Genomic DNA, 56,474 nt, shown 5'->3' on the forward strand with positions numbered 1-56,474 from the left:
CTCTCCTCTTTCGGGCCTGGCGGCCCTCCGTCGTCGGGCACTGCGGGCGATCGCTGGCATCGCTTCGTCTCGCCTTGCGGCTCGCTGCGCGATCAGGTTCTCGCTTCGCTTGAACCTGCCTTCGGACGCGATCGCAACCATTGAGGCTGTTGCGTGGTTGCGGCGGTGGCTGGGGTTGTTGCGCTGTGTTTTTTGCAGTGCTCTCCTCTTTCGGGCCTGGCGGCCCTCCGTCGTCGGGCACTGCGGGCGATCGCTGGCATCGCTTCGTCTCGCCTTGCGGCTCGCTGCGCGATCAGATCCTTGCTTCGCTCGGACCTGCCTTCGGACGCGATCGCAACCATTGAGGTTGTTGCGTGGTTGCGGTTGCGGGCTGAGGTCGTTGCGCTGGCTTTTGCCGTGCCCTGCTCCCTCGGGCCCGGCGGGCCCACGTTGCGGGTGATCTTTGGCGTCGTCTCGGTTCGCTTCAGGTCCGAGCGGGGGGTAGGCGGGCGCCTGGCTTTCCCGGCATGGACGTTCTGCGGGGGTCGGAGTGCGGCTTGGGTGCGCTTCCTCGGGTGGGGTGGCTGAGGGGCGCTTCGGTTGGCTGATGAGGTGGCGGGTGCGTTGTCGCCGTTGGTTTCTTGGGTTGCGGGGTCGTCGGCAGTGAGGTCGTCGGGTGCCGTGGGCGCGGGCTTTGGTCTTTCGCCATCTGTCGGGGTTGTGTGGTTTGGCTGGGCGGCGGTTTGGGCCATCGGGCGGGGGAGTGCCTTTTGTGGGGCTATTTGTGCCGGTTTGTGGTGGTTGGGTTGCGGGGTGGGTGGGTTTTGTGGCGGGGGTGCTGTTTTTCGGGGGTGGGTGGGTTTTACCGGGGGTTTTCGGACTTGATTCTCTGTGGGGCCTGGTGGGGGTGGTGCGTGGGGATCATTCGGGTAGGTCGGTGGGTGTCCGTAGATGTCCGGGGGGTCGTACGCTGTCCCCCTGGTCCTGTTCGGGTCTACCGGCGGGGGAACTGTGCCTCTCCTTCACAAGATTGCTGGAGTTGTGGTCGTCTGTGCCGTTGTCCTGGGGCTGACGCTTCCCGGGGGGCGCAAGGAACATCGCAAGGAGAACGTGGCCCGGCGGGCCGGGGCCGCTTCCGAGGCGACGGCCACCGCGAGAGCCGCCAAGGCCGGGCTTGCGCCGGTGCCCGGGGCGCCGGGGGCCTCGGGGAGCGCGACGCCTTCGGTGGCGGTGTCCACGCCCATCGCCGCGGCGGCGGCCGGGGCGGTCGCGGTCAAGGCCAACGAGCTGGGGCAGATCCCGGTGCTGATGTACCACCGGATCATGAAGAAGCCCGAGCTGTCGCTGGACCGGTCGAGCAAGGAGCTGTACGACGAGCTGACCGGGCTCGCCAAGGACGGCTATTACCCGATCACGGCGGCGGAGTTCGTCAGCGGGCGGATCGACGTGCCGGCGGGCAAGCATCCCGTGGTGCTGACGTTCGACGACAGCACGCCCGGGCACTTCGGGCTCGACCCGCAGGGCAACCCGGCGCCCGACACGGCCGTGGCGGTCATCGAGCAGGTCGCGCGGGAGAACCCGGGGTTCCGGCCGGTCGCGACGTTCTACCTGAACAAGGAGCTGTTCGGGATGGACGAGACGCGGGCCGCCGCGGGGCTCGGATGGCTCCGGCAGCACGGGTTCGAGCTCGGCAACCACACCGTGTCCCACCCGAGCCTGACCGGCATGTCCGAGAAGGGCGTGCACAAGGAGATCGGGGACATGGAGGACCGGATCGTCCGGCTCACCGGGACGCACGCGACCACGTTCGCGTACCCGTTCGGGGCCGTCCCGAAGAAGAAGGCGTGGGCCGAGAAGCAGGACGGCCGTTACGCCTTCCAGGGGATCTTCCTGGCCGGGTGGCGGCCGTCGCTCTCGCCGTTCGACGCCGACTTCGACCGGTGGAACATCGACCGGGTGCGGTCCGAGGGCAAGATCAAGGAGAACGACTGCACCAAGTACTGCTCCACGGCGTGGCTGGAGTACCTGGACAAGAACCCCGGCGAGCGGTACACCTCTGACGGAGACCCGAACACCGTGACGTTTCCCAAGGCGTCCGAGGACCGGATCGCCAAGCAGTACCGGGCCTACGCGCGGATGTACTGATCGCGGCGCCGCCAGCCGGATTGACCCGGGGACTTCGGTCCCATATCCTGATCGCTGCGCTGTGGGCCTGCGCGCGCTTCGGACGGAGCAGGCTCGCGCTCGGTCAGGTCGGCGACATCGGTTCGGTTCACTGACGCGGCGGTTGTCCGCGTTCCCTTCCGGTCTTCGGCAGGGCGGATAACGGCCCTCCGCGCACATGCCCATCACGACTTCCATGTCCGTACCGGAGCCAGCCGACACATGACGAGCAGCACCGAGGCCACCTCGACCACCCCGCAGGTAGCGGTCAACGACATCGGGTCCGAGGAAGCCTTCCTCGCCGCGATCGATGAGACCATCAAGTACTTCAACGACGGCGACATTGTCGAAGGCACTGTCGTCAAGGTCGATCGTGACGAGGTCCTCCTCGACATCGGCTACAAGACCGAGGGCGTCATCCCCTCGCGTGAGCTGTCCATCAAGCACGACGTCGACCCGAACGAGGTCGTCTCCACCGGAGACCACGTCGAGGCCCTCGTCCTCCAGAAGGAGGACAAGGAGGGCCGGCTGATCCTGTCCAAGAAGCGCGCCCAGTACGAGCGCGCCTGGGGCACGATCGAGAAGATCAAGGACGAGGACGGCATCGTCACCGGCACGGTCATCGAGGTCGTCAAGGGCGGTCTCATCCTCGACATCGGGCTGCGCGGCTTCCTGCCCGCCTCGCTGGTCGAGATGCGCCGGGTCCGCGACCTTCAGCCCTACGTCGGGCGCGAGCTCGAGGCCAAGATCATCGAGCTGGACAAGAACCGCAACAACGTGGTCCTGTCCCGCCGCGCCTGGCTGGAGCAGACGCAGAGCGAGGTCCGCCAGACCTTCCTCAACACGCTGCAGAAGGGCCAGGTCCGCAAGGGCGTCGTGTCCTCGATCGTCAACTTCGGCGCGTTCGTCGACCTCGGCGGCGTCGACGGTCTGGTGCACGTCTCCGAGCTGTCCTGGAAGCACATCGACCACCCCTCCGAGGTCGTCGAGGTCGGCCAGGAGGTCACGGTCGAGGTCCTGGACGTCGACATGGAGCGCGAGCGCGTCTCCCTGTCGCTCAAGGCGACCCAGGAAGACCCGTGGCAGCAGTTCGCCCGCACCCACCAGATCGGGCAGGTCGTCCCGGGCCGCGTCACCAAGCTGGTGCCGTTCGGCGCGTTCGTCCGCGTCGAGGAGGGCATCGAGGGCCTGGTGCACATCTCCGAGCTGGCCGAGCGGCACGTGGAGATCCCCGAGCAGGTCGTCCAGGTCGGCGACGAGATCTTCGTGAAGATCATCGACATCGACCTCGACCGGCGCCGGATCAGCCTGTCGCTCAAGCAGGCCAACGAAGGCGCCGCGGGGATCGAGGAAGAGGACTTCGACCCGACCCTGTACGGCATGCCGGCCGAGTACGACGACCAGGGGAACTACAAGTACCCCGAGGGCTTCGACGCCGACACCGGCGAATGGCTCGAGGGCTTCGACGAGCAGCGTGAGACCTGGGAGCGGCAGTACGCCGAGGCCCGCTCCCGCTTCGACGCCCACCGCAAGCAGATCGAGGAGGCCCGCAAGGCCGAGGCGGAGGCCGGTGCCGAGCCCACGGGCGGCGGCGGCGGTGGCGGCGAGACCTCCTACTCCGGCGGCGGCGAGAGCGAGTCCGGCGGTGGCGCCCTGGCCACCGACGAGGCGCTCGCCGCACTGCGGGAGAAGCTCTCCGGCGGGCAGTGACGCCCAGCCGACGCGCCGTCCGCGCGCGGCCGCCCCGGCGGCTCGCGCGCGGCGGCCGGTGAGACCCTGAACACGGCCGGAGAACGATCTTTCGAGATCGGCCTCCGGCCGTGCTGCGGTTGCGCCACCATGACCCTGATGGCACGCGCCGGTCCGCGGCGCTCCGCAGCATTCGCACGTCCCGAAGGTCCGCTCGTCCCCCGGGAGCAGTCGTTCAATTGGCCAGCACAGACGTAGGCACCAGGACCGGCGGCCCGGCCGCGGCCGGCCCCCCGATCGTCCCGCAGGGCCCCGCCAGACTCGCGCTGATCGCCGTGACCGTCGCGGTGCTCGCGCAGACGCTGCGGTTCTCGCTGCCGCAGCTCGACCACTTCGCCGACGAGGCCGGGACCGCGGCCGCCGCCGGCGCGGTGCTCGCGGTCTACCTCGCCGGGTTCGCCGCCCCGCTCATCCGCCGCTTTGCCGGCCCGCGCGGGCTGCTGCTCGCCGGCGTCGGCGGGCTGTTCGCCGTCCGGCTCCTCGCCCAGGCGCTCGACCCCCGCACCTGGCTCGCGTTCGCCGGCACCGCCATCGGCATGATCGCCGTCGCGGCGCTGTACGAGGGCGCCCGCGGCCTGTCGGGGGTCGGCTTCGCCACCGCCACCGTCGCGGGCCTGTCCATCGACGGCGCCGTGCGGATGTGCTTCGCCACCTGGGACCCGGTGTGGCGCGACGGCATCGGCCCCTGGCTGGCCTGCCTGGCGTTCGTCGGCGTCGGCGCCGCCGCGCTCTACCGCGAGCTGGCGTCGGGACCCGTCACCGCGCCCGGCGTGTCCTGGCGGGACGCGCTCGGCGCCGCGGCGTTCGGGCCGTTCCTCGCGCTGCAGATCCTCGTCCTCGCCAGCCCCGCGTTCGTGGCCTCGTCGGGGTGGCAGTCGCTGACCGGCGCGCACGTCGCGATCGTGATCGGCCAGGGCCTCGCGCTGGCGTTCCTGGCCTCCGGGCTCGCCGTGCGGGCCGTGCCGGGCGGCGTGTGCGTGCTCGGCGGGACGGTCCTCGGCGTCGGCGCGGGCGCCGTCGCCGGGACGTACGCGGTCTCCGGCATCGAGGTCGTCCCCGTCGTGATCGTCGGGCAGGTGCTGTCGGCGTGGCTGCTCGCCGTGGCGTGCCGCGCGCCGCTGCGCCGCGCCGGGACCGGCGGGCCCGTCTGGCGGGTGGACGCCGGCGCCGCGCTCGGCGGCCTGCTCGTCGCCGCGATCCTCATCCCGTACCAGGTCAGCGCGGTCTCGCCGCTGCCGGTTCCGAACAACCTGCTGCCCGGCCTCGCCGGCATCCTGCTCGGCGCGCTCGCGGCGATCGCCGCGGCGCGCGGCGGTCCGCTGCCGGCCCGTGCCCCGCTGCGGGCCCTCACCGCCGGCGCCGCCGCGCTGGTGCTGCTGGCCGGCACCCTCGTGTTCACCGTGGCCGCGCCGGACGGCGAGGCCCCGGCGGCGCCCGCCGCGGGGCAGGTGCGGGTGCTCAGCTACAACATCCACGACGCGGTCAACCAGTCCGGCCGCCTCGACCCGGAGGGCGTCGCCCGCGTCATCGAGGGGCAGCGCGCGCAGGTCGTCCTGCTCCAGGAGGCCGGGCGCGGGTCGCTGCTGTCCGGCACCACCGACGTCGCCGTGTGGCTGTCGCGGCGCCTCGGCATGAAGCTGATCTGGGGCCCCGCCGCCGACGGCCAGTTCGGCAACGCGATCCTGACGTCGCTGCCGGTGCGCAGCTCCGGGACGGGCCGGATGCCGAAGGGCGACTGGTCGCAGATCCGCGGCTACGTGTGGGCGCGGCTCGCCGTCGGCCCGACCACGGTGGACGTGTGGTCGACGCACCTGGAGGGCGGCGACGACCGGGGCGGCGAGCGGGCCCGGGAGATCGCGGCGCTGCTGCGGGCGTGGGGCGGCGCGCCCCGCACGATCATCGGCGGCGACTTCAACGCGGGCCCGGGCAGCCCGGAGCTGACCGCGATGACCGACGGCACCGACCTGCGCAACACCGCGATCGGCGGCGAGCAGTACCCGACCAGGTCCGACGGCACCAGCACCGACTGGGTCTTCGGGTCGGACGGCGTGCTCGTCACCGACTACGACGTGCCCGAGTCCGACGCCTCCGACCACTACCCGGTCGCGGTGACCGTCCGGATCGGCCGGTGAGCGGACGCGGGCGGCGCCTGCCCCTAGGGTCGGGACATGAGTGAAGCGAACCGGGGGGCGCGAGGGGGCGGCTGCCCGCGAGGTGACGGCGCATGAGCGCTGAGACGGTCGCGATCGAGCGGGCGGCCCCTGCGGACGCGGGGGAGATGATGACCGTGCAGCGGGCCGCCTACGTCACGGAGGCCCAGCTGTACGGCGACCCGTTCATCCCCCCGCTGGTGGAGTCGGCCGAGCAGTTGCGCAAGGTGCTGGCCGGGGACGCCGTGGTCCTGAAGGCGGTCATGGACGGCCGCCTCGTCGGCGCCGTCCGCGCCCAGTTCAGCGACCGCACGTGCCTGGTCGGGCGGCTCGTCGTGGCCCCCGACCTGCAGCGCCGCGGCCTCGGGCGGCGCCTGATGACGGAGCTGGAGGACGAGATCGCCGGGCGCGCCGACGCGTGCGTGCTGTTCACCGGCCACCTCAGCGAGGCGAACGTGCGCCTGTACCGGCGGCTCGGCTACTCCGAGACGCACCGGGAGCGCGTCGCCGCGCACCTCACCCTCGTCCACATGCGCAAGACACTCGTCCCCGCCGGGACCGCCTAGCCGCCGGAACCCCTCGCCCGCCGCGCCGCTAGGGTGAGTCCCGTGCTGAAAGTGGGACTCACCGGCGGGATCGGTTCGGGCAAGAGCGAGGTGTCGAGGCGGCTCCGCGGTCACGGCGCGGTCGTCATCGACGCCGACAGGATCGCCCGCGAGGTGGTCGAGCCGGGCACCCCGGGTCTCGCCGCCGTGGTGGCGGAGTTCGGCGAGGACGTGCTGCTCCCGGACGGCGCCCTCGACCGGGAGAAGGTCGGCCGCATCGTGTTCGCCGACCCGGACCGGCTCGCCGCCCTGAACGCGATCGTCCACCCGCTGGTGGGGGAGCGGATGCAGGAGCTGATGGACGCCGCCCCCGCGGACGCGGTCGTCGTCTACGACGTCCCCCTCCTGGCGGAGAACGGCCTGGCCGGCATGTACGACGAGGTCGTCGTCGTGGACGCGCCCGAGGAGGTCCAGCTCGACCGCCTCGTCGCCCGCCGCGGCATGACGGAGGAGGACGCCCGCGCCCGCATGGCCGCGCAGGCGTCCCGCGCCGACCGCCGCGCCGTCGCCACCCACGTCATCGACAACTCCGGCACCCTCGCCGACCTGAAGACCCAGGTCGACGCGCTCTGGGCCTCGCTCACCGGCCGCGCCGCCCCCTAGAACGGGGCGTCGAGGGGGAGGCGGCGGACCTCGGGGAGGTAGGCGTCGAGCTCGCCCGGCTCGAAGCGGCACAGGCCCACGGCGTACCAGAACTCGGCGGTGGCGTTGCCCTCCCACTTGTAGCGTCCGTCGGGGGCCAGGGCGGCCCAGCCCTCGGCCAGGCCGAGGAGGGTGGCGCGGCGCGCGGGGGCGGTGCGGTCGGTGACGTCCCACAGGATGACGGCGCCGTCGTCGCCCGCGGTGGCGAGCAGGGAGCCGTCCGGGCTGAACGCCGCGGACCAGACGCGGCGGGTGTGTCCGGTGAGGGTGTGCAGCAGCCGCCCGTCGGACGGGTCCCAGAGGCGCACGACGAGGTCGTCGCCCGCGCTGGCGAGCATCGCCCCGGACGGGTGGAACGCGGTCGTCCACAGGCGCCCGGTGTGCTCGGTGAGGGTGTGCAGGAGGTCGCCCGTGGACGGGTCCCAGAGGCGGACGGTCCCGTCGTTGCCGGCGCTGGCGAGCGTCTCCCCGGACGGTGAGAACGACACCTGGTACACGCGGTCGCCGTGGCCCCGCAGCGCGGCGGAGAGTTCGCCCGTGCTGGGGCTCCAGAGGCGGACGACGCCGTCGTCGCAGCCGGTGGCGACCAGGGCGCCGCCGGGCTGGAAGTCGATGGAGCGGACGCGGCCCCGGTGGTCGGCGAGGTTGACGATCTCGCGGCCGCTCGTCCAGTACCAGAGCCGGACGGAGTCGTCGTCGTTGGCGGTGGCGAGGACGTCCCCGGAAGGCGCGAACGCCTGCGCCCAGACGTGGTCGGTCTCGACGTTCAGTTCGCGTTCGAACGTGCCCGTCCCGGCCTGCCACAGGTGGACGCCGCCGTCGTTGGTGGCGGTGGCGAGCTGCGAGTCGCGGGTGTTGAACGCCGCGGAGGTGAGGTTGTCGGCGACGCCGCGCAGCTCGCGGATCATCCGGCCGGTGCGCGGGTCCCAGAGCCGGACCAGGCCGTCGTTGCCGCTGGCGGCGAGCATGCCGCCGTCGGGGCTGAACGCCACGCCGGTGACGCGGCGGCCGTGGCCGCGCAGCACGACGCGGCACTGGCCGGTCTCGGCGTCCCACAGCCGCGCCGTGCCGTCGTTGCTGCTGGTGGCGAGCTGGGAGCCGTCCGGGCGGAACGCGAACGGCCACACGGCGCCGCGGTGCCCGGCCAGTTCGAGGCGCTGCCGGCCGGTGAGCGGGTCCCACAGGCGGACGGACCCGGCGCTGTCGGCGGTGGCGAGGCGGCCGCCGTCCGGGCTGAAGCCGGCCTGGTAGATCCCTCCGCCGTGGCCGGTGAGGGCGCCGCGCTGCCGTCCGTCCTCCCAGATGCGGACGGACCCGTCGGTGTCGCCGGTGACCAGGAGGGCCCCGTCCGGGTGGAACGCGATGGCGTAGACGCGGCCGGTGTGGCCGAGGAGCTCCTGGCGGATCTCGCCGGTGCGGATGTCCCAGAGCCGGACGACGCCCGCCTCGTCCCCGGCGGCGAGCAGGGAGCCGTCAGGGTGGAACACGGCGCGGAACACCGCGCCGTGGTGGCCGGCCAACTCCCGGCGCAGCGCGCCGGTAGCGAGGTCCCAGACGCGCAGCGTGCCGCCCGCGTCGCCGGTGACCATGAGCGAGCCTGCGGGGTCGAACACGGCGGTGTAGACGGGGGCGGTGTGCCCGGGCAGCTCGTGCAGGAGCCGGCCGGACACGGTGTCCCACACCCGGAGGGTCCCGTCGGCGGCGCCGGCGGCGACGAGGTCGCCGCCCGCGGGGGAGCGTCCCCCGACGACCAGGGGCCACACGCCGTCGGGGTGGACGGCGAAGGTGTGCGCGGTGTGGCCGGTGGCGAGGTCCCACAGGCGGACGGAGCCGTCGGCGGACCCGCTCGCCAGGAGGCCGCCCGCGCCGTCGAAGGCGACCGCGTAGGCGCGGTCGGTGTGGCCCTGGAGGTTGCGCAGCGGCGTGCCCGTGACGGCGTCGCAGACGAGGACGCCGCCGTCCTCGCTGCCGATGGCCAGGACGGAGCCCGCGGGGCTGTAGGCGAGCGGCTGGGGGAGGCGGCTGGTCTGGAAGTGGAAGCCGTAGGGGACGCCCACCGCGGCCGGCGCGACCTGGATGTCGATCGGGCGGCCCGGCGCGATCGCCGCCTCGCGCAGTTCGGGGGCGGCCGCGACGCGGTCGGGGAGCGCGGCGTCGACGAGGGCGGCGCGGGTCCAGCGGCTGCCCTCGACGGCGACGTCCCGCAGGTCGGCGCGGGCCAGGCGGGCCCGGGACAGGTCGGCGCCGCGCAGGTCGGCGCCGGTCAGGGTGGCCTCGTCCAGGCGCGCCCCGGCGAGCGAGGCGTCGCGCAGGACGGCGCGCGAGAGGTTCGCGCCCACGAGCTGGGCGTCGGTGAGGTCGGCGCCGGTGAGGTCGACCTCCTGGAGGTCGCGGTAGGACAGGTCCTCGCCCTGCAGGCGGGCGCCGCGCAGGTCGGTGTGGGCGGGGGTGCGCAGCCGCGTCGTGATGCGGATCGCGTTGGCGCGGGCGATGTCGTCGGCCTCGGGGTCGGCGAGCACCCGGGCCGTCCATTCCTGGCAGGCGCGGGTGTCGGCGAGGTCGCAGAGGAAGTCGACGGCGAGCTGGGTCAGGGCGCGGCGGCCGAGGGCGGCCGGTTCCTCGCCCTTGGCGAACTCGTCCGCGATGTGCCGGGCGACGAGCCACTCCATGACGGACGTGTGGATGAAGCCGAACAGGCCTTCGGGGGTGCGCACGAGCAGGCTTCCGGCGCCGACGGCGTGGGTCACCTGGTGCGGCGACATCCGTCCCCCGGCGAGGCCGGTGAGGGCGTCGGCGACGTCGGCCAGTTCGGCGAGCCGCAGGAACTGCTCGTTGCCCTCCCACAGCCGCAGCGCGAGCGTCCCCACGGCCTGCCACATGTCGTCGACCTCCAGCCCGGACGGGCCGCCCGCGCCGCCGACCCGCTCGGCCTCGTACGCGAGCCAGGACGACAGGATCTCCTGGTAGAGGTCGGCGGGGCTGACGGCGCGGCGCGCCTGCGCGACCGCGCGCAGCCGCTCCTCGGGCAGGTCGGCGATGAACGACAGCATCCGCGGGTTGGACGTCAGCGCCAGCAGCTCCTCGATCCCGGCCAGCAGGGTCAGCCGGTCCTCGGCGGCGTCCTCGTCGCCGTACCGGTTCACCAGGTACGAGCGGACCTGCGGGGGCGTGAACTCCTCCAGGGAGAGGACGCGGCGGTGCGGCAGGACGCCGACCTTCTCGCCGAGGGCGGTGAGCACCTGCGCCTGGGACTTGAAGTGCTGCGTCCGGCTCGCCACGACGATCTTCGCCTTGTCCTGGGCGGCCTGCAGCAGCGTGTCGAGGTGGTCGGCGGCCCGGTCGTAGGTCATCCGCGTCACCAGCTCGTCGAACCCGTCGAAGAGCAGGACGATGCGGCCCTGGCGGAGCATGTAGTGGAACGCCTTGAGGTCGATCAGCTCCTCGCCGTGGTTGGCCAGGTGCGCGGCGACCAGGCCGTCCACGGAGTGCGCCTTGTCGAGCGCCCGCAGCTCGATGAGGATCGGGACGACGTGCGGCAGCTCCTCCGGGATGCGGCGGGCCAGCTCCCGCAGGGCGAAGGTCTTGCCGCGGCCGAAGTCGCCGAGCAGCAGCAGGAACCGCCCGTGGTCGGCGGCCAGCAGCCGCAGCATCTCGCCGACCACGTCGTCGTGGACGTCCGCGCCCGACCGGCGCCCGTCGCCAGGGCCGCTCTCCGGGAGGAACCGGTCGAGTTCCCGGTAGCGCTGGGGGACGTACAGGGCCGGCGGGTAGAGCCCGCCGGCGGACAGCCGCCCCGTCTGGGCCGCGACGTACTCCGAGAGGTCGACCAGGCCCTGGAACTCGGTGAGGCTGCGCACCCGGATGCCGCGGCGCAGCGCGTCGTCGCGCAGGGACCGGGCCGGGGCCGGCCCCAGGTACACCAGTTCCGAGCCGTGGTCGGTGCCGTCGGCGTGCACGTGCCGGACGAACGCGTCCACGTCCGCCTCGGTCACCTGCCCCACGTGGGCGCCGATGCGGTACTGGCGCACGAAGCCGTCCTCCAGGTGGGTGAGCAGGAGGTGCGGCGGGTCGGAGCGGCCGTCCTCGCGCGCGGGCGGGACGATGCGCCGGATGGTGGCGCGCTCGAAGCGCGTCTCGCACGCCTCTGTCAGGCGGTCGAGCAGGCGCCCCGTGGGATCGGGGACGGGGTCGGCGGTGCCGTCGCCGCCGGGTCCGAGTTCGGGGGAGGGAGGCGCGGGAGGGGTCTGCGCGAGGGGCGGCGGGAACGTTCCGCCCACGGCCGTCCAGGACCGTTCGAGGCGTTCCGGGCCGCGCCTGGCGGCGTCCTCGGGGATCCAGCGCTCCAGCCCGTCACCGCGCACGACGACGAGCTGGTGCCGGCCGGGGCCCAGCGCCGGGACGCACGGGACGTCGCCGGTGGCCAGCACGGGGACGGCGCCGTACTCCGACTCGGTCCCCTGGAAGAACAGGTTGATGTGGGCGGCGAGGAGCGTCTCCACCGTCTCGGGATCGCGCAGCGCGCCCGGCTCGCCCGCGATGGGCGTGTGCTCGACGGCGCCGAGGCGAAGCCAGCCCTCGTCCTCGAAGTGCCGCAGCCGCTGGTTGAACCAGGCGGCCTGCGCCTGGCCGACGCGCCCGTAGCGGTCCTCCTCGCGGTGGGACTGCGGCAGCGTCGAGTTGAGCCCCGCCACCACGACCTTCAGGTCGGGGACGGGGAACAGCGTCCACGGCTGGGCGCTGTCGAAGATGAGCGCGTCGATGCCCTGGTAGAACTCCTTGAACAGGCCCGCGTAGTGCCGCCACTTGGGCCAGTACGGCGGCTGCGGCTCGATGTCGTCGGCCTCGCAGCTGGAGAAGTACGCCTGGCAGGCCGCGCGGGTGACGTCGTGGGTGCCGGGCACCACCACGACGCGCTGCGCCTCCAGCCCCAGCAGCGCGCGCAGGCTCGTCAGGAACGACAGCGCCTCGGCGAACTCCTTGCGGCTTCCCGAGTGGGTGAGGTTCCCGGTGACGACGAGCAGGTCGGGCCGCGGCACTCCGGCGTCGGCCAGCCGCGTCACGTCGCTCCAGATCCGGTCCTGCAGCTCCACCGCGGTGGTCGGCTCGCCGGGCTCGGCCAGCGTCCGGCCGAAGCGGGGACCGGAGACGTGCAGGACGGTCAGGTGCTCGCGCGGCTCGTGCCCGGTGTCGGCCGCGGGGAACGCGGGCGCGGCGACGGGCGCCCGCCGGGCGGGCCGCTCTCCGGCAGGCCCGGGCCGGCCGCCCCCGCCCCCGCTTCCGGGTCCGTCAGTCTCCTCCAGACGGCCTATCAGCGGTTCCCGGCCACCGGGAAGCGGCCCGGGGCGGTTCTGCCCGGCTCCGGGGAAGCCAGGGCCGTCGAGGGGGCGCGCGTGGCCGGCGAGGGCCTCCTGGATCCGGCGCGTCAGCAGCCGCCGCGCCTCGTCCGGGTCGTCCACCCCCACCAGGTCCACGTAGGTGATCGTGGAGAGCAGGCCGTCGATCGGGCAGTCCTCGATGCGGACCGTGACCAGCTTGCGCGCCGGGTCGTCCGGGTCGGCCCGCAGCGCCGCCATCCACTCCATCCGCCCGTACCGCGAGCGCAGGTAGTTGCGCGACAGCACCGCCACCACGACCTTGGCCTCCGACAGGCCCCGGTCCATGTAGTCGATGAAGTTGGTCCCGGGCACGAAGTCCCACGCCTGCATCATCGTGCGGTGCCCGGCGGCCTCCAGCTGCCAGGCGATCCACGACGCCCACCGTTCGTCGGCCGGCGAGTAGCTGATGAAGAAGTCGGTCGGGCGCTCCTGGGGGTGGCCGGGGGTCGTCATGGCGCCAGTATCGCGCGGAGCACGGCCGGAACGCAGTCATCCGGCCGCCTGTGGAATCATGACGCGCGTGCCGCCCCCTCCGACCGAGGCCCTCCGCCGCGCCGCGGGCTCCCTGGGCGTCCTCGACTGGATCCGCATCGCCGTCCTGGGGCTCGGTCTGGTGTTCGTCGCCACCGGCCTGCTGCCCGCCGACACGGCCCGCTCCAGCGTCGGACGGATCGCGCCCCTGCTGCTCTTCCTGTTCAGCGTCATCATCCTGGCGGAGCTGACCAAGGAGGCAGGGGTCTTCGACGCGATCGCGCAGCGGATGGCCCAGGCCGGCCGCGGCAACTACGCCGCGCTGTTCCTGCTGTGCGTGGCGTTCGCGTCGCTCACCACCGTCTTCCTCAACCTGGACACGACCGCGGTACTGCTGACCCCCGTCATGCTGGCCCTTGCGGCGCGCGCGCGGATCGCGACCCTCCCGCTGGCCATGACGACGGTGTGGCTGGCCAACACCGCGAGCCTGCTCCTCCCGGTGTCCAACCTGACCAACCTGCTCGCCGCCGACCGCGTGGCGCTGGAGACCCGGGCGTTCGCCGCGCGCATGTGGGCGCCGCAGCTGGCGGTCCTGGCCGTGACCATGGTCCTGCTGTGGGTCTTCTACTGGCGGCGGCGGATGCGCGGGGAGGAGACCTACGACCCGCCCGCTCCGGCGCCCGTCCAGGACCGGGTGCTGTTCTCCGCCACCGGCGCCGCGTGCCTGCTGTTCATCGGGGCGATCCTCGCCGGCGTGCACACCGGGATCCAGCTCGGCGTCGCCGCGACCGCCGCCGCCGTCGTGGCCGTGGTCGCCTTCGCCGTGCGCGACCGGTCGGCGCTGCGCCCCGCTCTCATCCCCTGGCAGCTCATGGTGTTCGTCACCGGGCTGTTCCTCGTCGTCCCCACTCTGGAGCGTTTCGGGCTGGACGACGCCATGCGCGCACTGATCGGCGAGGACGGCGGAACGGCCGGGGCGGTCCGGGCGGCGTTCTCGGGGGCGGGGCTGTCGAACGTCCTCAACAACCTCCCCGCCTACGTGGCAGGGGAATCGGCCGTGCCCGCCCCGAACAAGGACCAGCTGCTGTCCCTGCTCGTCGGGACGAACGTGGGGCCCGTCATCACGCCCTGGGGGTCGCTGGCCACGCTGCTGTGGTTCGAGTGGTGCCGGCGCTGGGACGTGCGCGTGCCGATGCGCACGTTCGTCTTGGCGGGGACGGTCCTGGCCGTGACGGGCTCGGCCGCCGCCGTCGGAGTCCTCCTGCTGACCGGCTGAGCACGCCCGGGGAAGGGCTCACCGGGCGAGGGAGGCGCGCCCGCCCTGCGGGTCGATCTTCGCCGTGGTCTCCAGGAGCCGGTCGAGCAGTTCGGGACGCGCCGCCACGAAGCCCAGCTCGGACGCCGGGCGGTCGATGCCCAGCTCGTACGGGGCGCCGTCCAGGCGGCGCAGCTCGGCGCCCGCCTCGGCCGCCACCAGCATCCCGGCGGGCAGGTCCACGATCTCGGGCAGGTACCCGACGATGCCGTCGATGTCGCCGCGCGCCAGCATCGTCCACGCCACCAGCGGCGCCCACAGTTGCAGCATGCGCGCGCACCGCAGCTCCAGGGCCGAGCGCATGGCGAACGCCACCGGATCGCCCGCGCCGACCTGGTGGCCCTGCGTCCAGGCCAGCAGCGGGTTCCTCTCCCGCCCCGGCCGGGGGCGGTCGGCCAGCGTCAGGGGCCGCCCCTCCGGGCCCAGGGCGCCCCGCCCGCGCACCGCCGACCACGTCCGGCCGCTCACCGGGTCGTGCACGACGCCCAGGACCGGCTCGGCGCGCGCGCACAACGCGAGCCCGACCGCGTACACCGGCATGCCGATCGCCACGTTGTTGGTGCCGTCCAGCGGGTCGACGAGCCAGACCATCTCCTCGCCGGGCGCGCCGTCGAGGATCCCGGACTCCTCGGCGATGATCCGGTGCCCCGGGTACGCGGCCCGCAGCCGCCCGACGATCAGATCCTCGGCGGCCGTGTCCAGCTCGGTCACCACGTCCCCGCCCGCGCCCTTCGGCCGCACGCCGAGAGGGCCGTCCACACGGGCGCTGAGCAGCGCGCCCGCCGCCTCCGCCGCCTCCACCGCCACGCGGCGGGCCTCGGAGAGATCGACCGGAAGGGCCGCTGACGGGGTCGTGGGTCTCATCGGGCCTCTCCAGTGGGATCCGGCGTCCGGCTACCGGCGCGGTGAGCAGTGGGCTGCGGCGATCCTGCGGGCCGAGCGCCGCAGGGCCCGCAGGGTGTCGGCGTGGTCGGAAAGCGAGCGGCGCACCTTGTGGCTGGGAACGTCCAGAGGACCGAGCGACAGGTCGCCCCCGCCCGGCGTCTGCCGGCCGAGGGCGACCGTGGCGGCGTCCAGCCCGTCCTCTATGAGCGTGCTGTGGAAGACACCGGCGGGCAGGGTGTACGACTCCCCGGTCCGGTGCGTGCTGGACCTGGCGGGGGCGCAGTGGACGGCCCTCCCGGTCGCCCTCAGCTCGTCCAGGTCGCCCTGGCTCACGACCTCGAAGACCTGCTGCGTCCCCGTTGCGGAAGCCTCGCTGACGTCCATCCGCACGTTCCGGACCGTCCCGTACAGGACGAAGCTGAGCAGGTCCCAGCTGTGGCAGTGGACCGGCGACGTGGTGGACGGCGCCGGACGCACCTCCGGCGTCCAGATGTGCAGGCACACCCCGAAGTCGCCGCTGCGCTCCAGGGGAAGGCACAGGAAGCCCAGGGGATGCCGCACCGCGGGAACGGAGGAGCGGCCCGCCGCGGCGTCCTCCAGGGCTCCGCCGAGGATCCGCCCCGCCCACGCCGGCAGCGTCCGCGCCGCGGTACCGGCGTGGATCTCCTCGCGGATCTCCTCGTACTTCACTCCGGCGGCCTCACCTTTCGCCGACACCCCTCCGCACCGGCCGTCCCCCCCGGCCCCGCCCGACCCAGGCGGGGTCACTCGTAGGGGTCCTTGGCCCGCAGGGCCTTTCGTATGATCTCGATGACGTCGCGGTCGGTATAGCCCTGCGCGAGGTCGATTCCGATGACCTCGAAGAGCTTGCGCGCTTCCTCCACGGTCGGCTCGTCGTCCAGGGGCGCCAGCCTGGCCTGCTCGACCGGGACGCGCCGCGCCTGGTCGAGGCTGGTCTGCAGTTCCGCGCTCACCCAGCTGTAGTAGAACTTGGCGCTGTCGACGACCAGGGCCTCGCCGCGCGGGTCGTCGCGGGTGACCACCACACGCGAGGACGCGAGGTCGTAGCGCAGGGTCGTCATCGTCTGCGCGAGGCCGATGTCGATGTCGAGCATCGCGAACCGCTGCTTGTGCCAGCACGCCGCCAGGATCGTGGCGTACGCCTCCTTGCGGGTGCGCTCCAGCGTCCACGGCTCGCCCGTGGCGTCCGGTCCGTCCGACACCGAGCGGCGGTGGCGCGCGTACGCCTCGCACACCTCCACGTTCGTGGGGTCGAGGATCTCCAGGCGGAACAGCAGCGTCCGCCGTTCCCGGCGGGCGGCGGCCACGCACTCGGGCAGCGTGCGCGCGCGGATGTAGGTGCCCGTCCCGCCCTTGAAGAACCACCGGTCGGTGTCGCGGCGGGCCTCCGCCAGGACCTGCGCCACCTGCGCCCCGCTGATGACCCGCACGACCGTGGTCTCGTCCAGCGCGCGCTTGGTGTCGGCCAGGACGCCCTCGAACTCCTCGATGTGGGTCAGCTTGGCGTCGAGCTCGCCGAGCGTGGCCGACGAGGCGCGCAGCGTGTCGCGCACCTCCGCCTCGACCGGGATCCGCCGCCCGCGGTCGCGCAGCACCGACGTCGCCAGCAGGCCGATCACCGCGAGGATCCCGCTGTTGGTGATTTCGGTCTCGTTCGGCAGGTTCACCCCGAGGCCGAGCACCGCCACGACGATCGCCAGGACCAGCGCGATCACTGCGTCGGCGTTCTTCCCGAACCAGTCGGCGAATCGGGCCATTGTGCGGTTTCCCCGTCCTTGTCGGCGCCGGGGCGTCGGGGACGCTGAAGGGTCGTCCCCCCCGAACGGCACGACCGGCGCGGTCATCGTAACCACAGCGCCCATTCGCTTTGAAAGCCCTGCAGGTAAGGGCTTCGCTCGCGGGGGAGACAGGCGCCCTTCCGATCGCTATAGGCTCGTCGCCATGCGCGTACGGGGATGGTGGTCGGGGGCATGGCCCACCCGGCGTTCCCGTGCGTTCGACATCGCGATCGCCGTGTCGTTCGCGGTGCTCGACGGCGTCTTCCTGTGGTTCGCTGACCAGAAGTTCTGGCTGCCCCCGCCCGTCGTGTCCGCCTGCAGCGTCGTGCTCGGCCTGGCCTTGATCGTGCGGCGCTCCCACCCGGTCGGGCTGGCCGTGTTCGCGGTGGTCTACGGCACCGTCACGGGCGCCGGAGCGTTCAGCACCCTGATCGTCCTGTACTCGCTCGCCGCCTACACCGCGTCCCGCCGCACGGTGGTGGCGATCGCGCTCGGCGGCTACGTCGCCAGCCTGGTCTTCCCGGCCCCGACCGCGGCGACGGAGTCCTTCCTCGCCCAGTCGATCTTCGGGATCGCGTTCGTCGGGGTCCCCGTCCTGCTGGGCCTCTACATGGGCGCGCGCAAGCAGCTCCTGGCCTCGCTCCAGGAACGCGCGGCGAGGCTCGAACGCGAGCAGCACCTGCTCGCGGAGCGCGCCCGGGGGGAGGAACGCACCCGCATCGCGCGCGAGATGCACGACGTGGTCGCCAACCGCATCAGCGTGATGGTCGTCCACGCGGGCGCGCTGAAGGCGATCGCCGTCCGCGACCCGGCGCGGGCCGCCGAGACCGCCTCGGTCATCGGCGACATGGGGCGCCAGGCGCTGGAGGAGCTCCGCCACGTCGTCGGAGTGCTCCGGCAGGGGGAGGAGGCCCTTCCGCAGCAGGTGGTGACGCTGGCGCACCTCCGCGAGCTGGTCGGCCAGTCCGGCGCCGCGGGCCTGCGCGTGGACCTGACGATCCGCGGCGAGGAGCGCCCCATGCCCGCCGCCGTCGGCCGGACGGTCTACCGGCTCGTGCAGGAGGCCCTCACCAACGTCCACAAGCACGCCGGCGCCGCCGCCACCCGCGTGGAGCTCGGCCTCCTCCCGGAGGCGGTCGAGGTGGAGATCGCCAACGAACCGCCCACGGCCGGGCCCGAGCACCGGCTGCCCTCCGGCGGGAACGGCCTGGTGGGGCTGCGCGAGCGCGTCACCGCCCTCGGCGGCAGCTTCGACGCCGGCCCCCGCGCCGGCGGCTACGCCGTCCGGGCCCGGCTCCCGCTGCCCGCCTCCTGAGCCGGGACCGCGGCCCCCGCGCGCGGCCGCGGAATGTCGGAGCCCCTGCATACAGTTGGGAGAGCAGGGAGATGGCCGAATCCAGGGGGAGTGTCGATGCGCCCAGTCACGGACCTGCGGCGCCGCGTGGCGCCGTTCGAGGTCGTCACCGAGATGACGCCGTCGGGCGACCAGCCGCAGGCGATCGCCGAGCTCGCCGCCCGCGTCTCGGCCGGTGAGAAGGACAACGTGCTGCTCGGCGCGACCGGCACCGGCAAGACCGCCACGATCGCGTGGCTGGTGGAGAAGCTGCAGCGGCCCGTCCTCGTCATGCAGCCGAACAAGACCCTCGCCGCCCAGTTCGCCAACGAGCTGCGCGAGATGCTGCCGAACAACGCCGTCGAGTACTTCGTGTCGTACTACGACTACTACCAGCCCGAGGCGTACATCCCGCAGACCGACACCTACATCGAGAAGGACTCCTCGATCAACGACGAGGTCGACCGGCTGCGGCACTCGGCGACCAACTCGCTGCTCACCCGCCGCGACACCGTCGTCGTCGCGTCCGTGTCCTGCATCTACGGCCTGGGCACGCCGCAGGAGTACGTCGACCGGATGGTCCGGCTGAAGGTCGGCCAGGAGATCGACCGCGACGACCTGCTCCGGCAGCTCGTCGGCATGCAGTACACCCGCAACGACCTCGCCTTCACCCGCGGCACCTTCCGCGTCCGCGGCGACACCGTCGAGATCATCCCGCAGTACGAGGAGCTCGCCGTCCGGATCGAGATGTTCGGCGACGAGATCGAGAAGCTCGCCACCCTGCACCCGCTCACCGGCGAGCTGATCACCGAGGACGAGGAGCTGTACGTCTTCCCCGCCTCCCACTACGTCGCGGGCCCCGAGCGCATGGAGCGGGCCATCGGCCAGATCGAGGCCGAGCTGGAGGAGACGCTCGCCGTGATGGAGCGGCAGGGCAAGATGCTGGAGGCGCAGCGCCTGCGCATGCGCACCACCTACGACATCGAGATGATGCGGCAGGTCGGCACCTGCTCCGGCATCGAGAACTACTCCCGGCACATCGACGGCCGCGGCCCCGGCACCGCCCCGAACACCCTCCTCGACTACTTCCCCGAAGACTTCCTCCTCGTCGTCGACGAGTCCCACCAGACGGTCCCGCAGATCGGCGCCATGTACGAGGGCGACGCGTCCCGCAAGCGGATGCTGGTCGAGCACGGGTTCCGGCTGCCGTCCGCCATGGACAACCGCCCGCTGAAGTGGGAGGAGTTCCTCGACCGGATCGGCCAGACCGTCTACCTGTCGGCGACGCCCGGCCCCTACGAGATGAACCGCGTCAAGGGCGACGTCGTCGAGCAGGTCATCCGCCCCACCGGCCTGATCGACCCGGAGATCGTCGTCAAGCCCACCAAGGGCCAGATCGACGACCTCATCCACGAGATCCGCGAGCGCACCGAGCGCGACGAGCGCGTCCTCGTCACCACCCTCACCAAGAAGATGGCCGAGGACCTCACCGACTACCTCCTCGAACTCGGCATCCAGGTCCGCTACCTGCACAGCGAGGTCGACACCCTGCGCCGCATCGAGCTGCTGCGCGAGCTGCGCGCCGGCGACTTCGACGTCCTCGTCGGCATCAACCTCCTCCGCGAGGGCCTCGACCTGCCCGAGGTCTCCCTCGTGGCGATCCTCGACGCCGACAAGGAGGGCTTCCTGCGCTCGGAGACGTCCCTCATCCAGACGATCGGCCGCGCGGCCCGCAACGTGTCGGGCCAGGTCCACATGTACGCCGACACCGTCACCCCGTCCATGGAGCGGGCGATCGACGAGACCACCCGGCGCCGCGCCAAGCAGCGCGCCTACAACGAGGAGCACGGCATCGAGCCGCAGGCGCTGCGCAAGCGCATCGCCGACATCCTCGACTCCCTCGCCCGCGAGGACGCCGACACCGAGACCCTGATCGGCGGCGCCGGCCGCCAGCAGAGCCGCGGCAAGGCGCCCGTCCCCGGCCTCGCGTCCCGCACCAGGGAGGCCGGCCGCCACGCCGCCGACCTGGTCGGCGAGCGCCCCCGCGAGGAGCTGGAGGGCCTCATCGAGCAGATGACCGACCAGATGCACCAGGCCGCCACCGACCTGCAGTTCGAACTGGCCGCCCGCCTCCGCGACGAGATCAAGGAACTCAAGCGCGAACTCCGCGACATGAAGGAGGCCGGCGTCAAGTAGCCCCCGGCCGACGACGCCCCGCCGGCAACACCGGCCCACCGACCCCGCGAACCCCAGCCCAGACCGAACACGCCCACCGGCCCGCCGGGAGCGATCGGCGGGAATGGCCGCTTCAGGGGCGGGTGGGTGACGGGAAGGCGAGGACGAGGCGGTCTTCGACCGGGCGGTAGCCGAGGCGGTGGTAGACGCTGTTGCTGGTCGGGTTGGCGAGGTCGGTGAACAGCACGACCTCCTCGGCGCCGGCGTCCTGGGCGGCGCGGGTGACGGCGGCGGTCACCGCGGCCCCGTAGCCGCGGCGGCGGTGCTCGGCGGGGGTGTAGACGGGCGCCACGCGCGCCGTTCCCGCGATCGCCGGCGTCCGTCCCGCCAGGGCCACCGGGCGTCCGCCCGCCTCCCACAGCACGATGCCGCCCTCCGCGAGCCGCCCGTCGATCATCGCCGTGTTCGGGTCGCCGTGGCCGCCGGCGTCACGGCGGAACGCCGCGTACCAGTCGCGCACCAGATCCTGGTCGCCGACGTCCGCGACGCGCGCGGCGCCTTCCGGCGGCGGGTCCGGCATGTCGAGACCCGCCAGCCGGTGGAGCCGCTCGTGCCGCGCGACGCGGGCCGGGCTTCCGGTCCGGCGGGTCCACGCGTCCGCGAAGTTCTCGGCGGTCTCCTGCGTCCCGTTGACGCCGGGGACCGCCGGCTCGCGTCCGGCCAGAACCTCGGCCAACTCCGACGCCGCAGGCCCCGGCATCGCGCTCAGCAGGACCGGATACGGCCCCGTCCACACGCAGGTGCCCGCGACGTCGCCACCCGCCGTCCACCAGCCGAACAGCGCCTTCGGGTACAGGCCGGGCCCCAGGGTCCGGATCGCCTTGGTCACCGTCAGCGGCACAGTGTTCGCCACAGGATCGGCGCACAAGAATCCCTCCGCGCGCGCCAGGAACTCTTCGACATCGCCGGTCAGCTTCCACGCCATGCCTCAGCATGCCCCCGGCCACGTCCCGGACGCAGCCCAATTTCAGTGCCCTCAGGTCGTGGCCGGTGGTTCGCTTGGGTAAGGGCGCCCAGCTGACCCGTAACAGCCTGCAAAGGGCCGCGGCGCATCGCTGTGTCACTGCCGGCGCGCACTGGGTCTCCTGCCAGGGACGCGCTCTATGCCCAAAAGCCCGAGGCCGCCACGGGCTAGCTGTCCCAGCGGTGTGGGGAGCTGGCCGGGGCGGCCCTGTTCTGGTGTTGGCTGTTCAGCGCGTGGTCAGGGCGGCGGGGGAGGGGCGCTGTCTGCGGCGGAGGCAGTAGGCGATGGTCGCGGCTGCCAGGAGGGGACCCCAGGCCACGAGAGGGCCGTAGGAGGCGGCGAAGAGGACGAGCCTCCAGCCTTCGAGCCGCACCGCGGTCCCGTCCGGGGCGGTGAAGTCGTTGAAGCCGGGCAGGGCGACGAGCGTTCCCACGGTGAGGAGGGCGGCGCCCGCGCCCGCCGGGACGGCGGCGGCCAGGACCGGCACCCTGCGCCCGCCGAGCCCGGGGACCCGGCGCGGGACGACCTCGCCCCACCGGGAGACGAGGCCGACGGCGAGGAAGGCCAGCGCCTCGCTGAGGACGCTGAGGAAGATCGTGTATCCCCACATCGGGAGCCAGGCGGGGACGTCGCCCCGCGCGTCGCTCGCGTCCCCGCGGAGCGGCCCGATCGGAGCGCCGAAGCCCAGCGCGATCCGCCAGACGCAGGACGGCAGGACCACCAGGCTCGCGGCGTAGGCGGAGACGACCGCCCACCGCGGCGCGTCCTCGACGGTATGGCCGTGCATCCGGCGGACCACCGCCGTTGCGTTCCTCAGCATGTTCGCCCTTCCGGTCGTGCGGTTGCCTGCACGGACAGTGAAGGGCCTGCGCCCGGTGCGGGGCCTCCCTCGTGCGCGTGATCCGGCTCCCCTCCGGGAGGGAGCCGCCACCCTGCCGGCGGAGGGGGGCCGGGGGCCGCCGGTGCGGGTTTCCAGGGCGGTGCGGCGGGGCGGGATCGGTAGCGTGTCGGGAATGGCGGACACGGCGGGCGATCGGATGCTGGGGTGCCTGTTCGGAGGGGCGGTCGGTGAGGCGCTCGGACGTCCCGTGGAGGGGATGTCGCTCGCCGAGATCCGCGCGGCCTGCGGACCGGCGGGCGTGACCGGGCTTCCCCGGCGCGCGGAGATCGGGGAGGCGACGCAGCTGAGCCTGCTCACCGCGCAGGCGGGCGTCCAGGCGTCCATCCGGGCCCGGGCGAGGGGGATCGGCGGCGCGTACTTCGGGCTGGCGCAGGCGAACTACCTCGCGTGGCTCCGCGCCCAGGGCGAGCGGGTCCCGGAGCAGGACTCGCCGGTGAGCGGTCCGGCGCTGCGCGACCCGGCGGTGACGGCCGGACGCGGCGCCGGCCGCACCACCCTCGCCGCGCTGCGCAGGGCGGCGGAGCGCGGCAAGCCGGGGTGGCCGCTCGGCACGGTGGACGAGCCCGTCAACGACTCCAAGGGCTCCGCCGGCACGGTCCGGGCCGCGCCGTGCGGTTTCGGGCATCCCGACCCGGGGGCCGTCTTCGCCCGGGGGCAGGGCACGGCGGCGCTCACCCACGGCCACCCGTCCGGCCGCCTCCCCGCGGGCACGCTCGCCGTGGCGGTGTCGGCGCTCGTCCACGGCGCCGCCCTCGCCGACGCGCTGAGGGTCGCCATGGCGGAGCTCCGCAAGCACGCCGGGCACGAAGAGACGTCGGCGGCGCTGGAGAAGGCGCTGGCGCTGCCGCTCAGCGGCCCGGCGCCCGAGCGGCTGGAGAGCCTCGGCGGCGGGTTCACCGGTCCGGAGGCCCTCGCCATCGCGGTCCACGCCGCGCTCGCCGCCGAGGCCGCGGGCGGGTACCCGCTGGAGATCGTCCCGCGCGGGATGCTGCTCGCCGTCAACCACTCCGGCGACAGCGACTCCACGGGGGCCGTCTGCGGGAACCTCCTCGGCGCCCGGTACGGCTCGCGGGCCGTCCCCGAGCACTGGCGCGCGGGCGTCGAGGCCGCCGGGACCATCGCCGTCCTCGCCGAGGGCAGCGCCGTCGAGTTCGGCCCGAGCCCGCCCGCGGACTCCTACGGCGAGCCGCCGATGGACTGGCACATGCGCTTCTACGCCTGACCAGGGGCCGGATAATCGGGAGGACGGGGTCCGGGGGAGCGCCTACGATCGCGGCATGGGACATGAGGTCAGGACGGCGCGGGCCGAGGACCTGCCGGGGCTGGCGGAGATCGAGAACTCGGGGGACGCGATGTTCCGCGAGATCGGGATCGTGTTCCCGCCGGGCCCGACCGTGGTCGAGCAGGTGATCGGGAAGGGCGCGGAGATCGTGGTGGCGGGGGACCCGCCGGTCGGGTTCGCCGCCGTCGAGGAGGTCGACGGGGCCGCGCACCTGGAGCAGATCTCGGTGCGCGGAGACCTGGTGGGGCGCGGGATCGGCGTTCTGCTCCTGGAGGAGGTCAAGGCGCGGGCCGCCGCGGCCGGGGCGCCCGGAGTCAGCCTGCTCACGTTCCGGGACGTCCCGTGGAACGGCCCCTGGTACGCCCGGCACGGGTTCGCGGAACTGCCGCGGGAGCGGTGGGGGCCGGGGATCGCGGCCTACTGGGACGCCGAGGTCGAGGCCGGCCTGCACGAGCTGGGCCCCCGGCTGGTCATGTGGGCGCCGCTCGGGCGTCCCAGTTAAAGATCTACAATGTAAAGGCGGGAACCTGGGGCGCCCGGCGGACGTCTGGCCCATGGACGTCCGGTGCGTGCACGGAGGAGAGCGATGATCAGCCCGGTCGCGTGGGTGCGGGGCCGTCTTGGCGAGCGGGGGGCCGCGCTCGCGCTCCTGGCGCTGCTGCTGGCGCTGGCGGTCGTCCCCCTGGTGGCGATGCCGGCGGCGCGGTGCGAGGTGTTCGGGGCCGGGTGCCACGCTCCGGACCCCGAGCGGCGCGCCGACCCCGTCGTCGCGGGCACCCGGACGATCACCCCGGCCGAGGTGGCGACGCGGGGCGCCTACGTCGCGCTGGGGGACTCGTACTCGGCGGGCGTCGGGGCGGAGGCGACCGTGGGCGACCAGAATCCGCTCGACCGGTGCCACCGGACGTCCAAGGCGTACTTCCACGAGGTCTCACGGGCGTTCCGTTTCGCGAAGGGCGCCGCGTTCTGGGCGTGCTCCGGCGCGACCACCGAGGACGTGCTGGACGGACGGGGCGGCGAACCCCCGCAGATCGGCCGCATCGGACGGGACACCAGCCTGGTCACCCTCAGCATCGGCGGCAACGACGTCGGGTTCTCGCGGGTGCTCGCCGGCTGCGTGGTGAAGCTGCCGTGGGGGCGGGGCTGCTCCGCGCAGGGCGAGGAGATCGCCCGGCGGATGGCCGAGCTCCGGCGGAGCCTGCCCGCCCTGCTGGCCGAGATCACCGCGCGGGCGCCGTACGCGCGGGTGGTCGTGATGTCCTACCCGAAAGCGTTCTCCGAGGTCAGCGGCGTGGACGGGGACAACATCACCGTGCCGGACCAGCGCTGGCTGAACGCGCGGGCCTACGAACTGGGCGGGGTGATCCGGCAGTCGGTGACGGAGGCCGACGCGCGCAAGGTGGCCGGGCACCGGCACGGCAGCGTCGAGTTCGTGGACGCCTACAGCGCGTTCGCCGGCCACGAGGTCGGCAGCCGCGACGCCTACATGAACGGCCTGACGCTGAACCTCGCGGCGCTCGAAGCGGAGCCGCGCAGCTACCACCCGACGGTCGCCGGGCAGCAGGCGCTCGCCCGGCTCTTCGTCGACCAGATCAAGAAGGGCCCGGGCCGCGCGCTCTCCTGAGCGCGCCGCGCCGATCTCGCCGCGACCGGTGAGAGCCGTCCCCGAACAGGGCACGACTGTCCTGGGGGTTCTGCGATGGCCATCACGATCGCTCTCGCGGGGGACACGATGCTCGGACGCGGCGTGGCGGAGGAGATCGCCGCGTCCGGCCCGCACGGCCTGTTCTCCGAGGAGGTGCGCGAGGTCTTCCACGAGGCCGACCTCGCCCTGGTGAACCTGGAGTGCTGCGTGTCCGGGCGCGGACGGCGGTGGGACGCGCCGGACAAGCCGTTCCACTTCCGCGCGCCGCCGGCCGCGGCCGAAACCCTCGCCGACCTCGGCGTCGACTGCGTGACGCTCGCCAACAACCACGCTCTGGACTACGGGCCGGACGCGCTGGCGGACACGCTCGACATCCTCCGGCGGACGGGCATCCGGACCGTCGGAGCCGGCGAGGACCTCGCGCGGGCGTGGGAGCCCGCCGTCCTGGAGGCGGGGGGAGTGCGGGTCGCGGTCGTCGGCGTCACCGACCATCCGGCCGATTTCGCCGCCGGACCGGACCGGCCGGGCGTCGCCCTCGCCGACCTGGAGGAGGGCGTCCCCGGCTCCCTGCTGGAGGAGATCCGGCGGCTCCGCGGCGGCCACGACGCCGTCCTGGTCATGCCGCACTGGGGGCCGAACATGATCCCGGCGCCGCTGCCCTACGTCCGGCGCGCGGCGGGGAGGCTGGTGGACGCGGGCGCGACGCTCGTCGCCGGGAGTTCCGCGCACGTCTTCCACGCCGTGGCGTGGCCGGTCGTGTTCGACATGGGCGACTTCATCGACGACTACGCGGTGGACGCCCTGCTGCGCAACGACCTCGGCCTGCTGTTCCTGGTGACGCTGGACGCCGCCGGGCCGTCCCGGATCGAGGCGGTGCCGATCCGGCTGGACTTCTGCCGCACCCGCCTGGCCGCCGGCGCCGACCGCGCCTGGATCATCGACCGCTTCGCCAAGGCCTGCGCCGCCTTCGACACGCCGGTGACCGTCCGGGACGACCGGATCGTCGTCGAACGGCTGTAAGGGAGGGTCAGCGCAGCGCGGCCGCGACGACCCCGGTGACCGTCCTGCGCACGGCCTCGTCGTCCGGAGGGGCGGCGGTCCGGTCGGCGAACAGCAGGTGGGCGGCGCCGACCAGGGTGGGGGCGAGCAGGTCGACCTCGGCGTCCGCCGCGACGCGGCCGAGTTCGCGCTCGGCGGCGAGGTAGGAGGCGATCATCTCCACGGCCTCGGTGAGCACCGGCACGCCGGCCGGCCAGGTCCGCCGCAGCCGGGCGCGCAGCTCGTCCCGGAAGGTGATGAGGGGGAGGATCGCGACGGCGACCGACGCGAAGACGGCCCTCAGGGCGGCGGAGAGGTTGCCGACGACGGTGCCGGTCCCGGCGGCGTCGCGGAGGGCGGCGGCCTCGGCGTCCATCCGGTCCACGCGGTCCAGCACGAACTCGGCGAGGAAGGCGTCGAAGTCGGCGAAGTGCCGGTGCAGGACGCCCTTGGCGCAGTCCGCCTCGGCGGTGACGGCCCGGCTGGTCAGCGCGCTCGGCCCCTCCCGCAGCAGGACGCGTTCGGCGGCGTCGAACAGCTGCCCGCGCACGTCGCGCATGGCGACCCCTGTCGGCACGGCGGATCCCCCTTGACGAGTGGGCAAGCGCCCATTCATAGTGGGCGCATGCCCATTATAGCGACCGACCCGTCCCCCGAGCCGCATCGCGCCCGCGAGGTGGCGGAGTCCTTCGGCACGGACCCCGAACGCTACGACCGCGCCCGGCCCCGCTATCCCGACGCCCTCGTGGAGCGGATCGCCGCCGCCTGCCCCGGCCCCGACGTCCTCGACGTCGGCTGCGGCACGGGCATCGAGGCCCGCCAGTTCCAGGCGGCGGGCTGCACGGTGCTCGGCGTCGAGCCCGACGCGCGGATGGCCGCCTTCGCGCGGCGCGGCGGCCTGGAGGTCGAGGAGGCCACGTTCGAGTCCTGGGACCCCGCGGGCCGGGACTTCGACGCCGTGATCGCCGGGACGGCCTGGCACTGGGTGGACCCGGTCGCCGGAGCGGCCAAGGCGGCGCGGGTGCTGCGCCCGCGCGGCCGGCTGGCGGCGTTCTGGCACGTGTTCCAGCTCCCGCCCGCCGTGGCGGACGCCTTCGCCGCCGTCTACCGGCGGGTCGTGCCCGACTCGCCGTTCACCGTCCACGCGGACAGGCCGGCCATGGAGATCTACCAGATGATGTTCGCCAAGGCCGCCGACGGGATCCGGGCCGCCGGAGGCTTCGGCGCGCCGGAGCAATGGCGGTTCGACTGGGAGCACACCTACACCCGCGACGAGTGGCTGGACCAGATGCCCACCCACGGCACGCTCACCAGGCTCCCGGAGGCCGACCGGGCGCGGGTGCTGGAGGGCGTCGGCGAGGCCGTCGACGCCATGGGGGGCTCCTTCGTCATGCCTTACGCCACCATGGCCGTCACCGCGGTGCGCGACCCCGGCCAGGGGTGACGGGCGGCCTCAGGTCTGCTTCACCGGGTGCACGCGGCGCCGGGTGTCGATCCCGGCGGCGTTGCGCGGGTCGCGGCCCGGCAGGTGAACCTCGTATCCGGTCGCGTCCGCGTGGTAGAGGCGCAGCGGGGCGTCGCCGCTGAGCTCGTCCGGCTGGAAGGCCACCGCGCCCGGACCGGCGTCGGGGAACGCCTCGGCGCAGCGCCGCGGCAGATCATCGTCCGGAACGACGGAGGCCACGGCGTCGACGTAGACGGCGCGGCCCTGCCCGATCTCCACGTTCGAGTCGAAGATGACGAGGGCGACCTCCGGGCGCGCGGCGATGTTGCCGGAGTGCCGCGCGTCCGGGGAGGACACCCAGTAGAACGTGCGGTAGCCGGCGTGCGTGAAGTACACCGGCGACAGGCGGGGCCGGTGATCGGCCTCGCTCGTCCCCAGGGTCATGTACCGGTTCTCGTCGATGACGGCTCGCGCCAACTCGTCCAAATCCTCTGGCAGGCTCATGGAGGAGAAGTCTCGCGGATGGGGCTGACATCCGCGGACCGGAAGGACGCACATGAACGAGCCGATCGAGGAACCCGGCATCGTCGTCAGGGCCATGCGCCCGGGCGACGCCGGCCGCGTGCTGGCGATCTACCAGGAGGGCCTGGACACCGGCCAGGCCAGCTTCGAGACCACGGCCCCGACCTGGGCGCAGTTCGACGCCGCCAAGCTGGGGCGCCACCGGTACGTGGCCGCCGAGGCGGGCCCGTCGGGCGAGGTCCTCGGCTGGATCGCCGCCGTGCCCGTCTCCGACCGCTGCTGCTACAGCGGGGTGGTGGAGCACAGTGTCTACGTCAGCCTTCGTGCGCAGGGCCGGGGTGTGGGCGCCGCGCTGCTGTCCGCCCTGATCGCCTCCACCGAGGAGGAGGGCATCTGGACGATCCAGTCGGGCGTCTTCCCCGAGAACACCTCCAGCCTGCGGCTCCACGCCAAGGCCGGGTTCCGCACCGTGGGCGTCCGCGAACGCCTGGGCCGCCTCAACGGCCGCTGGAGGGACGTCGTCCTCCTCGAACGCCGCAGCCCCCGCGTCCTGTAGCGCGGCTCAGCGGAGCGATCGATCGTCCGGGCGGCCGAACCGTACCGGCACGCCTGGCGAGTACAGCACGCTGACCGGTTCCCCGAGCGGCCCCGGCAGGCCCGCCGCGGCCACGAGGTTCTCCTCGCAGCGCAGGAGCGACGCCCGGTGCAGCGGCCACCGCGGATGGACGTTCGGCAGGAACGCGACACGCCCGCGGACGGCGGTGTGCATGCCCCAGCGGGCGGTCAGGAAGTGCTCCAGCTCCGAAGGCGCCTCCACCCGTTCGCCGATCCGCACGGCGATCCGGCTGTAGGCGCCGCGCGGGCCCGGCCAGCGTCGTGAACTGGCGTAACCGATCACGTCGTCCCGGGCTCGGATGGCCATGCGCGCCCACTGGTACGGCAGCCGGACCCCGGCCCTCGCGATCAGCACGGGCAGCAGCCGCGCGGCGTCCAGCGACCGGAAGACCACACCGCGCCGCCCCTGCGCGTCCACCGAGTACAGCCGCACGTTCGTTTCCGGAAACGTCCCGAAGTACGGGACTCCGGGCAGCCTGAACCACCCGACCCGGTCCATCCTGAACGCGATGAGACCGACATAGGTGGCCCCGTGCAGTGTGTCCGGAGCGACGCCCTTCGGTAGCAGCGGCGCCACCCGTCGCGGCTCCACGGCCCAGTGGACGAACGCCAGGTCACGCCACCACTGCGTGATCCACGGCCTGGGGACCACGCCGGGCGGATCGGCCGCGATGGGCTGGGGAACGGGCACCCCGCCATCGTCGCACACGGTTGATCATGTCCCCCGCCGGCCCGCTCGGGGCGCGGGGGGGAGGAGACCTCGCGTTCGACCGTACCTCGCGGTCCGCGCCGGTCCCCCGGAGAACGCCGTCGTCGGCGCCGGTATCCGCGCGGTAACCGGGGGACTCGGAAGTGCCGTCTTCTGATCCCACCGGCAGTGCCGGACGATGTGGCCGGTGGCAAGAGGGAACCGGCCGTCACCTGGGGAACCACCCCGTCCGGTTCCGTCGAAGGAGTGCCGGGCGACGATGTCCGATTCGAGCGAGCGAATGAACGGGCGCGCATGGGGCGTCCTGATGGTGCTGTGCGGCGCGATCTTCCTAGAGGGGATCGACGTCGCGATGCTGAACGTCGCGCTGCCGTCGATCCGCGCCGACTTGGGCCTGTCCACGGGGATGCTCGGCGGCGTGGTGAGCGCGTACGTGCTCGGCTACGGCGGTTTCATGCTGCTGGGCGGCCGGGCCGCCGACCTGCTGGGGCACCGGCGGATGTTCGTCCTGTGGCTGTCGGTCTTCCTGGTCTTCTCCGGCGTCGGCGGATTCGCCACCGGGGGCTGGATGCTGCTGGCCGCGCGTTTCCTCACGGGCGTCGCGGCCGCGTTCATGGCGCCCGCCGGGCTGGCGCTGGTCACCTCCACCTTCCCCGAGGGGCCGGCGCGCACCCGGGCACTGGGCGTCTACGCGGGGACGGCGGCGGGCGGGTTCTCGCTGGGGCTGGTGGCCGGGGGCATGCTCGCGTCCTTCGGCTGGAGGTGGGTGTTCTTCGCGCCGGTCATCATGGCGGCGCTGATCCTCGTGGCGGCGCTGGCCCTGCTCCCCGGCGCGGGCGCGGTGCGGAGCCCGGGCGGTTTCGACATCGCCGGGGCACTGACCGTCACGGGGGCGATGCTGCTGCTGGCGTACGGGGTGGTCCGGCTGGAGGACCTCGCCGCGGGAACGGGCCTGGACGCCCTGCGCACCGCCCTCGCCGTCCCGGTCGCGGCGGCGGTGCTGGGCGCGGTCGTGATCGCGTTCAGCCTCCGCTCGCCCGCGGCCCCGGACGACGCGACCCCGGACTGGAGCCCGCTCGCCGAGCCCGCCGAGACCGCTGCCTGATCGGGAAGGGAGACGCCAGTGGCCACGAAGGTGAAGTCGTTCACCGAGATCAGGGATCAGTTCGACGCCTACATCGGCGACATCGTGTACGCGACCATGACCACCGTCGACGCGAAGGGCCGGCCCCGCGCGCGTGTGCTCATCCCCGTCTGGGAGACCGGCGACGGCCGCCCGCTGGGTTGGCTCGCCACATACCGGACGCCCGTGAAGGCCGCGCATCTGGCCGGCAATCCGCACACCACGTTCTCCTACTGGACGCCGAGGCAGAACGCGGTCAGCATCGACGCCGTCGCCGCCTGGGACGACGACCTGGAGACCAAGCGCCGCGTCTGGGACCTCTACCGGCGGACGAGCCCGCGGGGCGCCGGGTACGACCTCGGCCGGTTCTGGCGCGGCGGGCCGGAGGATCCGGAACTGCACGTCCTGCGGCTGGAGCCCTGGCGCGTCCAGGTGATCAGGGGGACCGACCTCCGCAGCACCATCTGGTACGCCGAAGGGAAGCACTGAGCGAGCGCCGGGGCCGGGACGTCCCCTTGCCGGGCCGGACCGGCGGGCCCGGCCCGGTCATCTCGACGCCCTCAGGGCTGAGTGGCCGACTCCTCGCCGGTGATGCGGTTGAGGCGCTCCACCGCGTCGGCGAAGTCCTCGACCATGTCGTAGACGACCTGGCGGGCGGGCTTGACGGTGTTCATCAGGCCGACGCACTGGCCGACGAAGTAGTTCGCCAGGGCGCGGGCGCCCGGATTGCCGGACTCGGCCACCTTGGTGATCTGCCGCATGGCGCCCTCCGCCACGATCATCTGGAGCGGCATGCCGAGCGGGCCGGGGCTGTCCGGGCCCTCCCACTCCTGCGTCCACGCGGACCGCAGCTGCCGTGCGGGCTTGCCGGTCCGCGACCGCGACCGGATCGTGTCGCGGGACGTGGCGGCGAGCAGCTTCTCCTTGACCGGCGGGGACGTCTCGGCCTCCTCGGTGGTGAGCCACACCGAGCCGCACCACACGCCGGACGCGCCGAGCGCCAGGGCCGCGGCCATCTGGCGTCCGGTGGCGATCCCGCCCGCGGCGAGGACGGGCACCGGCGCGACCGTGTCGACCACCTCGGGGACGAGCACCATCGTGGAGATCTCGCCGGTGTGCCCGCCGGCCTCCCCGCCCTGCGCGACGACGAGATCGACGCCGGCGGCGACCTGGCGGCGGGCGTGCTCGGACGTGCCGACCAGCGCGGCGACGGGGATCCCGGCGGCCTTGGCCTTCTCCACCATCAGCGGCGGCGGGGTGCCGAGGGCGCTGGCGATGAGGCCGATCGGGTGGGCGAGCGACACGTCGATCAGCTCGGTGGCGCCCTCCTTGGTGACCTGCGCCCCGCCGCGCGCGTTGGACCGCTTCGCCTTCTCGAAGTCGGGCAGCGGGACGTCGTACCTGGCGAACAGTCCGACGAGGAAGTTCCAGTGCTCGTCGGGGACGGCGGCGAGCAGGGCGTCCAGGCCGCCGCCGCCCTCCGCCGCCTTGTCGATCTTGCCGGGGACGAGCACGTCGACGCCGTAGGGGCGGCCGCCCACGTGGTCGTCGATCCAGCGCAGCTCCTCTTCGAGCCGGTCCGGGGTGTACGCGACGGCGCCGAGGACGCCGAACCCGCCGGCGTTGGTGACGGCGGCGACGACGTCGCGGCAGTGGCTGAAGGCGAACAGCGGGAACTCGATGCCGAACCGTGCGCAGACCTCGGTGTTCATGGCCCGACGCTAACGGACCGAACCACGTTCGGTCCAGGGGCGGAACAGCACGTACGACTCGCCCTCGTCCGGGTGCTCGAACGCCGCGCGCAGCGCGAGCCCCTCCCGCAGGTCCGCGCGCTCCACGCCGTCGAGGCGGGCGTGCAGCCACGGCCCCTCGGCCAGCTCGACCAGCGCCAGGAACACGGGTGGCTCCTTGGGCAGGACCGTCCAGGTCACCAGGGTCGCCGCGCCGCTCGCCTCGGCCCAGCCGAGGTCCTCCTCGCCGCATCCGGGGCAGCCGCTCGCGTCCGGCGCGAACCACCGGTCGCACGCCTCGCAGCGCCGGACGACGAGCCGGCCGGCGGCCGTGCCGTCGAAGAACGGGTCGGTCCGTCCGTCCCGCCGCAGAACGCCGACGTCCATGCCTAGGCCCCCTTCTCGTGCGGGCTGACGACCAGAGTGGAGTGGTGGTCGAGGATCCCGCCGTTCCCGCTGACGAGGATCACGTCGGTGGAGGGCGCCTGCCGCTCCCCGCCGTCCCCCCGCGCCTGGATCACGGCCTCCGACAGGGGCGTCATGCCCCACATGTAGAACGCCGACAGCTGCCCGCCGCCGGTGTTGGTCGGCAGCGACCCGCCGGGCCCGAGCGCGCCGGACGCGGCGAACGCGCCGCCCTCGCCCTTGGCGCAGAACCCGTAGTCCTCCAGCGTCACCAGGACCGTGTAGGTGTAGCAGTCGTACAGCTCGCACACGTCCACGTCGGCGACGGTGACGCCGGCCATCTTCATCGCCGCCGCGCCGGACGCCGCGGCGCCCGTCGTCAGGCCGAAGTCGCTGCCGCGCTCCTTGCGGTGACCCGGGTGCCCCTGCCCCCAGCCCCACAGGTGCACGGGCGGGCGCGCCAGGTCGCGGGCCCTGTCGGCGCTCGTCACGATGACGGCGACGGCGCCGTTGGACACCAGGCAGCAGTCCAGCAGGTGCAGCGGCTCGGACACCCAGCGGGAGCGCTGGTGGTCCTCGATCGTGATCGGCTCGCGCATCTGGGCGAGCGGGTTGCCGGCGGCCCACCGCCGGGTCGCCACGGCGATCGCGCCGAGCTGCTCGCTCGTCGTGCCGTAGCGGGCCATGTGCCGCTGCGCGGCGAGGGCGTAGTGGGAGTTCACGCTGCGCAGACCGAGCGCCGCCGTCATCCCCCCGAACCCGTACCATTCCGCCCCGCCGCCGTCGCGGTTGTAGGCCGAGCCCGCCGACTGCTTCGGCTTCAGCGGCGCGTCCGCGAACACGCACGCGACCGTGGTCGCCGAACCGTTCAGCACCGCCATCGCCGCGTACGAGACCATCGCCCCGGCCGTCGCGCCGAAGGAGTTGACCAGGGCCAGCAGCCGCAGGTCGCGCAGGCCGAGCGTGTCGGCCAGCTCGATCCCGGGCGAGCCGCCCAGGCCGTGACTGACCAGCAGCCCGTCCAGGTCGCCGAGCGCCAGGCCCGCGTCGGCGACGGCCAGCCGCACCGCGTCGGCGGCGAGCCGCCGCGGGCTGCGCCCGTACACCCTGCCGAGCTCGGTCATGCCGAGCCCCACGATCGAAGTGCCCATCGCCTCGCTCTCCTCGTCCGTCGGCGCCACGGTACAGAATCGCGTTCGGTAGGGGAGCGGGCGGGGTGATCGCCGGCCCGGACGCCGCCCCGCGCGGGCGGCCCCGTAAAGGGAGTCGCCCGCGTCCCCGGGGCGACGGGGACGCGGGCGACGCGGGGGACGCGGTCACGGCCGGCGGGCCCGGACCGGTCAGGAGGCGAGGACGGCCTGCAGGAAGTCGCGGGTGCGCTGCTCGGACGGCTCGCCGAAGATCTGGTCCGGGGGCCCCTCCTCGACGATCTGGCCCTGGTCGAACATCAGCACCCGGTCGGAGATGTCCTTGGCGAAGGCCATCTCGTGGGTGACGCAGAGCAGGGTCAGGTCGCTCTGCCGCGCGATGTCGCGCAGCAGGTCCTGGACGCCGACCACGAGTTCGGGGTCGAGCGCCGAGGTGACCTCGTCCAGCAGCAGCACCCTCGGCTGCATGGCCAGCGCCCGCGCGATCGCCACCCGCTGCTGCTGGCCGCCCGACAGCTGGGTGGGGTGCGCGTTCTCCTTGTCCGCCAGGCCGACCAGGTCCAGCAGGCCGCGGGCCCGCTCGACCGCCTCGTCCTTGGACACCCCGAGCACGCGCACCGGCCCCTCGGTGAGGTTGCGCAGCACGTTCATGTTCGGGAACAGGTTGAACTGCTGGAACACCATGCCGACCTGCTTGCGCATCTCGTGCAGGTGCTTCTGGTTCGCCGGGACGCGCTTGCCGCCGCGGTCCATGTGCCACAGCGTCTCGTCGCCGATCCAGATCAGCCCGTCGTCGAGCTTCTCCAGCGTCATCAGCAGCCGCAGGATCGTGGTCTTGCCCGACCCGCTCGGCCCGATGAGCGTCACCCGCTCCCCGGGCGCCACGGTGAAGTCGAGCTCGCGGAGCACCACGTTGGAGCCGAACCGCTTCACCACCTTCTCGAAGCGGATGCCCGGCGCCTCGCCGCGCGGCAGCTCCGCGGCCGGCTCGGCCTTCGTGGCGGCGCCCTTCTCCGTGGACACGCCCGCGTCGGCGGCCGCCTCGCCCGGGACGGGATCGTGCGCCGTTGCGGCGCCTTCCGGGGCCGCGCGGTCCGCCGCGCCCCCGGGGTCGACTGCGTCGGTGTCAATTGGTGGCATAACGCCTCTCCAAGCGGCGGACGAGTATCGAGGATATGACGCTGACCACGACGAACAACAGGCCGACCATGGTGATCGGCTCCAGGAACTGCAGGGTCTTGGACCCGACCTGGTACGCGGAGAACAGCAGCTCCGCGACGTTGATCGCCAGCAGCATCGGCGAATCCTTGAACATCGCGATCAGATAGTTGCCGAGCGTCGGGATCACCCGCCGGATCGCCTGCGGCAGGACGACGTCCAGCCACACCCGCGAACGCGGCAGGTTCAGCGCGGTGCACGCCTCCCACTGCCCCTTCGGGACGTCGGCGATGCCGGCCCGGTACACCTCGGCCGTGTAGGTCGAGTAGTGGATCCCGAGCGTGATGGTGCCCGCGGTGAGCGACCCGATGGTCACGCCCCAGGCGGGCAGCACGAAGAACACGAAGTACAGCTGCGGGATCAGCGGCGTGGACCTGATGAACTCGGTGACCCACCGGATCACCTGGTTGAAGATCCGGCTGGGGGAGCGGCGCAGCAGCGTCCACACCAGCCCGAGGACCAGGGCGATCACGTAGCCCAGCAGCGTCGCGGTGAGCGTGTAGCGCAGCCCGTCCAGCAGGTCGGGCAGGATCTCGCCGGAATAGTGCCAGTCCCAGCTCATCAGCCGCTCACCCCCGCCCCGGGCGCGCCGGCCGCGATCGTCTTGAGGGACTGCTCAGGGGGCAGCCTGCGGCCCAGCATCCGGTCCACGCGCCGCTCGGCGTAGCGGACGAACAGCTGCAGGACCTGCGCGATCACGAAGTACAGGACGAGCACGACCGTGAAGGCCGCCACCGTCTGGCCGGTGCTGCCCTGGATGTTCTTGGAGACGCGGGTCAGGTCGACCAGACCCACCAGGGACACGATGGCGGTGCCCTTCATCAGCTCGATGATCAGGTTGCCGAACGGGGGCAGCATCAGCGCGAACGCCTGCGGCAGCAGCACGCGCCGCATGCGCTGGAACGGGGTGAAGTTCAGCGCGATCGTCGCCTCGTACTGCGCCTTCGGGACGGCGTTGATCGATCCGCGCACCACCTCGGCGCCGTAGGCGCCGACGTTCAGGCCGAGGGCCAGCACGGCCGCGAACATCGTGGAGAACCGGAGACCGATCAGGGGGAGGGCGTAGAAGAACCAGTACAGCAGCACCAGCGTGGCGTTGCCGCGGAAGAACTCCACGTACACGCGGTTCAGCCCGCGCACCCACGCGTGCCGCGACGTGCCCGCCATCCCGAAGACGAGCGCGAGCACGAGCGCCAGCGCGCCGCCGAGGAGGGTGAGCCGGATGGTGACCCACGCCCCGTCCAGCCACTGTGGATAGCTGTCGAGGACCTCGGACACGGGTCAGCCCTGGCAGAACTTGGCGGCGGTGTCCTCCGGCCGGGGCATCTCCGCCTGGGTGAAGCCGAACGGCTGCAGGACCGGCAGCAGCTTGCCGCCCTGCTGGAGCTTGGCGAGCTCGCCGTTCCAGGCGTTCAGCAGGTCCGAGTCGGCCTTGCGGAACGCGAACGCCCCGGCGCCGAGCTGCTCCTTGCCGTCGATGACGGGGGTGAACGCGTCGGTGACCTCGAAGCCCTCGCCCTTGTGCTTGGTCAGCAGGTCGGCGAGCGAGATGCGGGTCAGCCAGATGCAGTCGATGCGCCCGGCCTTCAGGCCCTCGTAGGCGCTCGCCTGGTCGGCGAACGTCTTGATGTCGCCCTTCTTGACGCCGGTCTTCTCGGCGTACCCGGCCTCGACCGCACCGGTGAGCACGCCGACCTTGGCGCCCTTCTTGCCCGGGTCCTCGGCGGCCTTGAGGCCCTTCGGGTTGCCCTGCGGCACCATGAAGGCGCTCTTGGCGACGTACTCGGGGTTGGCGAACGCCGCGGAGGCGCACCGCTCCGGCGTGATGAACATGCCGGCGGCGATCGCGTCGAAGCGCTTGGCGTTGAGCCCGCCGATGAGCCCCCCGAAGTCGACCTGGACGCCCTTGATCTCGTCGATGCCGAGGTTCTTGAAGATGGCGCGCGCGAGCTCGGGGGCCTCGCCCGTCAGCTTCCCGGACTTGTCGGTGAAGCCGTAGGGGGCCTCGTTGGCGAACCCGACCGTGATCGTCCCGGAGTCCTTGGCCTTCTGCAGCGTCCCGCCGCCGGCCTTCTCCTTCGCCGGATCCGTCGTGGAGCAGCCCGCCGCGGCCAGCGGCGCCGCGGCGGACAGCAGGACGGCGGTGCGGAGGAAGTCGCGTCTCGAGGAAGTCATCGTCGAACTCCTGGTGATGGGTGCGCTCCGCGCCCGCAGGGAGGCCGGACGGCCCCCTTGCGGGCGCGGAGCGGGGTGGATCGGGTTATCGAGTTGTGCGGCTCAGGCGCCGGCGGTCCCCTCCGGAGCGGTGTCGCCTCCGACGGGAGTGAAGTCACGGGCGCCGATGAACGAGGGACGGGGCGCGGGGGCGGAGAACGGCTCGACGCACGTGTTCTCCACGCTGTTGAACACGATGAACACGTTGGAGCGCGGGAACGGGGTGATGTTCCCGTTCGAGCCGTGCATGCAGTTGCAGTCGAACATGGTCGCCGAGCCCGCGGGTCCGGTGAACAGTTCGATCCCGTGCTTGTCGGCCAGGATGGACAGGCTGGCGGGGTCGGGCGTACCGATCTCCTGTCCGCGCAGGGACTCCTTGTAGTGGTCGTCCGGGGTCTCCCCGACACACGCCACGAAGGTCTTGTGCGAGCCAGGCATGATCATTAGCCCGCCATTGTGCACGAAATTCTCGGTGAGCGCGATGGATATGCTCACCGCGCGCATCCGGGGCATGCCGTCCTCCGCGTGCCAGGTCTCGAAGTCCGAGTGCCAGTAGAAGTCCTTGCCCGTGAAACCTGGCTTGTAGTTGACCCGGCTCTGGTGCACGTAAACATCCGAGCCGAGGATCTGCCTCGCCCGGCCGACCACGCGGGGATCGCGGACGAGTCCGGCGAACACCTCGCTGATCTTGTGCACCTCGAAGATGGAGCGGACCTCGTCCGAGCCGCGCTCGGTCACCGTGCGCTCGTCGGCCAGGATCTGCGGGTCCGACGACAGCCGGCGCAGCTCGGCCCGGAAGTCCTCGACCTCCTCCGGCGCGAGCAGCTGGTCGACCGACAGGAACCCGTTGGCCTCGAAGGAGTCGAGGGTCGCACCGTCGATGGGCCCGTCCTCCGCCCTGCCGTACACGACCGGGTCCTGGCGGTACAGCAGCGCGGCCTCGGAGGCCTTCCGGGTCGGGTAGGCGTCGTCGATCGTCGGATGGGACTCGATGATGCTCATGCGTCCTCCTCGGTCAGCAGGGGGTAGACACCGTTCTCGTCATGGACCTCCCGGCCGGTGCAGGGCGGGTTGAACACGCAGACGGTGCGCACGTCGGTGTGGGCGCGCAGGGTGTGGTGCTCGTGGCCGTCGAGCAGGTACATCACGCCCGGCTCGATCTTGTGCTTCTCGCCCGTCTCGTCGTTGGTCAGCTCGCCCTGGCCCTCGACGCAGTACACGGCCTCGATGTGGTTGGCGTACCACATCTTCGTCTCGGTCCCCGCGTACAGGATCGTCTCGTGCAGCGAGAACCCGACGCCCTCTTTGGCCAGGACGAAGCGGCGGCTGCACCAGGTCGGCGCCTGCACGTCGCGCTCCGTGCCGATGATCTCTCCGAGGGAACGAACGATCATTGAAACTCCTCTGCTGTGTCGGTGCCGGGCGGGCTCAGGCGGTGACCTTCTGGCGGACGGCCTCCACGGAGTCCGCGATGATCTCCAGGCCGGTGGCCAGGTCGGACTCGGCCGTGGTGAGCGGCGGCAGCAGCTTGACGACCTCGCCCTCGGGGCCGGAGGTCTCCATCAGCAGCCCGCGGGCGAACGCCTCGCCGCACACCTGCGTCGCGGCCTCCGGGTCCTTCATCACCAGGCCCCACGCCAGGCCGCGGCCGCGGACGCAGTCGATGGCGCCGGCGTGCGCGATCGCGATCTCGTTCAGCGCCGCCTGGACCTGCTGGCCCTTGGCGAGGGTCTGCTTCTCGAAGTCGTCGCCGGTCCAGTAGTCCTCCAGCGCGGCGACGGCGGTGATGAACGCCGGGTTGAAGCCGCGGAAGGTGCCGTTGTGCTCGCCCGGCTCCCACACGTCCAGCTCGCGCTTCATCAGCGTGATCGCGAAGGGCAGCCCGTAGCCGCTCAGGGACTTGGACAGGCAGACGATGTCCGGGGTGATCCCGGCCTCCTCGAAGCTGAAGAACGGCCCGGTGCGGCCGCACCCCATCTGCACGTCGTCGACGATGAGCAGGATGTCCTGCCGGTGGCACAGGTCCTGCAGGCCCCGCAGCCACTCGGCGGTGGCCACGTTGATGCCGCCCTCGCCCTGCACGGTCTCCACGATGACGGCGGCGGGCTTGTCCAGGCCGCTGCCGCTGTCGTCCAGCATCGTCTCGAAGAGCAGGAAGTCGGGCGTCCTGCCGTCGAGGTAGTTGTCGTAGGGCATCGCCACGCCGTGCCCGAGCGGCACGCCCGCGCCGGTGCGCTTCATCGAGTTGCCGGTGACGGCGAGCGCGCCGAGCGTCATCCCGTGGAAGGCGTTGGTGAAGCTGACGATGGTCTCCCGGCCGGTGTACTTGCGCGCCAGCTTCAGCGCCGCCTCGACCGAGTTGTTCCCCGCGGGCCCGGGGAACTGGACCTTGTAGTCGAGGTCGCGGGGCGCCAGGACGTACTCGTTGAAGCGTTCCAGGAACTCCCGCTTGGCCGTGGTGTACATGTCGAGCCCGTGCACGACGGCGTCACTGGCGAGGTAGTCCATCAGCCGGCGTTTCAGCCCCGGGTTGTTGTGCCCGTAGTTGAGGGTTCCGGCGCCGGCGAAGAAGTCGAGGTAGCGTTTGCCGTTCTCGTCGGTCATGTGGCTGCCCTGCGCGGTGGCGAACACCGTGGGCCAGCTTCTGCAGTAGCCGCGGACTTCCGATTCCATGCGGTCGAAAACGTCCATGTCTGCCTCCAGGCAGGGTCGGAGAGGAGCGGATGGGGGGCGTGGAGCGTAGGTCAGTTCGCGGCGGCGATCGGGCCGATCCTGAAGAGCACCTCGGGCTCGTGTCCCCCCTCGGGGAAGTGCTCCGCGGCGAACAGCGGGCTGCGGGCGAGCTCGCACCCGCGGGCCCTGGCGAAGGATTCGAACATGGCGGTGGAGGCGGCGTTGTCCGGCGTGACCGTGGCCTCCATGTACCGCAGCCCGCAGGGGCCGAGGCGGTCGGCCAGGCTGTCGAGCATGCGGCGGGCGAGGCCCTGTCCCCGGTGGTCGTGGTCGACGGCGACCTGCCACACGAAGAAGGTGTCCGGACGGGACGGGCGGACGTAACCGGTGATGAAGCCGCACGGGTCCGAGCCGTCACGCGCGACGACGGAAGTGTCCGCGAAATCGCGGCACCAGAGCGCGTAGCTGTACGGCGAGTTGACGTCCAGGACGCGTGAGTCCCGGGCGAGCCGCCAAAGCGCGGGTCCATCGGCGAGGCTCGGCACCTGGAGTTGCACTTCCGCGTTCGTCTCGTTGTTCCCGGGGCGTCGGGTCGGTGATTCCAGGGGTTGCGCTGCCATGTCCAGGCAATTTAGCGAATCTCGCGCGGTGATCGCAGATAGATGTTATCGACGAGATGTTTAGCCCGCTCACCACTGGGTATGGTTAGACGCTTTCCCGATTCGGGTGCAATTTGGGCGGTCTTGCCGCGGGCCGCGATCCGCTTTTCCCCGGGATACGCAGGAGGTACTTCCGGGTGCGCCGGAGATGTTGCCGGCATGCTTCCTGAATGCGACCTTAACGTTTCGTCGCGGGGTCGGGAGGGCTTTTTCGTATCGGTTATGTGAGGTAAGTCACACAGATGGGGTGTCAACGGGGCGGGTGCGGCGGGCGTCACTCCGCATCGCGGGAGGTCGCGCCGCGCCCGGGCGGGGTGGGGCGGGTGTGGGCCGAAACGCTCCACGGGGCCGTCTGTACTGACCCCTGGGGGCAGGTGCGCTCTCCGGAGGGTAAGGCCGTGCTTGCTAACGAGTTAGGAAATGGGGATTTTGGTCCGCTTCCGGGTGGCGGGGACCGGACGGGCAAACCGGACCCCGACCCGGTTACGGACACACGGAAGCTCGTAGTCGGCGAGACCGATTCAAGGTCGGCCCCGCAACGTCCGATGACGCGATGTTATCAAGCGATGACGAAGTGTCACATCTTCCCGGCGAAGCGGTCGGTCGCCTCGATCAGGTGGTGCAGGATCCCGGGCTCGCTGTAGGCGTGCCCCGCGTCGTCGACGATGTGGAAGTCCGCCTCGGGCCACGCGCGGTGCAGGTCCCACGCCGTCGCGACCGGCGTGCACATGTCGTACCGGCCCTGCACGATCACGGCCGGGATGTGGCGGATCCGGTCCACGTCCCGGATCAGCTGGTCCTCCTCGAGGAAGCCCTCGTTGGTGAAGTAGTGGTTCTCGATGCGGGCGAACGCGACGGCGTACTCCGGCTCGCCGAAGCCGCCCGCCATCTCCGGGTCCGGCCGCAGCGTCAGCGTCGAGCCCTCCCACGTCGCCCACGCCTTGGCGGCGGTGATCCGCACCTCGGGGTCCGGCGACTCGAGCCGCTCGCGGAACGCCGAGATGAGGTCCTCGCGCTCGTCCTCGGGGATCGGCTCGACGTACTTCTCCCACAGGTCGGGGAAGATCAGCGACGCGCCCTCCTGGTAGAACCAGTACAGCTCGAACGGCCGCAGGGTGAAGATGCCGCGCAGCACCAGCTCGGTCACCCGGTCGGGATGCGTCTGCGCGTACGCCAGCGACAGGGCGCTGCCCCAGCTCCCGCCGAACACCAGCCAGCGCTCGATGCCGAGGTGCTCGCGGAGCCGCTCCATGTCGGCGACCAGGTTCCAGGTGGTGTTGCTCTCCAGCGACACCTCCGGGTCCTTCGCGTGCGGCAGGCTGCGGCCGCAGTTGCGCTGGTCGAACAGGACGATCCGGTACGCCGCCGGGTCGAACTGCCGGCGGTGCGCGGGGCTGCACCCCCCGCCGGGCCCGCCGTGCAGCATCACCGCGGGCTTGCCGTCCGGGTTCCCGCAGACCTCCCAGTAGATACGGTTTCCGTCGCCGACGTCGAGCAGCCCGGAGTCGTAGGGCTCGATCGGCGGGTACAGCGTGCGAAGCTCCATGGGGCGCGATTGTTCCATCCGGCCGGCGCCGAGGTCGGATGTGACCCACGGCACCTCCCGGACGGGTCGCGCGGAGGGTGATCAGGCGTCCTGCGTGCGCGAACGCCGGACCGGCGTGGAGAGGGCAAACCCCAAACTGGGCAAACGTTCCGCTGGTCGGGACTAGAGTGCTCCTAGTGAGCGAAGCGAGGAGCCACAGGGCCGGCAGCGGAGCGAGCGAGATGTGCACAACGACCCCCGCGAACGCGGCCGTGCGCCGCCGGGCGAGGAGACACGTGAGCGAAGTGACGAGCCGTCGGGCCGGGAACGCTGCGAGCAGGGCGAGCGGCGTGCCGCCGGTCGGTCCGCTCCCGTCCGGGAGGCGAGGAGACCGGTGAGCGAGCTGAACGGATCCGGCGGTTCCCGAGGAGTCCCCGACGCGGCGACTCCCTGGCCCGCCATGGGACGCGACCCGGGCGGCGCGCAGCAGTCGCTGCCGTCCGCCCAGCAGCCCATCCAGATGGCCAAGCCCGGACAGCCCGCCCAGGCGGGCCGGCACGGGCAGACGGGGGAGATCGTGCGCCCCGACGTCGAGCAGGCCGAGGCCCAGCCCTGGGACATCGTCGAGCGGCTCCGCCAGATGGCCGACCTCATCGGCGACGCGCTCGCCGCCGGGGAGCGCAAGGTCAACGAGGCGCAGACCGAGACCGCGGCGCAGATCGCGGCCGTCCAGGCGGAGAAGGAGTCGGCGCAGCGCGACGCGGCCGCCGCCTGGGGCGAGGTGCAGCGCGCCCGCGGCCAGGCCGAGCAGGCGGAGCGGCGCGCCGTGGAGGCCGAGCGCCAGGTCGCCGACGCCGAGCGCCGCGCGGCCGAGGTGCAGAACGAAGCCGTCACGCAGATCGCGGCGCTCCAGACGGAGAAGGAGAACGCCCAGCGCGACGCTGCAGCTGCCTGGAACCAGGCCCAGCAGGGCCGCGTCCAGGCCGACCAGGCCCGCGGTCAGGCCGAGCAGGCGCGCGTCCAGGCCGACCAGGCCCGCGCGCAGGCCGACCAGGCCCGCGCGCAGATGGAGCAGTTCCAGGCGCAGGCCGAGCAGGCCGAGCGGCGCGTCGCCGAGGCCGAGGCGACCGTCCGGCAGGCGATCCAGCAGCGCGACGCCATGAGCGAGGCCCGCGACGACGCCCTGCGCGCCGTCGAGGACGCCGTCGGAGGCCGCCGCTCCGCCGAGGCCGAGCGCGACCGCGTCGCCGAGCAGGCCGGGGAGCTGTCCCGCGCGTTGGAGACCGCGCACGCCGAGCTGGCGGGGCTCCGCGCCAAGGTCACCGACGCCGAGATGACCGCGCAGAACCTGCAGCACGCCGTCGTCGCGGCGGGCAAGGAGGCCGACGAGTCCCGGCGCCGCGCCGAGGTCGCCGAGCGCCGCGCGCAGGAGAACGAGCGCCGCGCGCAGGACGCCGAACGCCGCGTGCAGGACGCCGAACGCCGGATGCAGGACGCCGAGCGCCGCGCCCAGGAGGCGGCCGGACGCGCCGACGCCGCCGAGGGCGAGCGGCAGCAGGCCCTCGACACGGCCGCCCAGTCTCTGGAGGCCGCCAAGAAGGCCGAGCGGGAGCGCGACGGCAACGCCAAGGCACGCGAGGCGGCCGAGCGTGCCCGGGAGGGGGCCGTCCAGGCGCAGGCGCGTGCCGAGTCCGAGCTGACCCTGGCCCGCGGCCGGGCCGACCAGGCCGGGCGCGAGCGCGACCAGACCGTCGCGGCGATGCGGCAGCTGGCCGCCGAGCGCGACGCCGTCGCCGAGAAGCTCGCCGAACGCGACCAGTGGGTCGACCAGCTGGCGCAGGCCGTCACGGAGCAGCGCGCCCAGATCGCCGAGCTCTCCCAGGAACGCGACGCCGCCCGCCAGGCCGCCGACCAGGCCCGCTCCCTGATCGACGAACTGACCCGCCAGCTCCGCACCATCATGCCCACCGCCGCCACCCCCCGCCTGTAGGGACGGCCCACACCCCCCGGACGAGGGGGCATCCCGGACACGACGGCGCCTTCCTGCCGCTGCGGCAGCCCTGCCAGCGGGTGAGGCGTCAGCGCGCCCATGGGTCTCACGAGGCGCCAGCGGATGGAGGTTGCCCCCGAACAGGGCGGTCGAGATCCGTCCGCCGCGACGGCCCGCGTCAGCGGATGGGGCGATTGCGCTCTTGGAGGGGGCGGGTCTCAGCGGACGAGGGGTCGCCACCAGGCGCGACGGCTGCGTTCTGCCGCTGTGGCGGCCCTGCCAGTGGGGGAGGCGGCCGCGCGCCTGCGGGGGTTGTGAGGCTTCAGTGGACGGGGGTGCCGTCGGGCGCGCTGGGCGGTGGGGCCGTCGCGCTGACGTCAGGTGGCGGCGCAACCACGCGACGACCGGAAGGTGGCGATCGCGTCCGAAGGCAGGTTCGAGCGAAGCGAGAACCTGATCGCGCAGCGAGCCGCCAGGCGAGCCGGAGCGATGCCAGCGATCGCCGCGTTTCTCGACGATGGAGGCCCCCCGGGCCGAAGGAGGAGAGAAATGCAATAAGCTAGAACCCCGTGGACAGTGCGGTACCGTCCGCCTCGTAACGACCACGGGAGCGCCTTCTTGCCTTCGGCTACCACTGGTAGGTCACGTCCTACCAAGCATCTCTTCGTCACCGGCGGTGTCGCCTCAAGCCTCGGCAAGGGTCTGACGGCGTCCAGCCTCGGGCGGCTTCTCGCCCTCCGCGGCCTCAGGGTCACCATGCAGAAGCTCGACCCCTACCTCAACGTCGACCCCGGCACGATGAACCCGTTCCAGCACGGCGAGGTCTTCGTCACCGACGACGGCGCCGAGACCGATCTGGACATCGGGCACTACGAGCGGTTCCTCGACACGGAGCTGCACGGGTCGGCGAACGTCACCACCGGCCAGGTGTACTCCAACGTGATCGCCAAGGAGCGGCGCGGGGAGTACCTCGGCGACACCGTGCAGGTGATCCCGCACATCACCAACGAGATCAAGGACCGGATCCGGGGGATGGCCGACGACGGCGACGTCGACATCGTCATCACCGAGGTGGGGGGGACGGTCGGCGACATCGAGTCGCTGCCGTTCCTGGAGTCGGTGCGGCAGATCCGGCACGAGATCGGCCGGGAGAACTGCTTCTTCCTGCACGTGTCGCTGCTGCCCTACATCGGGCCGTCCGGCGAGCTGAAGACCAAGCCGACGCAGCACTCGGTCGCCGCGCTGCGCTCCATCGGCATCCAGCCCGACGCGATCGTGTGCCGGTCGGACCGGCCGATCACCGACGGGCTCAAGCAGAAGATCAGCCTGATGTGCGACGTCGACCGCGAGGCCGTGGTGTCCGCGGTGGACGCCGCCAGCATCTACGACATCCCGAAGGTGCTGCACTCGGAGGGCCTGGACGCCTACGTGGTGCGCCGCCTGGACCTGCCGTTCCGCGACGTCGACTGGGGCGCGTGGGACGAGCTGCTGCGCCGCGTCCACAAGCCCGCCCGCGAGGTCACGATCGCGCTGGTCGGCAAGTACATCGACCTGCCCGACGCGTACCTGTCGGTCACCGAGGCGCTGCGGCACGGCGGGTTCGGCAACGACGCCAAGGTGCACATCCGCTGGGTGAAGAGCGACGACTGCGAGACGCCTGAGGGCGCCAAGCGGGAGCTGGACGGCGTCGACGGCGTCCTGGTCCCGGGCGGGTTCGGCGTCCGGGGCATCGAGGGCAAGCTCGGCGCCATCCGGCACGCCCGCGAGAACCGGGTTCCGCTGCTCGGCATCTGCCTCGGGCTCCAGTGCATGGTCATCGAGGCGGCGCGGACCCTCGGCGGGCTCGCCGACGCCGGCAGCTCCGAGTTCGACGCCACGACCGCGCATCCCGTCGTCGCCACCATGGCCGACCAGCTCGACGTCGTGGCGGGGGAGCGCGACATGGGCGGCACGATGCGGCTCGGCCTCTACCCGGCCGACCTGGCCGACGGGTCGGTCGTGCGGGAGCTGTACGGGGAGGCGAAGGTGTCCGAGCGGCACCGGCACCGCTACGAGGTCAACAACTCCTACCGCGAGCGACTGGAGCAGGCGGGGCTGCGGTTCTCGGGCCTGTCGCCCGACGGCCGCCTGGTGGAGTACGTCGAGCTGCCCCGCGAGCAGCACCCGTTCTTCGTCGGGACCCAGGCGCACCCGGAGTTCCGGTCCCGTCCGACCCGCCCGCATCCGCTGTTCACCGGCCTCGTGTCCGCCGCCCTCGGCTACGCCGAGGCCCGCGCGGACGGGGACGCCTCGTGAGCGGCGGCGAGGAGCTGGGCCCGGGCGACGTCCGCGACCGTCCCGACCGCTGGAAGGTCGTGGAGTCCTCCACGCCCTTCCGGGGGCGCGTCTTCAGCGTCCGCAGCGACCGGGTGGAGATGCCGCGCGGCGAGGGCACCGAGGCCGTGACGCGGGACGTCATCGAGCACACCGGCTCGGTCGGCGTCATCGCCGTCGACGACCGCGACCGGGTGCTGCTGCTGCGGCAGTACCGGCACCCGGTGGCGCGGCAGTTGTGGGAGGCGCCCGCCGGTCTGCGGGACGTGGAGGGCGAGCCCCTGCACAAGCTCGCCGAGCGGGAGCTGCTGGAGGAGGCCGGGTACCGCGCCGAGCGCTGGGACACCCTGATCGACGTCTTCCCGTCGCCCGGCATGGCCGACGAGCGCATCCGGATCTTCCTTGCGCGCGGTCTCACCGAGGTCCCGGCCGACGAGATCGACTTCGAGCGCGTCCACGAGGAGGCCGACATGCCGGTCGTGTGGGTGCCGCTGGAGGAGGCGGTCCGCAAGGTGTTCGCCGGTGAGCTGCACAACATGATCGCGTGCATGGGGGTCCTCGCGGTGCGCGCCGCACGCGACTCGGGTTTCGCGGACCTGCGCCCCGTCGACGCGCCGGAGGACTGAGCCGGATGAGGTCCCCCTCCGGTCGCCGGAGGGGGCATGATGGGCGGGTCCCCGGAGCCCACGGCCGGAAGAGGTGCCGTCCTGTCCCCGAGCCCGTCCTCCCGGAGCACCGCGCGGCGCCCCGAACGCGACGCCGGCGCTGGGTCCGCGCTCGACTCGGCCGTGCGCGCCTACCTGGGGCACCTGGCCGTCGAGCGCGGTCTCGCCGCCAACACGCTCAGCTCCTACCGCCGCGACCTGCGCCGCTACGCGCAGGTGCAGGCGGGGCGGGGCCGGGAGGCCGTCGGGGAGATCGCGGAGGAGGACGTCCGCGCGTTCCTGGTGGGGCTGCGCGAGGGCGACGGGGAGCATCCGCCGCTGTCGGCGGGCTCGGCGGCGCGGGCGCTGGTGGCGGTCCGGGGGCTGCACCGGTTCGCGCTGCGCGAGGGGCTCGCCGCCGGCGACCCCGCCCATGACGTCAAGCCGCCCACGCCGCCGCGCCGGCTGCCGAAGGCGATCTCGCTGGAGGACGTCGAGCGCCTGCTGGCGGCGGCGGCCGGTCCGTCCGGCGACCCCGGCACCGCGCGCGGCCTGCGCGACCGGGCGCTGCTGGAGCTGCTCTACGGGTCGGGCGCGCGCATCTCCGAGGCCGTCGGCCTGGACGTCGACGACCTCGACCTGCGGGACGGGTTCGCCCGCGTGGCCGGCAAGGGCGGCAAGGCGCGGGTCGTGCCCATCGGCGACTACGCCCGCGAGGCCGTGGACGCCTACCTGGTGCGGGCCCGCCCCGAGCTGGCCGGGGCCGGGCGGGGCGGCCCGGCGCTGTTCCTGAACGCGCGCGGCGGACGGCTGTCGCGGCAGGGCGCCTGGATGGTGCTGCGCGCCGCCGCCGACCGGGCGCAGCTGTCGGAGGTGTCCCCGCACACGCTGCGGCACTCGTTCGCCACGCACCTGCTGGACGGCGGGGCCGACGTCCGCGTCGTCCAGGAACTGCTGGGGCACGCCTCGGTCACCACCACGCAGGTCTACACTCTCGTCACCGTCCAGCTGCTGCGCGAGGTGTACGCGACCTCGCACCCGAGGGCGCGGAACTGACCCGCTCCGCGGGCGCGGCGGACAGGCACTAAGGGACGAATCGGGCCATCCGGCACATCGACAAATCGCGACGTTCGTTGCGCGTCGGCTTGAGCGACGGGGTGGACGGGCCTAGAGTCCCCGTTCTGGATGGCATTTCCAGGCCGCCGGGGAGGGATCTGGTGACCAGCACTAACAGTGCGGATGGAGTCCTCTCCTCCGCCACCATAGAGACCGACCCGAGTCGCGCCCTCGGGCCCACTCAGCGACCCGTGCCGGTGTTCCCGGAGCCGGAGCCGCTGGCCGAGCACGGGCCCGCGCGGATCGTGGCCGTGTGCAACCAGAAGGGCGGCGTCGGCAAGACCACCACGACGATCAATTTGGGCGCCGCGCTCGCCGAGTACGGCCGCCGCGTCCTGCTCGTCGACTTCGACCCGCAGGGCGCCCTGTCGGTGGGCCTCGGCAAGGGCGACCCCCGCCAGCTCGAGGTGACGATCCACAACCTGCTGCTCGAACGCGACACCGAGTGGGAGGACGTCGTCATCGAGACCGGCGTCGACGGGATGGACCTGCTGCCGAGCAACATCGACCTGTCCGGCGCCGAGGTCCAGCTCGTCCACGAGGTCGGCCGCGAGTACATCCTGCAGGGCGCGCTGAAGTCGGCGGTCGACCACTACGACTACATCCTCATCGACTGCCAGCCCTCGCTCGGCCTGCTCACCGTGAACGCGCTGGCCGCCAGCGAGGGCGTGCTGATCCCGCTGGAGTGCGAGTACTTCGCGATGCGCGGCGTCGCGCTGCTGATGGAGACGATCGAGAAGGTGCAGGGCCGGATCAACCCGGGCCTGGTCATCGACGGCGTCCTCGGCACCATGTACGACTCGCGGACGCTGCACACCCGGGAGGTCCTCGGGCGCATCGTCGAGGCGTTCGGCGACAAGGTGTTCCACACCGTGATCAACCGTACGGTGCGGTTCCCCGACGCGACCGTCGCGGGGGAGCCGATCACTTTCTTCGACCCCAGCTCGATGGGCGCGAACGCCTACCGCAGCCTCGCCCGCGAGGTCCTCATCCGGTGGGCCGAGTTCGAGTGAGGCCGCCCGGCCGCCGCTGATCCCGAGGGAGCGCACCATGGGCCACCCCCCGCCCGCGCCGTACGGCCCGCCGCCCGGCGCCCTCCCGCCGCCCTCGCCGACCCGGGGGCGGGGCCCGCTGGTCATCGTGCTGGTCGCGGTGACCGCCGTGGTGCTGGTCGCGGTCTGCGGCCTCGGGGCCTATCTGGTCCTGCGCGAGGACGGCGGCTCCTCGGCCGCCGCCTCGTCCGGCCCGGTCGACCTGCGCGTGCCGTTGACGTTCCAGCTCGTGGCGAGCGTGACCGCCCCGCCGTGCGCGGGCGGCGCCGTCACCGTCACGGGCGCCTCCGAGTGCTACACGCTGGGTCCGGACACCTTGGCGGTGCGCCGGCTGGAGAAGATCGAGGCCGTCCCGCCCGACCCGGCGCGCGGCAGCCCCGGATGGTCCGTCGCGCTGACGCTGACCTCGGCGGACGCGCCCCGCTTCGCCGAACTGACCCGCAGGGCCGCCGCGGCCTTCGCCGCCCGGGAGCCCGGCGGGCGGATGGCGATGCTCGTCGGCGGGGCCCTCGTGTCGGAGCCCGCGCAGGTGATGCAGGCCATCACCGGCGGCGAAGTGGAGATCAACGGACCCGCCGCCACCTTCACCCGCGCCTACGCGGAAGGCCTCGTCCGGCGGATGACGGGGCGGTAGCGCCCGCCCGCGGCGGCGTCACCGCCGGTGATCGCGGCTGGTGCGAGCGCGCGCCGGGGCATGGGACGATGGGGCCGGTGAGCACAGGGCACGAGGAGCTCTCCGCTACCGTGAGCGACGTGGACGCGACGTCGCCCGAGCCGGGGCGCGAGACCGACGAGGAGCAGGGGTTCCGCGTCCGCCTGGACAACTTCGAGGGCCCCTTCGACCTGCTGCTCGGACTGATCTCCAAGCACAAGCTCGACATCACCGAGGTGTCGCTGCACAAGGTCACCGACGACTTCATCGCCCACATCCGCTCGCACGGCGCGGAGTGGGACCTCGACCAGGCCAGCCACTTCCTGCTGGTCGCCGCGACCCTGCTGGACCTCAAGGCCGCCCGGCTGCTGCCGTCCGGCGAGGTCGACGACGAGGAGGACCTGGCGCTGCTGGAGGCCCGCGACCTGCTGTTCGCGCGGCTGCTGCAGTACCGGGCGTACAAGGAGGTCGCGCGGGTGATCGCGGCGCGCGTCGCCGACGCGAGCCGCCGGTTCCCGCGCCTGGTCCCGATGGAGCCGAAGTTCGCCAACCTCCTGCCGGAGGTGCTGCTCGGCCTCGGCCCGCAGGAGTTCGCGCGGCTCGCCGCCAAGGCGCTCGCCCCGAAGACGCCGCCGTCGGTCTCGGTCGAGCACATGTACCAGCCGAAGGCCAGCGTCAAGGAGCAGGCCGCGATCGTCGTGGAGCTGCTCCGCCGGCTGCGCCGGACCACCTTCCGCGTCCTGGCGGCCGACGCCGAGGGCACCTACGAGGTGGTCGCCCGGTTCCTGGCCCTGCTGGAGCTGTACCGGGAGCAGGCGGTCACGTTCGAGCAGGACGAGCCCCTCGGCGAGCTCCACGTCACCTGGACCGGAACCGACGACGGCGACGTCGAGGTCGGCGACGACTACGAGGGCGCCGCGAAGAAGGACTCCGCGGAGGGCGCCGCCGGGGACGCCGCCGGGGACGCCGCCGGACCCGACGAGAAGAGCCGGAAGGACGAGGAAGACGATGAGTGAGGAACCCGGCGCGGACGCGCCGGAGCTTCCGGGGCTGCGCGCCTCGATCGAGGCGATCCTGCTCGTGGTGGACGAGCCGGTCACCGAGATGACGCTCGCGCAGCTGCTGGAGCGGCCCCGCGGCGAGGTCGCCGCGACGCTGCGGGAGCTGGCCGCGGAATACACCGAGCAGGGCCGGGGGTTCGACCTCAGGGAGGTCGCCGGCGGCTGGCGGTTCTACACCCGGGACGTCTGCGCCCCGGTGGTGGAGCGGTTCGTCACCGACGGGCAGCAGGCGCGGCTCACCCAGGCCGCACTTGAGACGCTCGCCGTCGTCGCCTACCGGCAGCCGGTGAGCCGGGCCCGCGTGTCGGCGATCCGCGGCGTCAACAGCGACGGCGTCATGCGGACGCTGACCCTGCGCGGCCTGATCGAGGACGCCGGGCAGGACCCGGAGTCGCAGGCCCACCTCTACCGGACCACCGGGTACTTCCTGGAGCGGCTGGGGCTGCGCGATCTCGACGAGCTTCCCGAGCTCGCCCCCTACCTTCCCGATGACCTTCCAGAAGAGATAGTTGAGGACGCGTGAGCGAGAACGAGGGCGTACGCCTGCAGAAGGTCCTGGCCGAGGCCGGGATCGGCAGCCGCCGCCACTGCGAGGAGCTGATCGGCGAGGGCCGCGTCACCGTCAACGGGCACAAGGTGTTCCGCTTCGGTGAGCGCGTCGACCCGCGGAGCGCCGTCATCCATGTGGACGGCAAGCGGGTCGAGACCAGGTCCGAGATGCGCTACTACGCCATCAACAAGCCGCGCGGCGTGGTGTCGACCATGGCGGACGAGCGGGGCCGCAAGTCCCTGGCCGACTACGTGGAGGTGCCCGAGCGGCTGTTCCACGTGGGGCGGCTGGACACCGACACCGAGGGCCTGATCCTGCTCACCAACGACGGTGAGCTGTCGCACCGGCTGACCCACCCGTCCTACGGGGTGTTCAAGACCTACCTGGCGGAGATCCACGGTCCGATCCCGCGCGACCTCGGCAAGCGGCTCAGGGCCGGAGTCACCCTGGACGACGGCCCCGCCAAGGCCGACAAGTTCCGCATCTTCGACCAGGTCGGCCGGCGCGTGCTGGTCGAGATCACCCTGCACGAGGGGCGCAAGCACATCGTCCGGCGGCTGCTGAAGGAGGTCGGCTTCCCCGTCCAGCAGCTCGCCCGCGTCGAGTTCGGGCCGATCAAGCTTGGCCAGCTGAAGCCGGGCGGGATGCGGGCGCTCACCGTCCAGGAGATCGGCGAGCTGTACAAGGCCGTGGGCCTGTAGAGGCACCGGACACGACGACGACACCGGACACGACGACGACACCGGACACGACGACGACACCGGACACGACGAGGGGGAAACGACTGTGACGGTACGCGCGGTCCGCGGCGCGACGCAGATCGACGCCGACGACCGGGACCAGATCCTGGAGGCGACGACCGAGCTCGTCTCGGAGGTGATGGCCCGCAACGGGCTGACCACCGACGACGTCATCAGCGTCATCTTCACGGTGACGCCGGACCTGACGGCCGAGTTCCCGGCGCTCGCCGCCCGCAAGCTCGGGTTCCACGAGGTGCCGCTGCTGTGCGCCACCGAGATCGGCGTCCCCGGCGCGCTGCCGCGGGTCATCCGGCTGATGGCGCACATCGCGACGGACCGTCCCCGCTCCGACGTCCAGCACGTGTACCTGCGCGGCGCCACGGCGCTCCGGCTGGACATCGCACAGTAGGGTTTCCGACGTGAGCGAGGACGTGGTGGCGCGGCGGATCGTCGTGGTCGGGACGGGCCTGATCGGGACGTCGATCGCCCTGGCGATGCGGGAGCGCGGCTCCGAGGTGCTGCTGACCGACCGGGACCCGGCGGCGCTGGCCCTGGCCGTGGAGCTGGGCGCGGGCGAGGCGCTGCCGGACGGGGCGCGGGGGGAGCCCGCCGACCTGGCGGTGCTCGCGGTGCCGCCGGCGGCGGTGGCGGTGACGCTGCTGGACGCGCAGAAGCGCGGCCTGGCGACCGCCTACACCGACGTGGCCAGCGTGAAGGCGCTGCCGCTGGCCCAGGCGGCCGAGCTCGGCTGCGACCTGACCACGTTCGTGGCGGGCCACCCCCTGGCCGGGAGCGAGCGGTCCGGGCCGAGCGCGGCGCGGCCCGACCTGTTCCTCGGCCGCCCGTGGGCGCTGTGCGCGCCCCCGGAGGCGACGCCGGAGACGGTCGAGGTCGTGACGGGCCTGGCGCAGGCGTGCGGCGCGATGCCGGTCCAGGTGGACGCCGCCGAGCACGACCGGGCCGTCGCGCTGGTCTCGCACGCCCCGCACGTGGTGTCGGCGGCGGTCGCCGCCCGCCTGACCGGCGCCGACGACGTGGCGCTCGGCCTGTCCGGGCAGGGCGTGCGCGACGTCACCCGGATCGCGGCGAGCGATCCCCGGCTGTGGATCGGCATCCTGTCGGCCAACTCGGCGCCCGTCGCCGACGTGCTGGAGGCGGTCGCCACCGATCTCGCGGTGGCGGCGTCGCTGCTGCGCGACGGCAGCGAGGAGGCCGCGACGCACGTCGCCGACCTGCTGCTGCGCGGGAACGCGGGCCGGTCCCGCATCCCCGGCAAGCACGGCGGCGACCAGCCCGCCTACGCGACGGTGCAGGTGGTCATCCCCGACCGGCCGGGCGAGCTGGCGATGATCTTCCAGGCGGCGGGGATCGCGGGGGTCAACATCGAGGACGTGACCATCGAGCACTCCCCGGGCCGCCCGCTCGGTGTGCTGGAGCTGTCGGTCGTCCCGGAGGCGGCCGAGCGGCTGGCGGAGGAGCTGCGCGCCCGCGGCTGGTCGGTGCCCGGCTAGGCCGCAGTGGTGCCGGGAGGCCGGTAACCTGGGGCGCCGAAGACTTGCTCCGGGGGGCTTCGGCACGCCGGCGCGGCGACGAGCGCCGCCCGCTTCACGACGACAGAGAAGGAGCGATCGTGCCGCTCGTCATCGCCATGGACGGTCCGTCCGGGTCGGGGAAGTCCAGCGCGTCCAAGGGCGTCGCCCGGGCGCTCGGGCTGCGCTACCTGGACACGGGCGCCATGTACCGCGCCATGACGTGGTGGATGCTGGAGAACGGCGTGCCGGTCGAGGACGGCGCCGCGGTCGCGGCCCGCGTGCAGGACCCGGTGATCGAGTCCGGCACCGACCCGGCGGCGCCGACGATCACGGTGGACGGGACGGACGTGTCCGGCCCGATCCGCACCCGCGCGGTGACGAACGCGGTCAGCGCCGTCAGCTCCGTCCCGGCGGTGCGCGCCCGGCTCGTGGAGCTCCAGCGCGAGATCATCGGAGCCGGCGGGATCGTGGTGGAGGGGCGCGACATCGGGACGGCCGTCGCGCCGGAGGCCCCGGTCAAGGTGTTCCTGACGGCGAGCGCCGAGGTCCGCGCGGCGCGCCGCGCGAAGGACCTGGCCGCCGACCCGGGCGCGTCGGTGACGGTCACGCAGGCCGAGCAGGAGCGGCGGGACCGGCTGGACTCGACGCGCAAGGCCTCGCCGCTGGCCAAGGCGGCGGGCGCGCACGAGATCGACTCGACCGGGCTGAGCCTGGACGAGGTCATCGAGGCGGTCGTCCGCCTCGCCAAAGAGCATGAGTGAGCGGGCGGCCTGACGGCTCCCGCCGGGGAATGTGACAGTGAGCGATTTCGAGATCGAAACGGTGGACGCCGTCGAGGACGCCGTCGAGGACGTCGACCAGGACGCGGGCCCGGCGCCGGTCGTGGCCGTGGTGGGGCGGCCGAACGTCGGCAAGTCCACCCTGGTCAACCGGATCATCGGCCGGCGTGAGGCCGTCGTGGAGGACGTCCCGGGCGTGACCCGCGACCGGGTCGCCTACGACGCGGCGTGGAGCGGGCGCCGGTTCACCGTCGTCGACACCGGCGGCTGGCTGCCGGACTCCTCCGGCCTGGCGGCGGCGATCGCCGAGCAGGCGCGGCTGGCGGTCGAGCTGGCCGACGTGGTGATGTTCGTGGTGGACGCGACCGTGGGCGCCACGGACGTGGACGAGGCCGTGGTGGAGATCCTGCGCCGGTCCGGCAAGCCGGTGGTGCTGGTCGCCAACAAGGTCGACGACGTGGGCGCCGAGTCCGACGCGGCGCTGCTGTGGTCGCTCGGCATCGGCGAGCCGCACCCGGTCAGCGCCCTGCACGGGCGCGGCAGCGGCGACCTGCTCGACGCGGTGCTGGACGCGCTGCCCGAGGAGCCCCCGGCGGAGACGTTCGGCGAGGCCGGCGGGCCGCGCCGCGTCGCGCTGCTCGGCCGCCCGAACGTCGGCAAGTCGAGCCTGCTGAACAAGCTGGCGGGGGAGAACCGCGCCGTCGTGGACTCGGTGGCGGGCACGACCCGCGACCCGGTCGACGAGCTGATCGAGCTGGGCGGCAAGACGTGGCGGTTCATCGACACCGCCGGGATCCGGCGCCGGCACCGCGAGAACCAGGGCGCCGACTTCTACGCGACGCTGCGGACGCGGTCGGCGCTGGAGCGCGCCGAGGTCGCGGTCGTGCTGGTGGACGCCGACCAGCCGCTCGCCGAGCAGGACCTGCGGATCATCTCCATGGTGATCGAGTCGGGCCGGTCGCTGGTCATCGCCTACAACAAGTGGGACCTGCTCGACGAGGAGCGCCGCCACTACCTCGAACGCGAGATCGACCGGCAGCTGCACACCGCGCGGTGGGCGCCGCGGGCGAACATCTCCGCCAAGACCGGGCGGCACATGGAGAAGCTGGTGCCGGCCATCGAGACGGCGCTGGAGGGCTGGGGCACCCGCGTCCCGACGTCCAAGCTGAACCAGTTCTTCGCCGACCTGGTGAACTCGCATCCGCACCCGGTGCGGGGCGGCAAGCAGCCGCGCGTGCTGTTCGCTACGCAGGCGGGGGTGCGGCCGCCGCGGTTCGTGCTGTTCACGTCGGGCTTCCTCGAGGAGGGCTACCGGCGGTTCATCGAGCGGCGGCTGCGGGAGGAGTTCGGGTTCGACGGGACGCCCCTCGACATCACGATGAAGATCCGCGAGAAGCGCGGCAAGGGCAAGAAGTAGCCGAAATGTCACGCGCGGCCCGCCGGGGAGCTTCCCCCGCCGGGCCGCCTCGTGGCAGGATGCACCTGCGGGGCGAGTAAGTCTTCCATTACTCGCTGGTCCCGCGACGGAC

Annotated in this window: 50 protein-coding genes; 29 read left to right on the plus strand and 21 right to left on the minus strand. The window is 72.9% G+C overall.

The window, feature by feature from the left end; all coding sequences use genetic code 11:
- Nucleotides 1–1,203 precede the first annotated feature (1,203 nt).
- The 5 genes from AB0C87_RS29900 to coaE all read left to right on the plus strand — a co-directional run bounded on the left by AB0C87_RS29900 (nt 1,204) and on the right by coaE (nt 7,249).
- Complete coding sequence (locus AB0C87_RS29900; protein ID WP_345175364.1) at nt 1,204–2,124, plus strand: polysaccharide deacetylase family protein; 921 nt, start codon at nt 1,204–1,206, stop codon at nt 2,122–2,124.
- Between the two features lie 240 nt (nt 2,125–2,364).
- The gene (rpsA, locus tag AB0C87_RS29905) at nt 2,365–3,852 is read left to right on the plus strand and encodes a 30S ribosomal protein S1 (RefSeq protein WP_345175361.1); all 1,488 of its coding nucleotides are present in this window, start codon (nt 2,365–2,367) and stop codon (nt 3,850–3,852) included.
- Between the two features lie 218 nt (nt 3,853–4,070).
- Nucleotides 4,071–6,023 carry an endonuclease/exonuclease/phosphatase family protein gene (locus tag AB0C87_RS29910; protein WP_360580572.1) on the plus strand — a complete coding sequence of 651 codons (1,953 nt, stop codon included), beginning with the start codon at nt 4,071–4,073 and terminating at the stop codon, nt 6,021–6,023.
- 92 nt (nt 6,024–6,115) lie between these two features.
- Nucleotides 6,116–6,607, plus strand: coding sequence for a GNAT family N-acetyltransferase (locus tag AB0C87_RS29915; protein ID WP_345175358.1), 492 nt, complete (start codon nt 6,116–6,118; stop codon nt 6,605–6,607).
- Nucleotides 6,608–6,649: 42 nt separating this feature from the next.
- Entirely contained in the window at nt 6,650–7,249 is a 600-nt protein-coding gene (gene coaE, locus AB0C87_RS29920) for a dephospho-CoA kinase (protein WP_345175357.1), read from the plus strand.
- Here coaE and AB0C87_RS29925 read toward each other — a convergent pair.
- Nucleotides 7,246–13,116: a TIR domain-containing protein gene (locus tag AB0C87_RS29925; protein WP_360580575.1), complete on the minus strand. Its 5,871-nt coding sequence runs from the start codon at nt 13,114–13,116 to the stop codon at nt 7,246–7,248. The two genes, coaE and AB0C87_RS29925, sit on opposite strands and share 4 nt — an antisense overlap.
- Before the next feature lie 67 nt (nt 13,117–13,183).
- Here AB0C87_RS29925 and AB0C87_RS29930 point away from each other — a divergent pair, with 67 nt between their 5' ends.
- Entirely contained in the window at nt 13,184–14,410 is a 1,227-nt protein-coding gene (locus tag AB0C87_RS29930) for an SLC13 family permease (protein WP_345175352.1), read from the plus strand.
- Between the two features lie 18 nt (nt 14,411–14,428).
- Here the strand turns inward: AB0C87_RS29930 and AB0C87_RS29935 are convergent, their stop codons facing one another.
- The 3 genes from AB0C87_RS29935 to AB0C87_RS29945 are packed head-to-tail and all read right to left on the minus strand — an operon-like array spanning nt 14,429 to nt 17,112.
- Nucleotides 14,429–15,313 carry an inositol monophosphatase gene (locus AB0C87_RS29935; RefSeq protein WP_345175350.1) on the minus strand — a complete coding sequence of 295 codons (885 nt, stop codon included), beginning with the start codon at nt 15,311–15,313 and terminating at the stop codon, nt 14,429–14,431.
- Nucleotides 15,314–15,343: 30 nt separating this feature from the next.
- Nucleotides 15,344–16,051 carry a hypothetical protein gene (locus tag AB0C87_RS29940; protein ID WP_360580578.1) on the minus strand — a complete coding sequence of 236 codons (708 nt, stop codon included), beginning with the start codon at nt 16,049–16,051 and terminating at the stop codon, nt 15,344–15,346.
- 47 nt (nt 16,052–16,098) lie between these two features.
- Complete coding sequence (locus AB0C87_RS29945) at nt 16,099–17,112, minus strand: hypothetical protein (protein ID WP_345175345.1); 1,014 nt, start codon at nt 17,110–17,112, stop codon at nt 16,099–16,101.
- A 184-nt stretch (nt 17,113–17,296) separates the two neighbouring features.
- Between AB0C87_RS29945 and AB0C87_RS29950 the strand changes: the two genes are divergently transcribed.
- Nucleotides 17,297–18,448, plus strand: coding sequence for a histidine kinase (locus tag AB0C87_RS29950; RefSeq protein ID WP_345175344.1), 1,152 nt, complete (start codon nt 17,297–17,299; stop codon nt 18,446–18,448).
- A gap of 96 nt (nt 18,449–18,544) precedes the next feature.
- Nucleotides 18,545–20,662, plus strand: coding sequence for an excinuclease ABC subunit UvrB (gene uvrB / locus AB0C87_RS29955; protein WP_345175342.1), 2,118 nt, complete (start codon nt 18,545–18,547; stop codon nt 20,660–20,662).
- Between the two features lie 112 nt (nt 20,663–20,774).
- Here the strand turns inward: uvrB and AB0C87_RS29960 are convergent, their stop codons facing one another.
- Both AB0C87_RS29960 and AB0C87_RS29965 read right to left on the minus strand, forming a co-directional pair.
- The gene (locus AB0C87_RS29960) at nt 20,775–21,626 is read right to left on the minus strand and encodes a GNAT family N-acetyltransferase (protein WP_360580580.1); all 852 of its coding nucleotides are present in this window, start codon (nt 21,624–21,626) and stop codon (nt 20,775–20,777) included.
- 265 nt (nt 21,627–21,891) lie between these two features.
- A complete protein-coding gene (locus AB0C87_RS29965) occupies nt 21,892–22,485 on the minus strand; it encodes a hypothetical protein (RefSeq protein WP_353832051.1) in 594 nt (197 codons plus the stop codon).
- A gap of 193 nt (nt 22,486–22,678) precedes the next feature.
- Between AB0C87_RS29965 and AB0C87_RS29970 the strand changes: the two genes are divergently transcribed.
- From AB0C87_RS29970 to AB0C87_RS29985, 4 genes are all read left to right on the plus strand, one after another.
- Nucleotides 22,679–23,788 (plus strand): ADP-ribosylglycohydrolase family protein, encoded by a 1,110-nt coding sequence (locus AB0C87_RS29970; protein ID WP_360580582.1) that lies wholly within the window; start codon nt 22,679–22,681, stop codon nt 23,786–23,788.
- 55 nt (nt 23,789–23,843) lie between these two features.
- Nucleotides 23,844–24,350: a GNAT family N-acetyltransferase gene (locus AB0C87_RS29975; RefSeq protein ID WP_345175336.1), complete on the plus strand. Its 507-nt coding sequence runs from the start codon at nt 23,844–23,846 to the stop codon at nt 24,348–24,350.
- 84 nt (nt 24,351–24,434) lie between these two features.
- On the plus strand, nt 24,435–25,472 hold the full coding sequence (locus AB0C87_RS29980; RefSeq protein WP_353832053.1) for a GDSL-type esterase/lipase family protein: 1,038 nt from the start codon (nt 24,435–24,437) through the stop codon (nt 25,470–25,472).
- Nucleotides 25,473–25,547: 75 nt separating this feature from the next.
- Nucleotides 25,548–26,513 carry a CapA family protein gene (locus AB0C87_RS29985; RefSeq protein ID WP_360580585.1) on the plus strand — a complete coding sequence of 322 codons (966 nt, stop codon included), beginning with the start codon at nt 25,548–25,550 and terminating at the stop codon, nt 26,511–26,513.
- A gap of 7 nt (nt 26,514–26,520) precedes the next feature.
- Here AB0C87_RS29985 and AB0C87_RS29990 read toward each other — a convergent pair whose 3' ends face one another.
- On the minus strand, nt 26,521–27,090 hold the full coding sequence (locus AB0C87_RS29990) for a TetR family transcriptional regulator (protein WP_360580587.1): 570 nt from the start codon (nt 27,088–27,090) through the stop codon (nt 26,521–26,523).
- 66 nt (nt 27,091–27,156) lie between these two features.
- On the opposite strand from AB0C87_RS29990, the gene AB0C87_RS29995 reads away from it, so the two are divergent.
- Nucleotides 27,157–27,975 (plus strand): class I SAM-dependent methyltransferase, encoded by an 819-nt coding sequence (locus AB0C87_RS29995; RefSeq protein WP_360580589.1) that lies wholly within the window; start codon nt 27,157–27,159, stop codon nt 27,973–27,975.
- A 9-nt stretch (nt 27,976–27,984) separates the two neighbouring features.
- Here the strand turns inward: AB0C87_RS29995 and AB0C87_RS30000 are convergent, their stop codons facing one another.
- Nucleotides 27,985–28,479, minus strand: coding sequence for a pyridoxamine 5'-phosphate oxidase family protein (locus tag AB0C87_RS30000; RefSeq protein WP_360580591.1), 495 nt, complete (start codon nt 28,477–28,479; stop codon nt 27,985–27,987).
- A gap of 52 nt (nt 28,480–28,531) precedes the next feature.
- Here AB0C87_RS30000 and AB0C87_RS30005 point away from each other — a divergent pair, with 52 nt between their 5' ends.
- Nucleotides 28,532–29,053 carry an N-acetyltransferase family protein gene (locus AB0C87_RS30005; RefSeq protein WP_360580593.1) on the plus strand — a complete coding sequence of 174 codons (522 nt, stop codon included), beginning with the start codon at nt 28,532–28,534 and terminating at the stop codon, nt 29,051–29,053.
- A gap of 6 nt (nt 29,054–29,059) precedes the next feature.
- Here the strand turns inward: AB0C87_RS30005 and AB0C87_RS30010 are convergent, their stop codons facing one another.
- Complete coding sequence (locus tag AB0C87_RS30010) at nt 29,060–29,803, minus strand: DUF2071 domain-containing protein (protein WP_360580594.1); 744 nt, start codon at nt 29,801–29,803, stop codon at nt 29,060–29,062.
- A 277-nt stretch (nt 29,804–30,080) separates the two neighbouring features.
- On the opposite strand from AB0C87_RS30010, the gene AB0C87_RS30015 reads away from it, so the two are divergent.
- On the plus strand, nt 30,081–30,926 hold the full coding sequence (locus AB0C87_RS30015; protein ID WP_360580596.1) for an MFS transporter: 846 nt from the start codon (nt 30,081–30,083) through the stop codon (nt 30,924–30,926).
- 18 nt (nt 30,927–30,944) lie between these two features.
- Complete coding sequence (locus AB0C87_RS30020) at nt 30,945–31,433, plus strand: pyridoxamine 5'-phosphate oxidase family protein (protein WP_345175321.1); 489 nt, start codon at nt 30,945–30,947, stop codon at nt 31,431–31,433.
- Nucleotides 31,434–31,504: 71 nt separating this feature from the next.
- On the opposite strand, the gene AB0C87_RS30025 is transcribed toward AB0C87_RS30020, so the two are convergent.
- From AB0C87_RS30025 to pip, 12 genes are all read right to left on the minus strand, one after another.
- On the minus strand, nt 31,505–32,656 hold the full coding sequence (locus AB0C87_RS30025) for a nitronate monooxygenase (protein WP_345175319.1): 1,152 nt from the start codon (nt 32,654–32,656) through the stop codon (nt 31,505–31,507).
- Nucleotides 32,657–32,665: 9 nt separating this feature from the next.
- Complete coding sequence (locus AB0C87_RS30030) at nt 32,666–33,061, minus strand: OB-fold domain-containing protein (protein WP_345175316.1); 396 nt, start codon at nt 33,059–33,061, stop codon at nt 32,666–32,668.
- 2 nt (nt 33,062–33,063) lie between these two features.
- The gene (locus tag AB0C87_RS30035) at nt 33,064–34,230 is read right to left on the minus strand and encodes a thiolase family protein (RefSeq protein ID WP_360580599.1); all 1,167 of its coding nucleotides are present in this window, start codon (nt 34,228–34,230) and stop codon (nt 33,064–33,066) included.
- A gap of 189 nt (nt 34,231–34,419) precedes the next feature.
- On the minus strand, nt 34,420–35,367 hold the full coding sequence (gene ehuA / locus AB0C87_RS30040; protein WP_345175312.1) for an ectoine/hydroxyectoine ABC transporter ATP-binding protein EhuA: 948 nt from the start codon (nt 35,365–35,367) through the stop codon (nt 34,420–34,422).
- Nucleotides 35,354–36,007: an ectoine/hydroxyectoine ABC transporter permease subunit EhuD gene (gene ehuD / locus AB0C87_RS30045; protein ID WP_345175310.1), complete on the minus strand. Its 654-nt coding sequence runs from the start codon at nt 36,005–36,007 to the stop codon at nt 35,354–35,356. The genes ehuA and ehuD overlap by 14 nt, the downstream gene beginning before the upstream one ends.
- Nucleotides 36,007–36,723 carry an ectoine/hydroxyectoine ABC transporter permease subunit EhuC gene (gene ehuC, locus AB0C87_RS30050; protein WP_345175308.1) on the minus strand — a complete coding sequence of 239 codons (717 nt, stop codon included), beginning with the start codon at nt 36,721–36,723 and terminating at the stop codon, nt 36,007–36,009. Before ehuC ends, ehuD begins: the two co-directional genes overlap by 1 nt.
- Nucleotides 36,724–36,726: 3 nt before the next feature.
- Nucleotides 36,727–37,620 carry an ectoine/hydroxyectoine ABC transporter substrate-binding protein EhuB gene (gene ehuB / locus AB0C87_RS30055; RefSeq protein ID WP_345175306.1) on the minus strand — a complete coding sequence of 298 codons (894 nt, stop codon included), beginning with the start codon at nt 37,618–37,620 and terminating at the stop codon, nt 36,727–36,729.
- 102 nt (nt 37,621–37,722) lie between these two features.
- Nucleotides 37,723–38,661: an ectoine hydroxylase gene (gene thpD / locus AB0C87_RS30060; protein WP_345175304.1), complete on the minus strand. Its 939-nt coding sequence runs from the start codon at nt 38,659–38,661 to the stop codon at nt 37,723–37,725.
- Nucleotides 38,658–39,053: an ectoine synthase gene (locus AB0C87_RS30065; RefSeq protein ID WP_089312209.1), complete on the minus strand. Its 396-nt coding sequence runs from the start codon at nt 39,051–39,053 to the stop codon at nt 38,658–38,660. The genes thpD and AB0C87_RS30065 overlap by 4 nt, the downstream gene beginning before the upstream one ends.
- A 34-nt stretch (nt 39,054–39,087) precedes the next feature.
- Nucleotides 39,088–40,350, minus strand: a complete 1,263-nt coding sequence (ectB, locus tag AB0C87_RS30070) for a diaminobutyrate--2-oxoglutarate transaminase (protein ID WP_345175302.1) — start codon at nt 40,348–40,350, stop codon at nt 39,088–39,090.
- Nucleotides 40,351–40,403: 53 nt separating this feature from the next.
- Complete coding sequence (gene ectA, locus AB0C87_RS30075; RefSeq protein WP_360580601.1) at nt 40,404–40,952, minus strand: diaminobutyrate acetyltransferase; 549 nt, start codon at nt 40,950–40,952, stop codon at nt 40,404–40,406.
- A 616-nt stretch (nt 40,953–41,568) separates the two neighbouring features.
- The gene (gene pip / locus AB0C87_RS30080) at nt 41,569–42,537 is read right to left on the minus strand and encodes a prolyl aminopeptidase (protein WP_360580603.1); all 969 of its coding nucleotides are present in this window, start codon (nt 42,535–42,537) and stop codon (nt 41,569–41,571) included.
- Nucleotides 42,538–42,910: 373 nt separating this feature from the next.
- On the opposite strand from pip, the gene AB0C87_RS30085 reads away from it, so the two are divergent.
- The 13 genes from AB0C87_RS30085 (at nt 42,911) to der (ending at nt 56,362) form a co-directional block, all read left to right on the plus strand.
- On the plus strand, nt 42,911–44,506 hold the full coding sequence (locus AB0C87_RS30085) for a hypothetical protein (RefSeq protein WP_353832061.1): 1,596 nt from the start codon (nt 42,911–42,913) through the stop codon (nt 44,504–44,506).
- Between the two features lie 618 nt (nt 44,507–45,124).
- A complete protein-coding gene (locus AB0C87_RS30090; protein WP_345175294.1) occupies nt 45,125–46,801 on the plus strand; it encodes a CTP synthase in 1,677 nt (558 codons plus the stop codon).
- The gene (locus AB0C87_RS30095; RefSeq protein ID WP_345175292.1) at nt 46,798–47,445 is read left to right on the plus strand and encodes an NUDIX hydrolase; all 648 of its coding nucleotides are present in this window, start codon (nt 46,798–46,800) and stop codon (nt 47,443–47,445) included. The genes AB0C87_RS30090 and AB0C87_RS30095 overlap by 4 nt, the downstream gene beginning before the upstream one ends.
- Before the next feature lie 36 nt (nt 47,446–47,481).
- Nucleotides 47,482–48,519, plus strand: a complete 1,038-nt coding sequence (locus AB0C87_RS30100) for a site-specific tyrosine recombinase XerD (protein WP_345175289.1) — start codon at nt 47,482–47,484, stop codon at nt 48,517–48,519.
- A 206-nt stretch (nt 48,520–48,725) separates the two neighbouring features.
- Nucleotides 48,726–49,592, plus strand: a complete 867-nt coding sequence (locus AB0C87_RS30105; protein ID WP_345175615.1) for a ParA family protein — start codon at nt 48,726–48,728, stop codon at nt 49,590–49,592.
- Between the two features lie 37 nt (nt 49,593–49,629).
- Nucleotides 49,630–50,265 (plus strand): hypothetical protein, encoded by a 636-nt coding sequence (locus AB0C87_RS30110; protein WP_345175287.1) that lies wholly within the window; start codon nt 49,630–49,632, stop codon nt 50,263–50,265.
- Between the two features lie 119 nt (nt 50,266–50,384).
- Complete coding sequence (locus AB0C87_RS30115) at nt 50,385–51,299, plus strand: segregation/condensation protein A (protein ID WP_360580655.1); 915 nt, start codon at nt 50,385–50,387, stop codon at nt 51,297–51,299.
- Nucleotides 51,292–51,867, plus strand: a complete 576-nt coding sequence (gene scpB / locus AB0C87_RS30120; RefSeq protein WP_345175285.1) for an SMC-Scp complex subunit ScpB — start codon at nt 51,292–51,294, stop codon at nt 51,865–51,867. Before AB0C87_RS30115 ends, scpB begins: the two co-directional genes overlap by 8 nt.
- Nucleotides 51,864–52,595 (plus strand): pseudouridine synthase, encoded by a 732-nt coding sequence (locus AB0C87_RS30125; protein WP_345175282.1) that lies wholly within the window; start codon nt 51,864–51,866, stop codon nt 52,593–52,595. Before scpB ends, AB0C87_RS30125 begins: the two co-directional genes overlap by 4 nt.
- 85 nt (nt 52,596–52,680) lie before the next feature.
- Nucleotides 52,681–53,043 (plus strand): chorismate mutase, encoded by a 363-nt coding sequence (gene aroH / locus AB0C87_RS30130; RefSeq protein WP_345175280.1) that lies wholly within the window; start codon nt 52,681–52,683, stop codon nt 53,041–53,043.
- 10 nt (nt 53,044–53,053) lie between these two features.
- On the plus strand, nt 53,054–54,145 hold the full coding sequence (locus tag AB0C87_RS30135) for a prephenate dehydrogenase (protein ID WP_360580607.1): 1,092 nt from the start codon (nt 53,054–53,056) through the stop codon (nt 54,143–54,145).
- A 119-nt stretch (nt 54,146–54,264) separates the two neighbouring features.
- Nucleotides 54,265–54,927: a (d)CMP kinase gene (cmk, locus tag AB0C87_RS30140; protein ID WP_360580609.1), complete on the plus strand. Its 663-nt coding sequence runs from the start codon at nt 54,265–54,267 to the stop codon at nt 54,925–54,927.
- A 61-nt stretch (nt 54,928–54,988) separates the two neighbouring features.
- Nucleotides 54,989–56,362 carry a ribosome biogenesis GTPase Der gene (der, locus tag AB0C87_RS30145; protein ID WP_353832076.1) on the plus strand — a complete coding sequence of 458 codons (1,374 nt, stop codon included), beginning with the start codon at nt 54,989–54,991 and terminating at the stop codon, nt 56,360–56,362.
- The last annotated feature ends 112 nt before the right edge of the window (nt 56,363–56,474 follow it).

Source organism: Actinomadura sp. NPDC048021, from assembly GCF_040653135.1.
GTDB classification, from domain to species: Bacteria; Actinomycetota; Actinomycetes; order Streptosporangiales; family Streptosporangiaceae; genus Spirillospora; species Spirillospora verrucosospora.

Coding starts and splice junctions, on each gene's coding strand:
- rpsA (WP_345175361.1), top strand. CDS start 2,365: ATGACGAGCAGCACCGAGGCCACCTCGACCACCCCGCAGGTAGCGGTC.
- AB0C87_RS29915 (WP_345175358.1), top strand. CDS start 6,116: ATGAGCGCTGAGACGGTCGCGATCGAGCGGGCGGCCCCTGCGGACGCG.
- AB0C87_RS29925 (WP_360580575.1), bottom strand. CDS start 13,116: ATGACGACCCCCGGCCACCCCCAGGAGCGCCCGACCGACTTCTTCATC.
- AB0C87_RS29935 (WP_345175350.1), bottom strand. CDS start 15,313: ATGAGACCCACGACCCCGTCAGCGGCCCTTCCGGTCGATCTCTCCGAG.
- AB0C87_RS29945 (WP_345175345.1), bottom strand. CDS start 17,112: ATGGCCCGATTCGCCGACTGGTTCGGGAAGAACGCCGACGCAGTGATC.
- AB0C87_RS29950 (WP_345175344.1), top strand. CDS start 17,297: ATGCGCGTACGGGGATGGTGGTCGGGGGCATGGCCCACCCGGCGTTCC.
- uvrB (WP_345175342.1), top strand. CDS start 18,545: ATGCGCCCAGTCACGGACCTGCGGCGCCGCGTGGCGCCGTTCGAGGTC.
- AB0C87_RS29960 (WP_360580580.1), bottom strand. CDS start 21,626: ATGGCGTGGAAGCTGACCGGCGATGTCGAAGAGTTCCTGGCGCGCGCG.
- AB0C87_RS29965 (WP_353832051.1), bottom strand. CDS start 22,485: ATGCTGAGGAACGCAACGGCGGTGGTCCGCCGGATGCACGGCCATACC.
- AB0C87_RS29970 (WP_360580582.1), top strand. CDS start 22,679: ATGGCGGACACGGCGGGCGATCGGATGCTGGGGTGCCTGTTCGGAGGG.
- AB0C87_RS29975 (WP_345175336.1), top strand. CDS start 23,844: ATGGGACATGAGGTCAGGACGGCGCGGGCCGAGGACCTGCCGGGGCTG.
- AB0C87_RS29980 (WP_353832053.1), top strand. CDS start 24,435: ATGATCAGCCCGGTCGCGTGGGTGCGGGGCCGTCTTGGCGAGCGGGGG.
- AB0C87_RS29985 (WP_360580585.1), top strand. CDS start 25,548: ATGGCCATCACGATCGCTCTCGCGGGGGACACGATGCTCGGACGCGGC.
- AB0C87_RS29990 (WP_360580587.1), bottom strand. CDS start 27,090: ATGCGCGACGTGCGCGGGCAGCTGTTCGACGCCGCCGAACGCGTCCTG.
- AB0C87_RS29995 (WP_360580589.1), top strand. CDS start 27,157: ATGCCCATTATAGCGACCGACCCGTCCCCCGAGCCGCATCGCGCCCGC.
- AB0C87_RS30000 (WP_360580591.1), bottom strand. CDS start 28,479: ATGAGCCTGCCAGAGGATTTGGACGAGTTGGCGCGAGCCGTCATCGAC.
- AB0C87_RS30005 (WP_360580593.1), top strand. CDS start 28,532: ATGAACGAGCCGATCGAGGAACCCGGCATCGTCGTCAGGGCCATGCGC.
- AB0C87_RS30015 (WP_360580596.1), top strand. CDS start 30,081: ATGTCCGATTCGAGCGAGCGAATGAACGGGCGCGCATGGGGCGTCCTG.
- AB0C87_RS30025 (WP_345175319.1), bottom strand. CDS start 32,656: ATGAACACCGAGGTCTGCGCACGGTTCGGCATCGAGTTCCCGCTGTTC.
- AB0C87_RS30030 (WP_345175316.1), bottom strand. CDS start 33,061: ATGGACGTCGGCGTTCTGCGGCGGGACGGACGGACCGACCCGTTCTTC.
- AB0C87_RS30035 (WP_360580599.1), bottom strand. CDS start 34,230: ATGGGCACTTCGATCGTGGGGCTCGGCATGACCGAGCTCGGCAGGGTG.
- ehuA (WP_345175312.1), bottom strand. CDS start 35,367: ATGCCACCAATTGACACCGACGCAGTCGACCCCGGGGGCGCGGCGGAC.
- ehuD (WP_345175310.1), bottom strand. CDS start 36,007: ATGAGCTGGGACTGGCACTATTCCGGCGAGATCCTGCCCGACCTGCTG.
- ehuB (WP_345175306.1), bottom strand. CDS start 37,620: ATGACTTCCTCGAGACGCGACTTCCTCCGCACCGCCGTCCTGCTGTCC.
- thpD (WP_345175304.1), bottom strand. CDS start 38,661: ATGAGCATCATCGAGTCCCATCCGACGATCGACGACGCCTACCCGACC.
- AB0C87_RS30065 (WP_089312209.1), bottom strand. CDS start 39,053: ATGATCGTTCGTTCCCTCGGAGAGATCATCGGCACGGAGCGCGACGTG.
- ectB (WP_345175302.1), bottom strand. CDS start 40,350: ATGGACGTTTTCGACCGCATGGAATCGGAAGTCCGCGGCTACTGCAGA.
- ectA (WP_360580601.1), bottom strand. CDS start 40,952: ATGGCAGCGCAACCCCTGGAATCACCGACCCGACGCCCCGGGAACAAC.
- pip (WP_360580603.1), bottom strand. CDS start 42,537: ATGGAGCTTCGCACGCTGTACCCGCCGATCGAGCCCTACGACTCCGGG.
- AB0C87_RS30100 (WP_345175289.1), top strand. CDS start 47,482: ATGATGGGCGGGTCCCCGGAGCCCACGGCCGGAAGAGGTGCCGTCCTG.
- AB0C87_RS30110 (WP_345175287.1), top strand. CDS start 49,630: ATGGGCCACCCCCCGCCCGCGCCGTACGGCCCGCCGCCCGGCGCCCTC.
- scpB (WP_345175285.1), top strand. CDS start 51,292: ATGAGTGAGGAACCCGGCGCGGACGCGCCGGAGCTTCCGGGGCTGCGC.